We start from the raw sequence: 51134 nt of genomic DNA, 5'->3' as shown, positions 1-51134 counted from the left end.
CGCCCGGTCCCGTTCCGAACCCGGAAGCTAAGCCCCATCGCGCCGAGAGTACTGCGGGGCCAGCCCGTGGGAGGCCAGGGCGCCGCTGACCGGTGGACGGCACCGAGCCGTGCGCTTGGACTGGGAAGGGGGAGGCCTCGCGGCCTCCCCCTTTTTTGCGCTATATCTATATACAAGCTGTGCCTTGTGAGCGGACTCTTCCTTTGACTCTCTTACTGTTTGGCTGTTTTTTGAACCGTCGCTTTGTATTTGCGCGATAATTACTCGCATTGACGTTAGGGAGGGCTTGATGTTTACCGTTTTCGTTTTGGGCAATATTGCTTCGGGTAAATCGACTGCCTGCCGCTTTCTGGAATCTCGCGGAGCCCTGCTTATCGATTTAGATGTTCTTGCCAAATCGCTGTACGTACCGGGGTCGGATATCGTCAATGCTCTTGCTGAAGAGTTTGGCTGGGATATTTTGGACGAGGATGGCGGTGTTCGACGTAACGTTCTCGCTTCTCGAGCTTTTGTTTCTCCCGATACGGTTGCAAGGCTCAATAGTATTGTTCACCCCGCTCTCATTGAGCAGCTTTCGCTGAGGATTCTCGATCCTGCTTGCTGTACGGTTTCGTCCCCCCGCTATCCCTTTGCGGCGGTCGAAGTATCTGCTCCGACTGGCTTTGAGGATGCCTTTGGCCTTGCGGATGAAATTATGGTTGTTAGCGCTCCTTTAGCGGTCCGTCGCGAACGCGCTATTCACCGTGGTATGGACCCATCCGATTTTGATGCTCGCTGTGCTTGCCAACCCGATGAGTCTTCGCTTTGCAGTCTCGCCACGACCGTGATTGATAACGCAGCGGGCGACAGCTCGCTCTTTGAACAACTGGACGCGTGGCTTGCTCGCCATGGCCTTATGGATGCTATGGATAAGGAGACGACAGATGCCTAAGACGCGTTTCTTTACGTGGTATCGCCTTGTGCCGCTGGTTGTCGTTTTCGTCTTTGGCCTTATCTCGCTCGTTTACTCGTGTGCTCCCGCCGCTTTCTTTAAACCGTTCTATCCGATTGACTATGAAGCGTATGTAAAGCAGTCCAGTATTTCGCATAATCTCGATCCGTATCTGGTGTGTGCCGTCATCAAGTCGGAATCAAACTGGGATCCCGAGGCGGAATCAAATCAGGGCGCCCAAGGTCTCATGCAACTTATGCCCGAAACCGCTCAGGATATGATCGCTAAGGGCCTTGTCGACGGGGACGAGTATTCAGCCGATGATCTGAATGACCCCGCTTCGAATATCGAATTTGGGTGCGCGTACCTCTCATACCTGTTGACGTATTTCAATGGGTCGACGGATAGCGCTATTGCTGCTTACAATGCCGGAATGGGCAATGTCGATGGGTGGGCGCAGCAAAACACATCGCTCCATAACGCGATTGCCTTTCCCGAGACGCAAGCCTATTTGATTCGTGTCAATAATGCCTGGGTTCGCTATAAGACCCTCTATCCCGACCGGTTCGTATAGGACTATGCCTGCCGCCTGCGTATACTGCAGATGTATGAGTTAGGAGTATCCATGGCGGATTTTGAAGTTGAGCGTGTTGGCGGAGAGCTCAAACGTTTTGGCGTTGAGGGCTCCGAGGTACCGTTTGAGGTCGTGTCTCCCTATGAGCCTGCAGGTTCACAGCCTAAGGCCATTGAGTCGCTTGTGCAGGGTGTGAGGGACGGAGACCGGTATCAGGTTTTGCTTGGCGTGACCGGCTCGGGCAAGACCTTTACCATGGCCAAGACCATCGAAGCTCTCGGTAAGCCAACGCTGGTCATGGCCCCCAACAAAACCCTCGCCGCCCAGCTTGCGAGCGAGCTCAAAGAATTCTTTCCCAACAACGCCGTGGTCTACTTCGTCTCGTACTACGACTACTATCAGCCCGAGGCATATGTGCCGCAAAGCGATACGTATATCGAGAAGGATGCTTCGATTAACGAAGAAGTCGAGATGCTTCGACATCAGGCGACCGCCTCGTTGCTTTCTCGACGCGATGTGATCGTCGTTGCTTCGGTGTCCTGCATCTATGGCATCGGCTCTCCTGAGGACTATGCGGGGCTGGCGCCGAATGTCGACAAGAAAGTACCGCTCGAGCGCGATGACTTTATCCATGCGCTCATCGACATTCAGTACGACCGGAACGACTATGACTTGGCGCGTGGCACCTTCCGCGTGCGCGGTGATGTTGTCGATGTGTATCCGCCCTATGCCGAGCATCCGTTGCGATTTGAGTTCTTTGGCGATGAGGTCGAGCTTATCGCCGAAATCGATGAGGTTACCGGTGAGATGCTTCGTGAGTATGAGGCTATTCCCGTGTGGCCGGCATCGCACTATGTGACCGAGAAGCCCAAGGTCAAGGCGGCCTTGAAGTCAATCAGTGAAGAATGCGAAAAACGCGTCGCGGAGCTCAAGGCGACCGACAAGTTGCTCGAGGCGCAACGTCTACAGCAACGGACCGATTATGACCTCGAGATGCTCGAGACGATGGGCTTTTGCAACGGCATCGAGAACTACTCGCGTCATCTGGACGGGCGTAAGCCGGGTGAGCCGCCGTTTACCTTGATTGACTACTTCCCCAAGGACATGCTCTGCATCATAGACGAGAGCCACGTGACGGTGCCACAGATTCGCGGCATGCACGAAGGCGACCGATCGCGCAAAGTTACGCTTGTTGAGCATGGTTTTCGCCTGCCCTCGGCGCTCGACAATCGCCCGCTTCGTTTCGATGAGTTTGAGGCGAGAATCCCCCAGTTCATCTATGTTTCGGCAACGCCGGGCGACTACGAGCTGCGGGTGAGCCAAAACGACGTGGAGCAGATTATTCGTCCGACCGGCCTGCTCGATCCCAAGATCGACGTGCGTCCCGTTCGCGGTCAGATTGACGATCTTGAGGATGAGATTCGCGAGCGTGTTGCCCGCAAGGAGCGCGTGCTGGTGACCACGTTGACCAAGCGCATGGCCGAGGACCTGACCGACCATCTACTTGATGCGGGCATTAAGGTCAATTACATGCACTCTGATACGGCGACAATGGACCGTGTCGAGATCCTGCGAACGCTGCGCGAGGGCAAGATCGATGTTCTCGTTGGCATCAACCTGCTTCGCGAGGGCTTGGATCTTCCCGAGGTCTCACTGGTGGCAATTCTCGATGCCGATAAGGAAGGCTTCTTGCGCAACCGTCGTTCGCTGATTCAGACGATTGGCCGTGCGGCCCGTAACGCCGATGGCGAAGTCATCATGTATGCAGACGTTGTGACCGATTCGATGAAAGCGGCCATCGAGGAGACGCAGCGCCGTCGCGAGACTCAGATGGCATATAACGAAGAACATGGCATTGTGCCCAAGACAGTGCGCAAGGCCATCAACGACATCTCAAGTTTTATTGCCGAGGCCGAAAAAACTGTGGGCTCCAAGGGACGCTCGAAGGGCGACTCTCTTGGCCATGGTGCATTCTATACGCCCGATGAGTCGGGCGAGGGCGGTGTGCCGGAAACGGTGGCGCCCGAGCAGACACTTGCGGAGCAGTTGGAAGAACTACCGCATGACGAGCTTGTGCGGATCGTCGAAACCATGGAAGAGGATATGCGTAACGCTTCTGCCGTCATGGACTTTGAGGAGGCGGCGCGCCTGCGTGATGCTGTCGTTCAGATTCGGGCGATGCTCGAGGGTGCGTCTGAGGACGAGACGATCGAGCGCTTGCGTTCGCAGGCCCGCAAGGGTTCCACGTTCGCATCGGGTAGAAAACGCCAGGGTGCACGGTTTAAGAAATAGCGAACAGGCCCCGAGTTACCTGTGGAGCTCGGGGCCTGTGTCTTTTGCACGCTGGAATTCGTTCGCTAGAGGTCTGCGATCAGGGCTTCGGCACAACGGATACCGTCGGTGGCTGCGCTCATGATGCCTCCGGCATATCCAGCTCCCTCACCACAAGGGTAGAGGCCCGGGGTCGACACGGCATGGCACGTTCGGTCTCGGGTGACAGTGACCGGTGAGCTCGAACGAGTCTCCACGCCGGTAAGAACGGCATCGGGGCGGTCGTAGCCCCGTAGCTTTTTTCCGAGTAGGGGAAGTCCCAGGCGGAGCGACTCGACGATATGCTGCGGCAGGGCTTCGTCAATTGCCGTCCAGGTCACACCGAGCGGATAGGTGGGCTTTACCTTTCCGGGCGCCTTGCTGGCGCGTCCTGCGAGGAAATCTCCGACGAGTTGTGCCGGTGCGTTCCAGTTGGAACCGCCCAGGCGATAGGCGGCCGCCTCGCAGGCGCGCTGGAGCTCGATGCCGGCGAGCGGGTCATCGTCGGGAAGGTCCTCGGGCGTGACGTTAACGAGCAGGGCGGCATTTGCGTTACGGCCGTCGCGGGCATTGAGGCTGGCGCCGTTGACGCACAGGTGGCCCTGCTCGGAAGAGGCGGCGACAACCTGCCCGCCGGGGCACATGCAAAACGAGAACACGCTGCGGCCGTTGGGAAGATGGGCGACGAGTTTGTAGGGGGCTGCTCCGAGGGCAGGATGTCCCGCCGAGGCTCCATATTGGGCTCGGTCGATGTCGCGCTGCGGATGCTCGATGCGAACGCCCATGGCAAAGGTCTTTTGTGCGAGGGCCACGTCGTGGTCCTTAAGGAGTTCAAAAATATCGCGAGCAGAATGCCCGCAGGCGAGGATGAGGTGCTTTGTCTCAATTGACTCGTAAGCGGCGTCTTGGGATGATTGGACATCAATACCGGTGATGGCGCCAGATGCGTCGATGCGAATGTCGACGAGTTTTGTTCGATAACGGACGACACCTCCGAGCTGCTCGATGCGCTGGGATATAGCGGTAACAACCGTGGGAAGGATGTCGGAGCCAATGTGCGGCTTGGCATCCCACAGAATATCGCGGGGCGCACCTGCCTCGACGAAGGTTTCGAGGATGAGGCGATGGGCGGGATTTTTTGTTCCCGTATTGAGCTTGCCGTCCGAGAAGGTCCCCGCGCCGCCCAGACCAAACTGGATATTGCTCTCGGGGTCGAGGATACGCTCCTTTAGAAAGAGGTCGATCGCCTGTGAGCGGCGAAATGCCGGGTCGCCGCGCTCGATGAGCAAGGGCTTAAGACCTGCTTCGGCAAGGGTGAGTGCGGCGAAAAGGCCGGCGCATCCGGCACCGACGACGACGGGGCGCTCTTTGGGTGCGCCGGAAACGGGGGAGGGGAATGAAGGCTCATCGTCTTCTATCGCGCGTACGCGCGAGCGGTCACGCTCGGCAACGCTGTCGACCGCTTCTCGCTCGAGGTGGGGACTAGTCAGCTCAACACGAAAGCTCAGGATAAAATGGACGTCTCGTTTTTTGCGAGCGTCGATTGACTTGCGGTGGAGCTCGATGGACTTGATCTCGGAGTCCTTGCAACGTAGGACGCGCTTGGCGACTCGCTTGCCAACAATGAGGCAGGCATTTTCATCGCCGGCTTCATCGAGTGACGCGTTGACTTGGGTGATTTCGATCATCGAGGTCTCCTTAGAGGCAAGAAAGAGGCCGTCCGGTATCCCAGACGGCCCGAATGCGTTTTTGATTATAGACTGTGCGGCTACAGGCTGCTTGCAGCGCGAATGCCCGAGAGCCAGGCCCACGCAAGGTTAAAGCCTCCGCAATCGGCGTCGATGTCGAGCGCTTCGCCGCAGACGTAAAGCGGGGCGTCGACAACGCTGCACGCGCGTAGACTGGGTGTTGAGATGCTCTCGACAGATACGCCACCACGCGTGACCTGCGCCGAGCGCTCCTCGGCTGTTCCCTCGACGAGCAACTTAAAGTGCTTGAGGATCGAGACCAGGTGGACGACATCGTTGGAGCCTGGATGGCACCGCTCGAACGCTGTGCAGACGACGCGGGAGAGTTGCGGGGCGAGCATGCCGTCGAGCCAACGGGGATCGCGGGGCGAAAAGCCGCCGAGCAGCTTAAGGCGCCTGTTAAGCATATCGAGCAACTCGTCTTTAGAGAGGTCGGGGAAAACGTCGAGCAGGATCGTATCGCCGCGCTGGATACGACGGGAGAGGTTGAAGACAGCGACGCCCGAGATGCCGAAGGTTCGAAACAGCACTTCACCGTCTTCGTGCCAGAGCTCCCTATGGTTTCGGGTGAGCGTCAAGCGGGCGCGGACGCGCAGACCATCCAACGTCTTGAGTGCCGCCCGATCGCCGACGACCGTTGCCGATACGGGGCAGAGGATGGGGCGCAGCGAAGTGAGGGGGAGGCTAAACGTATCGGCGATACCGGCGGGGTTGCCGCCCGTGGCGATAATTACGGCGCGCGCCTCCAGGGCCTCGTTCTTGCGAGGGACATCGGCGAGCGCTTTCCGAAGCGAGCGGAGCTCCGATTTTCGGTCGTCGTGCTTTTTTGCCTTGAGTGCCCGCGCTGGACGGTTTATTTGGAGTGCCCAGCCTTCGGAAGCTTTGTGCGCCGAGGCAACATTGGCTCCGCAGATTAAGGTGATACCCAGGCGGTCGCAAACGTTGAGAAGCGCGTCGCGTACCGATTCGGCGCGAAGCGAGCGCGGGTACAGCCGGCCTTCCTCGGAGGTTGTCATGATGCCCAGCGAGGAGAAGAAACCCATAAGCTCTTGTTCGGGCTGGGGGCCCATGACGGATTCGACGAATGCGGGGTGGTTATACCGCTGTGGATCAATCGATTCGTTGGAGAGGTTGCAGCGACCGTTGCCGGTCGCAAGGAGCTTAAGGCCGCAGGCGACATCGCGCTCAACGATGCAGACGCTTTTGCCAGCGCGTGCGGCCGTAATGGCGGCGGCGAGGCCTGAAGCCCCGCCGCCGATTACCAGGACGTCATAGAAGGCGCTCGTGTTCACTTAGGCCTCGTCGGTCTCGTGCGGGGCAATGGCCTCGACGGCAGAGACTGCCTGGGGCAACATGCCGTCGGGCAGTGCGGTCTCGACCTCGCCCTTATCGCAGGCCTCGGCGAGTGCCGGATTAATGGGAATCGTGCCCAAGATGTCGAGGTTATAGCGCTCTGCGACCTCGGGGAGCTTGCTCTTGCCAAAGACCTCGATCTTCTTGCCGCAGTCGGGGCACTCAATATAGCTCATGTTCTCGACAATGCCCAGAATGGGGACGTTCATCTTCTCGGCCATGTTGACCGCCTTGGCGACGATCATCGAGACCAGATCCTGCGGGCTCGTGACGATGACGATGCCGTCGACGGGCAGCGACTGGAAGACGGTGAGCGCGACGTCGCCTGTTCCCGGAGGCATGTCGACCAGCAGGTAGTCGATGGGGCCCCACGAGGTCTCGCTCCAGAACTGCCTAATGGCGCCTGCGATGACCGGACCGCGCCAAAGGACGGGGTCGGTCTCGTTTTGGAGCAGCAGGTTGGAGCTCATGACCTTGACGCCGTGCTCGGAGATTTCGGGCAGCATAAGGTTGCCAAGGGCATGGACGTGGCGTCCGCTCATACCGAACATCTTGGGGATAGAGGGACCGGTGATGTCGGCATCGAGGACGCCGACCTTGTGGCCGTGACGGGCAAGCTCGGTGGCGATGGCGCCGGTGACAAACGACTTGCCGACACCGCCCTTGCCGGAAAGCACGGCGATGACGCGTTTGACCTCGGACAGCGTGTTCTCCTCAAATTGCGACGGCGATGTTTGTCCGCCGGCGGCCTGTGCGTGCTCGCAACCCATGTATGACTCCTTTGTATATGTTGGGGCCGGGGCCCCGTGATGTGACACGAGCGTCATTGTACCCTCGTTTGCGAGCGGGAGTCATTTGTGATGCATTTGGGCCGAGCGTGCTTGCAATACGATGGGCCCAAGCGAATGAGCGGGCTTACTGAACTTTGCTGGCGAACTCGAGGTATTGCATGCGCTGCAGCTTGTCGATCGTCGAGGCGTATGGGCTGTCTTCAGATTCCAAGTCGTAGCGCAGCCCGTCGGCACCAAGATAGCCGGCGACATTGATGGTGGGCACATCTGACCTTGTTGCAAGCAGAGCCTTTTGATAGTCGGTGAGCGGGGCGCCGATCTTATTAAGGGTAATGGCTGCAATCTCGTTTGCCCCGACGGTGTCGTAGACGTTGAGCTCGGTATTGCCGGCGATTTCATAGTTAGCCCAGACGAAATAGGTCGACTGATAGATACGGAAAGCGTGGCTTGCCGTATCTTCCTGAGGGTACAGCTCGTCGTTGAGAGTCGTTGCGGCGCTCGGCTGATGGTCGCCAAAAAAGACAAGAACAACCGGTCTGCCGATATTGCGGAGCTCGTTGATAAAGTACTCGAGGTCCCGGTCGGATGCGTTGATGCAGGTAAGATAGGTGTTGAGCGCGCTATTGGCGCCCTCGCTGGCTCCCTCGACCCAATAGTTTGTCAGCTCCTCGGCGGGAACGGTGCCATAGTCGTAGCCGCCGTGATTTTGCATCGTGACGTCAAAGATGAACTGCGGGGCTTCGTCGGTTCTAAGCAGGTCGAGTATCTTGTCGTAGGTGGCGTAGTCGCATACGCCGGCATGGTAGCAGGGCGCACCTTCGAAATCGCCGATTGAAAGAAAGTCTCCAAAGCCCAGCTGCTGATAGATTTTATCTCGATGGTAGTTGACGGGGTTTTGCGGGTGCATAGCGGTAGCGGTATACCCAAGCTCTTTAAGGTTCTTTGCCAGGCTGTTGACGCCATTCATCTGATACAGCTGATAGGGGATTTTGCCTAATCCGACAAAGGCCGTTGTCGCTCCGGTCAAAAATTCGAATTCGGAGTTCGCCGTTCCGCCACCGGCGACCGAAGCGAGCATGGTGCCGCGAACAAGTGTGTCGGGAAGCGAGTTGTAGAATGCGGGGCCGGTGTACCCGGCCGCCTGGAGCTGCTCAAAGCACGAAAGGTCGCTAAAACTCTCGTTCATGACGGCAACAATCGTCGGCTTGATTTCATTGAACTGGGCAACGGCCGCCGCGCGCTGCTCGCTCGAGCCATACGTGCTGTCGTAGGTGGCGGCGAGCTCCTGCTCGATGCTCTGCGCCTCATCGGGCGTATAGTCTTCGGGCTTCTCAATGGGCAACTCGTTGACCATTTCGGTGAACGAAGTGATAAAACCCTGAGACGCATACGTGGTGATGGGCTGCCAACGGTCAAATCCAAAATTCAGCGCCTGCTCCAAGTCGATGCTGGAAAAGCCCGAGAGCCCCACAACGGTCACTAGCAGAAAAGCGCAGAGGTTAGCGGCGATTGCGGGGAAGACATGGGTGGGCGTACGGAGCTTTCTCGGTCGGATAAGCGAAAGAAGCCCCAGGGAAATCTCTAGCAGGGCTAGAGAGGTTACGATTCCGGCGGTAAAGGTAAACTCGTATCCCTCGCTCACTTCCATTGCGGTGCCAAGGGCCAAGATATCGCTTGGCAGGATGGCCTCGCCTTTAAACGTTATGACGAAGTGCTCGGCAATGCCAAGGATGCAACAGACGACGGGCACGAGGACCATGACGCCTCCATGACGCTGTCCCAGCAAATAAAGGGAGAGCAGAACCGTCGCGAGCAGCCCGACGGAAAATCCGAATGAGTTGGCGGGAATGCGATAGAACGTTTCGTTGCAGGAAATTTCGAGTGAAACGAACGAGAGCGCTGAAACAGCGGCGATGACAAGGATGTCACGGCAAATACAGGCAACCGTTCCCGTCGCAAGATCGGTTTGGTCGATAAGTCCCGAAACCAAGGGCTCGACAAGAAGTATGACGGCGGCAGCACCGAGCGCCGAATAAGAAAGGACCCATAGGGAACTGTCCTCATTTACGAGCAATTGATTCGTAATCCATGCAGCTACCATGCCGAGCGGGATGAGGAGCGTCGCGCACCAAAAGACGCGGGCAATGGGCGGCTTTTCATTGTGTTTGATTGAAAAATACACGCGCACGACGACGGTGGCCACGATAAGGACGGCGATGAATATGGGCAGATTGGCCATGTCGCTCGAAGTGATTTCAAGGGGGATATCTTCGGTCATGGACGTTCCTCTGTTACAGCAAATTAAGTTCAGTATTTGATTACTGTAACCTTTCCACGGCATTTCGAGAAACAAAGCGCCCGATACGCAAAGCTAAAGGTCTGCGAATCTTGTATTACGAACATCTGTGCGCGTCGAGTGCGCTAAACTCATCGGCAGTATGATTCGATGCAATAGGAGGCAAGGAGCTTCCATGTCTGATTCTTCTATCGTTATTCGCGGCGCTCGTGAGCACAACCTCCGTGATATCGATGTTTCCATTCCGCGTGACCAACTCGTGGTCATTACCGGTCTTTCTGGCTCGGGCAAGAGCTCGCTGGCATTTGACACTATCTATGCCGAGGGCCAGCGTCGATACGTCGAGAGCCTTTCGAGCTATGCGCGCCAGTTCTTGGGCCAGATGGACAAACCCGACTTGGATTCAATCGACGGCCTTTCGCCGGCGGTGTCGATCGACCAAAAGACGACGTCTAAAAACCCTCGCTCGACGGTTGGCACCGTAACCGAGATTTATGACTATCTGCGCCTGCTGTTCGCCCGTGTGGGCACCCCGCACTGTCCCGAATGCGGCCGCGTCATTGAGCGCCAGACGACCGACCAGGTTGCCGACAAGGTCTTGGCGGCGGGGGAGGGTCGCCGCGCGTTTGTGCTGGCACCGGTGGTGCGCGGGCGAAAAGGCGAGTACACCAAACTGTTTGAGGACCTTCGCGCCGAGGGCTTTAGCCGCGTGCGTGTCGACGGTGAAGTGCGCTCGCTCGACGATCCAATCGATCTGGACAAGAAGTTCAAGCACGATATCGAGGTCGTGGTCGATCGCATCGTGATCCGTGAGAACTCTCTGGGCCGTATTGCCGAGTCCGTTGAGCAGGCGACCGCGCTGGCTCACGGCAATGTAAATGTGTACATGCTGCCCGATCGTGATGCTCCCGAGGGGACCGAGGGCGAGCTGCTGGAGTATTCGTTGGCCTTGGCGTGCCCGGAGCATGGACACTCCATCGACGATCTTCAGCCGCGTGATTTTTCGTTTAACGCTCCCTATGGCGCATGTCCTGAGTGCGACGGCCTGGGCTTTAAGAAAACCGTTGATGCCGAGGCGCTGATCGAGGACCCCTCGAAGTCCATTGCCGACGGAGTCTTTGGTAGCCTGTTTGGCAATTCGAACTACTACCCGCAGATTTTTGCTGCGGTCTGTAAACACTTTAAGGTAAGCGCCGATACGCCGTGGGAGGACTTGCCCCCTCGCGTGCGTCGTGCATTCTTGGATGGCCTGGGCGATACGAAGATCTCGGTTGACTACCAAAAGCTCGACGGACGTCGTAGCCAGTGGGATACCAAGTTTTCGGGCGTTCGCAACATCCTGTACGAACGCTATACCGAGACGACGAACGAGAACACCAAGGCGCGCTTGGAGAAGTACATTCGCGAGGAACCGTGCTCGAGCTGCCACGGCGCTCGTTTGCGCCCTGAGATGCTCGCCGTCACCGTGGGCGGCAAGTCCATTTACGAGGTTTGTTGCCTGTCGTGCCGTGAGTCGCTCGAGTTTTTTGAGGGCCTGGAGCTCACCGAGCGCCAACAGTTTATCGGCGGGCGCATCGTCAAGGAAATCCTGGAGCGCTTGCGTTTTCTGGTCGATGTTGGACTCGACTATCTGACGCTCGATCGTGCCTCGGCGACGCTTTCTGGTGGCGAGGCGCAGCGTATTCGCCTGGCAACGCAGATCGGCGCCGGCCTCATGGGTGTCCTGTACATTTTGGACGAGCCATCGATCGGCCTTCATCAGCGTGACAACGAGCGCCTGATCAAGACCCTTGAGCGCCTGCGCGATATCGGCAATACCGTCATCGTCGTCGAACACGACGAGGACACGATCCGTGCCGCCGACTACGTGATCGACATGGGGCCCGGCGCCGGCGTCAACGGCGGACACGTAGTCGCGGCGGGAACGCCTGCCGATATCATGGCGTGTCCTGAGTCGATGACGGGCGCTTATCTGACCGGCAAACGAATGATCCGGGTGCCTGATGAACGGCGCAAGCCCGGTCGCGGCTGCCTTAAAATTACGGGCGCTCGAGCTAACAACCTCAAAAACGTTACTGCCAAGATCGAGTTTGGTACGCTTACGGTTGTTACCGGCGTGTCGGGATCGGGCAAGAGCTCCCTGGTTACCGACACCATTGCGCCTGCCCTTACGAATGCTATTCACCGTTCGACGCGCCCTGTGGGTCCGTATAAGAAAATCGAGGGCATCGAGTGTATCGATAAGGTTATCGATATCGACCAGTCGCCGATTGGCCGCACACCGCGTTCCAACCCTGCTACCTATATTGGCCTGTGGGATGATCTTCGCGCGCTGTTTGCGAGTACGCCGGAGTCGAAGGCGCGCGGCTACTCGCCGGGTCGTTTTTCCTTTAATGTGAGTGGCGGGCGCTGTGAGGCGTGCAAGGGCGACGGACAGATCAAGATCGAGATGCACTTTCTTCCCGATATCTACGTTCCCTGCGAAGTTTGCGGCGGTAAACGCTACAACCGCGAGACACTCGAGGTCACCTACCGTGGCAAGACCATCTCGGACGTGCTTGACATGAGCGTCACCGAGGCGCTGGCGTTCTTTGGGAATATCCCGCAGATTAAGCGCAAGCTTCAGACTTTGTATGACGTTGGCTTGGGCTATGTGAGTTTGGGGCAGCCTGCCACGACGCTTTCGGGCGGCGAGGCGCAGCGTGTGAAACTCGCCAAGGAGCTTCATCGACGCCAGACGGGCAAGACGTTCTATATTTTGGACGAGCCGACGACCGGCCTTCATTTTGAGGACGTCCGCCAGCTGCTCGATGTGCTGCAGCGCTTGGTCGATGCGGGCAACACGGTGCTGGTGATTGAACACAACCTTGATGTCATCAAGGTTGCCGACCGCCTGATCGATATGGGTCCCGAGGGCGGCAATGGCGGCGGAACCGTCGTGGTCTCGGGTACGCCGGAGCAGGTCGCGGCATGTTCGCAGAGTTACACGGGCAAGTTCTTGGCACCGCTGCTCAAGCGCGACCGCGAGCGTCAGGCACAACTCGACGCCCAGTAAAGAGACGCCGTCGTACGAGAAGCGCCACCGATTCCTTTCGATTCGGTGGCGCTTCTGTGTGTCGAGATGACGTATGCGGCTAAATTGGACATATACTTAGGCGTTACGTTCGAATGCGAGGGAAGGGACATGCCATGGCAAAGGCTGCAAAGACGCCGAAAACCAATGCGATGCGCGAGCTGGAAAACGCCGGCATCTCCTATATTCTCCATACGTATGAAGACGATGGCGATGAGTCGGTGGGTTTAGGCGTCGCAATTTTGGAACAACTTGGCGAGGAGCCTGGCCAGGGGTTTAAGACCTTGGTTTGCGTGACGCCGTCCAACGAACACGTTGTGTGCTGTATTCCCGTTGCCGACGAGCTTGACCTAAAGGCCGCCGCGCGCGCCGCTGGTGAAAAGTCGCTGACCATGATGCATGTCAAGGACTTGCTTGCCGCGACGGGGTATGTCCGGGGCGGCTGCAGTCCAGTCGGCATGAAAAAACGCTTTCGGACGCTGATCGATGAGACATGCGTCCTTTGGGATACCATTTTTATCTCAGGCGGTAAGCGTGGCTATCAACTTGAGCTTGCCCCCGACGACTTAGTTGCATTTTGCGGGGCGACGGTTGCCCCGATCACGAGAGAGGACTGAGCGATGCCGCAGGAAGAATCGAAGCGCGGAGCTCACTTTGCAAAGGGTTCGGCTTCTCAGACGCCCGCGCCTGAGGCTTCTTCGGTCGATGACCAGATTCGAAACGCTTGGTCCGTTGCTGCAGATCCAGGGGAGACGGCTGTGTATTTGCGTGCCGCCGGTGCCGGTACGGTGCCTCCCCGTACGATTCTCTCTTCGGCTCGTCCCGATGAGACGGCGGTGTTTTTGGCCGCGGCTCAATCCCGTGCCGGACGGATGCCTGACGCCGGGGCGTCTCGTGCGCCGCGTCCCGATGAGACGGCGGTGTTTTTGATGGCGGCTCAGGGAAAGGGCGCACTGCAGGGTGTCCCAGCCAATCGTCCCGCGAGGCCTGCAACCGACGGTGATGGCGAGCAGTTGCTTTTGGATGACGAGTGGTCACCGCTCGGCTCGACCGATCCGGTCGAGGGCGTTGCTGTTGAGGACGATGATTGGGATCTATTGTCGTTTTCTGGTCGAACCGCTGCCGCCAGGGAAGTTGACACGGTGTTTGGTAATAATGCCGTAGCTAACGATGACGATTCGTTTGACAACGATGTCACGCCTGTTGACGGAGCTTTTTCTGCCGATGATGCCGTTTTGGTCGACGACCCCTTCGCGATAATCGATGAGCCTGATATCGAGGTTGATTCTCGACAACACACTGAAGTCAGCCCCCAATCACAGGACGACGTAGATGATATGGGCTCGTCGGACTACTCTACGGTTGGCCGTTCTGCCGGCCTCATGACTGCACTGACCATTGTGTCGCGCGTCACCGGGTTTATCCGTACTTGGGCTATGGCTGCCGCCATCGGCATGTCGCTGCTCTCGTCTTCCTATCAGGTCGCCAACAACCTGCCCAATATGCTCTATGAGCTCGTGATGGGCGGTATGTTGGTTACCGCCTTTTTGCCGGTGTACATGGGCGTGCGTCGTGAGCAGGGTCGCGACGCCTCAAACGAATACGTAGGTAATCTGCTCGGCATCCTGCTTTTGCTGCTGGGCGGCATTTCGGTGTTGGGCACCGTGTTTGCTCCGGGCTTTATCTGGACGCAGTCGTTCCTTTCGGGCGATGGCGGAAGCATGGATACCGCTGCATTCATGTTCCGTTTCTTTGCCATTCAGATTTTGTTCTACGGCTTGGGCTCGGTGTTCTCGGGCGTTCTTAACGCGCATCGTGACTACTTTTGGTCGACGTTCGCCCCGGTACTCAACAATGTGATTGTCATTGCGAGTTTTATGGGCTTCGCTCCCGTATCTGCCTGCTTTGGTGAGCAGGCGGGCGTCGTTTTGATTTCGCTCGGCACGACGCTTGGCGTTTTTGTCCAGATGGCGTGCCAGATTCCCGCACTCGGTAAGCATGGTGTCCGGCCTCATATTCATATCGACTTTAAGGATCCTGCACTGCGACAGACGCTCGCGCTCGGCGTCCCGACGTTGCTCGCTACGGTATGCATGTTCGTGTCGACTTCCATTACCAACGCAGCCGCGCTGGTGGTGCAGCCCGAGACCGGTCCTTCTGTAATTGCCTATGCGCGCCTTTGGTACACACTGCCTTATGCCTTGATAGCCGCCTCGCTCTCGACGGCGCTTTATACCGAGCTTTCGCACGATGCCCAGGAAAAGGATTATGACAGCGTGCGCGTTGGTATCTCGCGCGGCGTGGCCCAGATGCTCTTCTTCCTGATTCCTTTCGCGCTATATCTCATTGTGTTTGCCCGTCCGCTCAACATGATTTATTGCGCCGGCAAGTTCGACGAGTCGGGTGTGGCGCTTGTGTCCGAGTTTCTGGTTTATCTGGCGCTCTCCCTGCCGCTCTACGGCGTGGTCGTGTTGATGCAGAAGAGCTTCTCGGCGCTGCTCGACATGAAGCCCTATAGCCGCTATTGCCTATACTCTGCCATCGGCCAGGCTGGTTCGGTTCTGCTGTTTGGTGTGGTGCTGGGCTATGGCATGCCTGCGATTGCGATTTCGTATGTTGTCGACTATGTGATTCTGGTCGGCTGTTCGCTGTGGTGGCTGCGTCGTCGTCTGCAGGGTCTTCAGGTTAAATCTATTCTGCACGGCTGCTTCTATGGCCTTTTGCTCGGCGGCCTGGGTGCCTCAGCGGGTGCCTGCGTTTTGTGGGCGCTCGAGAGTTTTGTCGGAGCGCTTGGCGGATCGATTCTTATTACCTTGGGCTATGTTTGCATCGCGGGCATGGTTTCACTTGCCGTGACTTTTGGCCTTGCCGTCCTTCTAAAGATACCTGAGGTCTCCGCGCTTCTTCGCCGCAGGTAGGCAGTCGTGGCAGGTCATGACAACATTCCAACGCTTGCCGAACAGGTTTCGCGTGTGCCCATGCAGCCTGGCTGCTACCTTTGGAAAGATGCCAAGGGCGATGTCATTTACGTTGGCAAGGCTAAAAATCTGCGCTCGCGCATGCGTCAATATGTGACGCTGCAGGACGAGCGCCAAAAGATTCCACTGATGATGCAGCTGGTTGCGAGCTTTGACTATATCGTTGTCGAGAACGAGCACGAGGCGCTGGTGCTCGAGCGCAACCTGATCGGTCAATACCATCCGTACTTTAATGTCGACCTTAAGGACGATAAGAGCTATCCCTTTATCGCTATCACCAAGAGCGATCTGTTCCCAGCTATTAAATATACTCGTGAGCGTCATAAGCCGGGAACGCGTTATTTTGGTCCCTACACCGACAGCCGCGCGGCGCGCGAGACCATTGATACGCTGCGCAAGGTAATCCCGATCTGCTCGGCTTCTTGTGCGGAATGGCGTCGATGCCGCCGTATCGTCGAGTCCCACAAGGGCGAAGAAGATATCGTCAATATGATTTGCGCTCAAAACGGGCGTCCCTGCTTTGACTTCCATGTTGGCCGCGGCCCGGGGGCATGCGTCGGTGCGATCTCTCCAGCCGACTATGCTAAAAACGTTAAACGCGTCGAGCGATTTTTGTCGGGCCATCGTAAAGATGTCGTTGATGAGCTTACATCCGAGATGACGGACGCCGCCGAAGCGCTCGATTTTGAGCGGGCGGCGCGCGTCAAGCGCCGCTTGGAAGTTATTAGGGGCCTGGACGACCGACAGCAGGTCGTTTTTCCGTCGAGTGTCGATCTCGATGTGATTGGTTTCTATCGAGAAGAGACCATTTCGGCCGCCTGCGTGTTTGTTGTGCGCGAGGGGCGAACGGTTCGAACCTGTGAGTTCATTCTCGATAAGGGCCTGGATGTCGATGAAGAGGAGCTTCAGTCGGGCTTTCTCAAGCGCTATTACGACGAGACGGCTGATATTCCAGCCGAGGTGAACCTTTCCGTCGAGCTTGAGGATGCGGAGGCGCTAGGGGAGTGGCTTTCGGACAAGCGCGAGCGTTCCTGTCATTTCCATAGGCCTCAGCGCGGCGAAAAACACCGGTTGCTCGATATGGCATCTAAAAATGCGCGTCATGCCCTCATGCGTTATATGATGCGCACGGGATACGCCGACGATCGCACCAATCGAGCGCTCCTGGAGCTTGAGAGCGCCTTGGCGCTGCCTGCGCCGCCAATGCGAATCGAGTGCTTCGATATCTCTACGCTTCATGGCACCTTTACGGTCGCCTCGATGGTGGTGTTTACCAACGGCCACGCCGACAAGAGCCAGTACCGCCGCTTTAAAATCCAGGCCGAATTGGACGAGGCGAACGACTTCGTTTCGATGTCCGAGGTTTTGGGGCGTCGCTATGCTCCCGAGCGGATGACCGACGAACGTTTTGGCTCGCGCCCCGATTTGCTCGTTGTCGACGGCGGCAAGCCGCAATTGACGGCTGCAATTAAGCAACTTGAGGCCCTTGGGCTCGATATACCAGTTTGTGGTTTGGCAAAGGCCGATGAGGAGGTTTTCGTGCCTTGGGACGAGACTCCTGTCGTACTTCCGACCGGGTCTGCGTCGCTCTATCTCATCAAGCAGGTGCGCGACGAATCGCACCGTTTTGCCATCACGTTCCATCGCGAATTGCGCGATAAAGCCATGACGGTTTCGGTACTCGATGACGTTCCAGGCGTGGGACCCACTAGAAAACGTGCAATTATGCGCCATTTTGGCTCGATGAAGCGGTTGCGCGCGGCGAGTGAGCAAGAGATCGCGGAAGTTCGCGGCATACCTGCCGATGTTGCCAAGGCGGTCCACGAGGCGCTCGTTGCATGGAATGCCGAGCGCGCCGAGGCCGCGGCTGGCCATTCCGATAGCTAAACACGAGCATAAACAACTGATATACATGATTGCGCGATTTTCAACCATTTATTTCGCCATGATTGCCTGCTGGTTTCGGGTTTTATTAACGCTAAAACGTTTGACTAACCCAAGCGAAAACCCTGCTATCCTGCGGGTTGACGAAGACTGATATCTCACCTCGCCGATACATACTGTCTGCTGTATCGTTTGTCAACGAATTCGGTGAACGGTAGTAAATACCGTTCAAGCGTATGTATGTATCGGTCGCCGAGCGCGGCACCTCAGTTGGGTTTGTCGGTAGGTAAGGTATATATCGTCCGCAAGTTGCGCGGGGGCAAGTTTAGGTGCTCCCGGGTAAGATTCTCTATTGATAGGAGAAGACATGGCCATCATCAATAAGGGTATGTCCAGGCGTTCGTTCCTCGGCCTCACCGGCAGCGTCGCTGCTGTCGCCGGCTTTGGTCTCACTGGCTGCGGTGGCAGCTCTAGCGACGAGGGTTCCGCTCCCGCTTCCGCCGATTCCGCCAACCGTGGCGGCGGCGTGATCACCGCCGGTTCCGCTTACGCTCCGTCCAGCTTCGACCCCGCCAGCACCGGCTCCGCCGTGGGCCTGGGCGCTAACTGGCACGTCGTCGAGGGCCTCTACGGCATCGATTACCACGACTACAGCACTTTCAACGAGCTCGCCACCGATGATCCCAAGTCCGTGGACGACACCACCTTCGAGGTCACCATCCGCAAGGGCGCCAAATTCTCCGATGGCACCGAGGTTACCGCTGACGACGTCGTCGCCTCCTACACCGCTTGCGCCGCTTCTGCCACCTACGCTCCGTTCTTCCAGCCTTTCGAGTCCATCGAGGCCAAGGATGCCAGCACCGTGACGGTCAAGACCAAGGTCCCCAACTTCTCCCTGCTCAAGGATCGTCTGGCCATCATTCGCGTTACTCCTGCCGCCCAGAGCGAGGAGGATCGCGCCAAGCAGCCGATCGGCTCCGGCCCCTGGATGTACGATTCTATCTCCGATACCGAGATCACCCTGGTTCCCAACCCCGAGTACAACGGTGAGTATGCTGCCGAGGATAAGAAGATCCAGTACAGCATCCTGACCGACCCCACCGCTCGCGTCACCGCTCAGCAGGAAGGCTCCACGCTCGTCATGGAGCTCGTTACCGCTGACGCCGTCGACCAGCTCGAGGGCGCCGGCTGCAAGATCGACAACGTCCAGGGCTTCGGCACCCGCTTCATCATGTTCAACGTCGCCAAGGAGCCTTGGAACGACGTCAAGGTCCGTCAGGCTGTCATGTATGCGCTCGACACCGAGAAGATGATCAGCAACACCTTCGCCGGCCTTGCTACCGCTGCCAGCTGCTACCTGCCCAAGAGCTTCACCAACTATCATGAGGCCTCCACGGTGTACAAGACCGACGCCAAGAAGGCCAAGAAGCTTATCGAGGAGTCCGGTATCACCCCGGGCGCCATTACCCTGCGCACCACCGATAACGAGCAGATCAAGGGTATGGCTGCCCAGGTCAAGAACGACCTCGACGCTCTCGGCTTCGATGTGACCATCCAGACCGATACTTCGCCGGCCACCTATGCTGCCATCGACGGCGGCGAGGCCTACGATATCCTCCTTGCCCCTGGCGATCCTTCCTGCTTCGGCGCAGACCCCGACCTGCTGCTCAACTGGTGGTACGGCGACAACGTCTGGATGCAGACCCGTTGCCCGTGGAAGGAGTCCGCTGAGTGGCAGAAGCTCCACGGCCTTATGGACGAGGCTCTTGCCGCCGAGGGCGACGAGCAGCAGAAGAAGTGGAACGAGTGCTTCGACATCATCGCCGACAACGCCGTTCTGTACCCCGTTGTCCACGTTAAGACCGTCTCCGCTTCCTGGAACGACCCGTCCACTGCGCCCAACGGCGAGGCCCTCGATGGCTTCAAGGGCATCGGCACGACGAGCATGTCCTTTAAGGGTGTCGCGACCGTCAAGGCGTAAGACTCGCTTGAGTCTATATGCAGGATGTCGGCCGTTGGGACCGTATCCTCATAGTTGAAACAAAGACCCGGGCGGCAACGATGTCGTTCGGGTCTTGTAATGAGTGTCCGTACTCATATACCAGTTGGTCCTACCGACAAAAGAAAGGGGAGAGAACGTGAACAACTTTCTACGTTTGATTGGAAGGCGTCTCGTGGCGCTGCCGATCATGGCATTGGGCGTCACCGTCCTGGTGTTTTTCCTTATGTCGTTCTCCAAGACCGACCCCGCCTACACGGCGTTGGGTGACGGTGCCTCGCCCGAGGCGGTTGCCGAGTACCATGAGAAGTATGGTCTGGACGACCCCTGGCCCGTGCGCTACGTGCGCTATATGGGCAATTTGATCCATGGCGACATGGGCACCTATGGTGCTGCTCGCAACTCCGTTGCCAAGCGCATCTCCACGGCCCTACCCGTCACGATGCAGCTGACCTTCATCGGTCTTGCCATCGGTGCGGTCGTATCGTTTTTGCTCGGCGTCATCGCGGCACTGTATCGCGATAAATGGCCGGACCAAGTGATCCGCGTCTTTTCCATCGCCGGCTTGGCAACCCCGTCGTTCTGGCTTGCCGTTCTGTTGATCCTGCTGTTCTCTTCCTACCTTAAGGTACTCCCGGCATCGGGTGCCCTGCCGCACTTCACCACGAATCCGGCTGGCTATCTGGGACGCATGATCATGCCCGCCATCGCCTTGGCATTTCCGCTGACGGGTCAGATGACTCGTATCGTGCGTACCGCCATGGTCGAGGAGCTCGACAAGGACTATGTCCGTATGGCTCGCGGCGCCGGCGTTCCCGAGAAGGTCGTCGTCGGCATCAACGTTCTTCGCAACGCGCTGATCACCCCGGTCACCACCCTCGGTCTTAAGATTGGCTATCTCATGGGCGGCGCCGTCGTCATCGAGGTCATCTTCAACCTCCCCGGCATGGGTACTGCGATCCTGCAGGGCGTTCAGGGCAACGAGGCGAACCTGGTTCAGGGCGTCGTCATCGTCGTTGCTCTTGCCTTCATCATCATCAACATCGTGGTTGACATGCTCTACCTGCTCATCAACCCGCGCATCAGGACGGTGTAGATTATGGTAAAGATTCGAGAGAAGCAAACCGAGCAGCTCGAGAAGGCTGCCTCCAAGGGGCTCAAGCTCGGTGGCTGGAAGAAGATGACGCTGTCTTCTAAGATTGCCGCCATCGTGCTGGTGCTGGTCGCCCTGACTGCGATTCTTGCCCCCCTGCTTGCCCCCTATAGCCCGGTCGAGATCTTTACGGCTCGCCAGGCTCCCGGCAACGGGTTTATCTTCGGAACCGACGACAAGGGCCGTGACATCCTTTCGCGTATGCTCTACGGTGGCCGTTACTCGCTGATCATCGGCTTTGGTGCTACCGCTATGGCTCTGGTCTGTGGCTCCGTTGTCGGTGCTCTTGCTGCGGTTTCGCGCAAGGCCGTCTCCGAGACGATTATGCGCATCCTGGACATCATCATGTCTGTCCCGGGTATCGCCCTCGCAGCCGTCTTCGTTTCCATCCTGGGCAACTCCGTGCCGTCGATTATCTTTGCGATCGGCTTTATGTACACCCCGCAGATCGCCCGTATCGTGCGTGCCAACATCGTATCCGAGTACGGTGAGGACTATGTCCGCGCGGTTATCGTCTCCGGCGCCAAGGCTCCGTGGATTCTGATCAAGCACGTTCTTCGTAACTGCATTGCCCCGATCATGGTCTTCACCGTCACCCTGGTCGCCGACGCTATCATCTTCGAGGCTTCGCTGACCTTTATCGGCGCTGGCATCCAGGAGCCCACTGCTACGTGGGGCAACATCCTCGCCGACGCCCGCGGTGGCGTGCTCGCCGGTCGTTGGTGGCAGGCGCTGTTCCCGGGTCTGGCCATCATGATCACCTGCCTGGCGCTCAACATCCTCTCCGAGGGCATTACCGACGCTATGGCCGCTGCTCCTTCCGCCGCCCTGGATCCGACCGATTCCTCCAAGCGCCGCGAGGCCGACCTGCTGGTCTCCGACCCCGTTCGCGCCTACAAGGAGCAGGCCCAGTCCCTGTCCGCCCGTCTTGGCGCCCTGCGCGATGTCGAGCTCAAGCGTAACGACCGCCATGTGCCCGATGAGTCCGTTGAGCCGATTCTTTCGGTCCGCGATTTCTGCATCCAGTTTGAGCACCACGGTGATATCAACGTCGTCGACCATGTCAACTTTGACGTCCGTCCCGGCCAGACCATGGGCCTGGTAGGCGAGTCCGGCTGCGGTAAGTCCATCACCACGCTGGCCATCATGGGCCTGACCGATGAGGACGAGCATCTTTCCGGCGAGGTCCTCTGGGAGGGTCGTGACCTGCTTAAGATGAGCAAGAAGGAGTGGTTCGGCCTGCGCGGTACCGATATCGCCATGGTCTATCAGGACGCTCTGTCCTCGCTCAACCCCTCTATGCTCATCTCCGCCCAGATGAAGCAGCTCACCAAGCGCGGCGGCACCCGCAGCGCCGAGGAGCTCCTGGAGCTCGTCGGCCTCGATCCCAAGCGCACGCTCGAGAGCTATCCGCACGAGCTTTCCGGTGGACAGCGTCAGCGCGTTCTGATCGCTATGGCCCTTACCCGCGACCCCAAGCTGGTCATCTGCGACGAGCCCACGACCGCTCTGGACGTTACCGTCCAAAAGCAGGTCATTAAGCTGCTCAACGATCTTCAGGCCAAGCTCGGCTTTGCCATGATCTTCGTTTCGCATGACCTGGCGTTGGTCGCCGAGGTCGCCCATAACATCACGGTTATGTACGCCGGTCAGGTTATCGAGCAGGCGCCCACCAAGGAGCTGCTCACCAACCCGATTCACGAGTACACCCGCGGTCTTCTGGGTTCCGTTCTGTCCATCGAGAGCGGTTCGGGCCGCCTGCACCAGGTGCCCGGCGCCGTCCCCAGCCCGCGCGATTTCCCCAAGGGCGATCGCTTCGCGCCCCGCTCAAGCCATCCGCACATCGGCCTGGACACCCGTCCGGTCTTCAAGCGCGTGCCCGGCACCGAGCACTTCTATTCCGAGCTCCCCGATGAGGTGCTCAAGGCAAATGGTTTGACCCCTCATGCGGAGGTGATGTAGATGAGCGAGACTGCGGTCAACGGCGTCGAGCCGATTATCTTCCTTGACGATGTCCACGTCACCTTTAGGACCCGTACCGGTTCGATCCTGCACCCCAATCTGGTTCATGCCGTCCAAGGCGTGACCATTAAGCTCATGCCCGGTCAGACGATCGGCATCGTCGGCGAGTCCGGTTGCGGCAAGTCCACCACTGCTAATGTCATGTGCGGCCTGCAGGCCCCCACGAGTGGCAAGGTCTACTTTAAGGGCAAGGACGTCACCAAGCGTACTGCCGAGGATCGTCGTCACATGGGCCGCGTCATCTCGGTCGTGTTCCAGAACCCCGCGACGGCACTCAACCCTCGCATGGTCGTTCGTGAGCAGCTGCTCGATCCCATGCGCGTCCACAACCTGGGTACCGAGGCCGAGCAGGAGAAGCGCGTTAAGGAACTCCTGGAACTTACCGGTCTGCCCAGCTCTGCCGCCGAGGTTCTTCCCGGCCAGCTTTCGGGCGGTCAGCGCCAGCGCGTGGCAATTGCCCGTGCCCTGTCGTTGAACCCTGACGCCATCATCGCCGACGAGCCCACCTCGGCTCTGGACGTTTCGGTCCGCGCGCAGATCCTCAACCTGTTGACCGATCTTAAGAAGGAGCTCGGCCTGGCCATGGTGTTCATTAGCCATGACATCCAGACGGTCCGCTACATCTCTGACGACATCATCGTCATGAACGGCGGCAAGATCGTCGAGCAGGGCGAGGCCAAGCAGGTCTTCCAGAACCCGCAGGACCCCTACACCAAGATGCTGCTCGGTGCTGCGCCGTCGCTGCTGCACCCCAAGCTTGGCGAGTAGGTTCGCTTTCCCTCCTGTGCGCCCGGCTCCCTTGCCGGGCGCACCCTCGTTGCGATTTCGAAAGGTTGGGTTCACGAGCCATGCCAAGCGCTCAGGAGCTACAACAGCAATTTGGTGGTTATCGGGGCGCCATGCCTCGTCCATCAGATTTCGATCTCTTTTGGAACGACCGCATGGCCGAGGCTGACGCCGTCGAGATCGACTATTCGGTCGAGGCGGCATCGATTGCCGATGCTGCGACCTGCCAGTTTTTTGACCTCTGGTATACCGGCATGTGCGGCGCCCGCCTGCATGCCAAGTATCTCAAGCCGGTTTCGGACGAGTCCGTGCCGCTGGTGCTACAGTTCCACGGCTATCCGGGCGCAAGCCGCAGCTGGTTCGAGCAGGCATCGTTTGCGGGTATGGGCATGGCACTTGTCGCCCTCGACTGCCCCGGTCAGGGTGGCCCCTCCGAGGATATTGGTGGATTTGAAGGCACAACGGTTGCCGGGCATATCGTTGCCGGTATCGACGGCGACCCGGCCAATCTCTACTACGTACGCTTGCATCAGGATATCCGCATTCTGTGCCGCATTGTTCGCGAGCTCGAGGGCATCGATCTTGCCCGTGTTTTTGTGAACGGTGCGTCGCAGGGCGGTGGCTTGGGCATTGCGACCTGCGCGCTTAACAGCGAGCTTATCAATCGTGCCGCCATCCTCTATCCTTTCCTGTCGGATTTCCGCCTGGTCTGGGATTTGGATGCCGACGACATTGCCTACGAGGGCCTGCGCTATTGGTCTCGCTGGTTTGACGAGGACTCGACTCGTATTGACGAGGCCTATGCCAAGCTGGCGTATTTCGATTCCAAGAACTTTGCCCCCATGGTCAAATGCCCCGTGCTGTTTGGCACGGGAACGGCTGATATCGTCTGTCCACCGGCGACGCAGTTTGCGGTCTACAATAACCTGACCTGTGAGAAGCGCCATGAGTTCTTTGAGGGCTTTGGCCACGAGGAGATTCAGGATTTTGACGATCTGATCATTCCGTTTTTCTGCAAGGAAGGGGATGCTCATGTCTAAGTGCGAGAGCAATGTCAATGAGCTGATTGACCCCGAGCTTGCGGGGATCTCTGGGACGGTTTCGTCAAGGCTCTCCGATTTCCGTGATTGGCGCGGCGATGCCTTGGCGGATGTTTCCGAGTTGGAGGCAGCCGCTTCGGATCTTGAGGTTTGCGGACTGACTGTCACGGCGATTGATTTCGCCAATCCGTGCGCGCGCTACTCCGAGGTTTCCTTTGAACTTGCCGGGGAAGTCGTACACGGCCGTTTGATTGAGCCCTCAGGTTGTGCCCGGGCATCCGAGCTTGTGCCGCTATGCCTGATGTTTCACGACATCGACCGACCCGTACGTGGATGGCATCACATGACGAGGTTTGCCGCCATGGGATATGCCGTGCTTGCGCTGGACGACGATGTGATTGGGCTCAGCGAGCTGAAGCAGGGGGTTACCTCGCCCGTTTTTATTGAACGCGTCCGCTGGGGCTGTGCAATGGCAAAGGTCGCGCGCAATCTTGACGGCATGGACCCCGACCGCATCTTTGCATGGGGCGAGGGCCTTGGCGGTGGAGTCGCGCTGGCGGTTTCTGCTCTGGACGAGCGGGGCCTTGCCTGCACGGCGGTTGCCAATCCGCTTCCCGGCGGCCTCGAAGCGCTGTCGTCTCGGGTGCGCGGATTGGTACTCATGGGTACATCGCTCATGGATGCCGTGAGCGATCCCAAGAGCCAGTTTGCCGTATTCAACGGTCTTGAGTGTGACCGGAGGCATATTATCTATGCCAAATATGCTCACGAACGCATCAATGCGTTCGAAAACGAAGTCGTCGACTTCTTTAACCAAGCGTTCTACCTGTGTTCTTTGGCCTAGACGGCCTGGACACTGCCAACAAGAGTGGGCGGCATAGGGCCACCCGCCAGACAACTAAGGAGATTCTTGTGGCAACTCAGAAATTCACCGGTGTTATTCCTCCCGTCGTTGTTCCCGATACCGAAGATCACCAGCTCGACGTTGCCTCCTTTGAGCGCAGCATCAACCGCATGATCGACGCCGGCGTCGATGGCCTGTTCTTCCTGGGCTCTTCGGGTGAGGTCGTTTTCTCCACCGACGAGCGTCGTCGACAGATCATCGCCGAGGCCGTTCGAATCGTCGACCACCGCGTTCCTGTTCTGGTCGGCATCATCGATACCGAGACCGAGCGCATGATTGAGCACGGTAAGGTTGCTCAGGAGCTGGGCGCCGATGCACTCGTTGCCACCTGCCCGTTCTATGCCCTGCAGGGCATGACCGAGGTCGAGGAGCATTTCCGCATCCTGCACGAGGAGCTCGACCTGCCCATCTTTGCCTATGACATTCCCGTGTGCGTTCACACCAAGCTCCCCTGGAAGCTCCTTGCAAAGCTCGGCGCCGAGGGCGTCCTTGCTGGCGTCAAGGATTCCTCGGGTGACGACGTCTCGTTCCGCTACCTCGTTCAGGAGAACGAGAAGAACGGCCATCCGATGAGCATCCTCACCGGCCATGAGGTCGTCGTCGACGGTGCCTACCTTGGTGGCGCCGACGGCTCTGTCCCGGGTCTCGCCAACGTTGAGCCCGAGGGCTACGTGCGTCAGTGGAAGGCCGCCCAGGCTGGTGACTGGGCTACCGTCAAAGCCGAGCAGGATCGCCTCAATGAGATTTCGCACATCTGGGACGTCACCTCGGGCGTCCAGGGCTATGCCGGTGGCGTTGGCGCCTTCAAGACCGCTATGAACCTCATGGGCATTTTCGACAGCCCGACCATGCCGCGCCCGGTGAAGGCCATGACCGGCGAGAACGTCGAGGCGATTAGGAAGGTCCTGCAGGACAACGGTCTCCTGTAAAGCTTTCCCGGGCACCCGATCTTGGGGCTCAAGCGATCGAGCGTGACCCATTAGGTCAATGCCCGACCGCTTTCACCCCAACCCCGGGCACTCGGGAAGCCTTTAGCAAGCTGCGGCGATAACACCGCCTTTATTTCCTGTAGTTGTTTTTATCTCCTAGGGAGAGCGACATGGAGAACAAGTACATCTGCTCCGTTGATATCGGTGGCACCAAGATTGCGACCGCCATTATGGAATATCCGGCTGATGGCGGCGTGCCCCATCCCGTATTTGAGGCTGAGGTTCCCACCGAGGCCCAAGAGGGCGGTGAGGCCGTCTTCCAGCGTATCGAGGCGTCCATCAAGGCCGCTCTCGAGGCGAATCCCGATGTCGAGGTCCTTGGCGTCGGTATCGGTGCCGCTGGCGTCGTCGATCCCAAGACGGGCGCCATCGCGTATGCCAACGAGATCATGCCCGGCTGGTCCGGCGTTCAGTTGGGGCCGCGTCTGCGCGAGGACCTCGGTCTTCCCGTTGCCGTTGTAGGCGACGTGCAGGCTCATGCTCTGGGTGAGGCCCATTGGGGCGTCGGCAAGGGCAAGTTCTCCGTCTTGTGTCTGGGCATCGGTACGGGTATCGGAGGCGCATATGTCGAGAACGGCCGCGTGATGCAGGGCTTCCATGGTGCTGCCGGCCATATGGGCCACATCGAGTGCTCGGCTGCCGCCGGCATTCCCTGCGCCTGCGGGCGTTCCGGCCATCTGGAGTCGGTGGCTTCGGGTACGTCGATTGGGCGCATGTACGACGAGCGCTTCGGTCGCGTTGACCCCAGCCGTCCCTCGGTTGGCCGCGACGTGAACGACCTGTGCCGCGCGGGTGACGCAAAGGCGACCGAGGTCATCCACGATGCCGGCTTTGCATTGGGCGCTAGCTTGGGCTCGCTCGCCAACATTCTGGATCCAGAGGTCATCGTGCTTTCGGGTGGCGTAATTCACCAGGGACCCGATTGGCGTTCGCAGACGTGGAAGGATTCGGTACACGAGGGCTATGCCAGCCAAGCGCTCGATCCGCTTCAGGACACGCCGATCCTCATCGGTTCTCTGGAGGGCGACGCACCGCTTATCGGTGCCGCCGAGCATCTTCTTGCCTCGTTAAAGTAAACGTATCTGCTGTAGGAGCCTCCCGAGACGACACGCCTCGGGAGGCTGTTCTGAGAAAGGTTATAGCCTTATGACCGTCGATCCTTTAATTCAATCCCTGAAGGGTAAGCTCATCGTGAGCGTTCAGGCGTATATGGGCGAGCCGCTTCGTACGCCCGAGACCATGGCTCAAATGTCTCGCGCTTGCGAACTCGGTGGCGCCGCCGCCATTCGTTGCCAGGGCCTTGCCGACATTGCTGCCATTAAGGGTCGTTGTGAGGTTCCTGTTATCGGCCTGTGGAAGGATGGACACGAGGGCGTTTACATCACGCCGACGCTGCGTCACGCCCGCGCCTGCGTTGCTGCCGGTGCTGACATCGTGGCGATTGACGCCACCGATCGTCCGCGCCCCGATGGCAAGTCGCTCGAGGACACTTTTCGTCCGCTGCACGAGGAGGGCGTGCTTCTGATGGCGGACTGCGCCACGATCGAGGATATCCGCCGCGCGGTCGACATGGGCTTCGATTTGGTTTCCACTACGCTTTCGCATGGCGTCGCCGCCATCGATTGCACCATGGCAGACGGCCCCGACCTGCCGCTTTTGCGCCAGGCAACCGGGGAGTTCCCCGGTCTTCCCATTATTTGCGAGGGTCGTGTGCATACGCCCGAGGAGGCTCGCGCCGCGATTGACGCCGGCGCCTGGGCCGTTGTCGTTGGCACTGCCATTACGCACCCCACAAGTATTACGAGTTGGTTCAAGGCTGCGCTTGAGGCGTAAGACGGGCCTCGTATCCGCTTGGGGCGGTATACTCAACTAAGGCAATTGATCGCGCGGGATCCGCTGGCCGGGTCCTGCGCTTATTTTAGGAGGCAGCACATGCAAAAGGGAGATGCCATGGATGCGGCGGAGCGCACGGAGCGCATTCCCGATATCGTCATCATCACCGGAATGTCCGGATCGGGCCGAACGCAAGCCATGCATGTGTTTGAGGACATGGGCTATTTTTGTATCGACAACCTGCCTCCGCGCCTGATTGCGCAGCTCGCAGAGCTTGTTGGCATCAATACGGGTGTGGGTAGACATCTTGCTGTTACCTGTGACCTTCGCAGCCAAGGCCTGTTTGATGAGCTGCTTGACGCCGTTGCCGCCTTGGAAGAGCGCGAGATGAGCTGTGACATTGTGTTTCTCGATGCATCTGATGAGGTGCTGATTCGCCGCTACAGCGAAAACCGCCGCCGCCATCCCATTGCGAAGCCGGGGGAGACCACGGCCGACGCCATCCAGCGCGAGCGTTTACAACTCCAGGGCGTGCGCGACCGAGCCGATATGATCATCGATACGAGCCGCCTTCGTACCTCTGCTTTACGCAATAAGCTGCGTGCGGCTTTTTCAGAGCTGTCCGACCAGCAGCTCATGGACGTCCACGTCTTCTCATTTGGCTTTAAGCATGGTATGCCCGTCGAGGCAGACATCATGATCGATGTTCGCTTCCTGCCTAATCCATTCTACGACCCCGAGATGCGCACGTTGACCGGCCTCGATAAGAAGGTCTCCGACTTTGTCCTGGACCATCCCAAGACGCAGGAGTTCTGGAAGGTTTGGACGCAGTTGCTCGATACGGTCATGCCGGGTTATATCGCGGAGGGCAAGCCGCAGCTTTCCATTGCCATCGGCTGTACGGGCGGCCAGCACCGCAGCGTTGCCATTGCAGAGGCTACGGCCCGATACCTGGAAGGTGCTCAGTATCACGTGAGCATTTCTCACCGCGACTTGTCGCGTGCCAATACGAAAGCATAGGTTTGAATGTCGTTTACCGCCGAGGTGCGTGACGAGCTCGCGCGCTGCGAACCCGAATGTGAATATTGCGATCTGTCGACACTTGCCGCTCTTACACGTGTGAGTGGCACGCTTTCGCTGGCGGGCTCTGGTCGGTACCGTTTGACGGTTGCGACCGAGACGGGTGCCGTTGCACGCACGATGATTACGCTGACGCACCGCATCCTCAAGCTCAAAACGGAGTTTACCGTTCGCAAGTCGGTCTTGCATAAGGTGCGAAACTATCTCATCACCTTGCCCGACCAGCCCGACCTCGATAAGGCTTTGGTTCTGCTGGGCATTCTCGACCGCAGGGGAGGGCTCGTCGCCGGTGTGCCGCGCCATATCGTCGCCCGGCCCTGCTGCAGGCTCGCCTACATTCGCGGCGCTTTGATTGCCGGCGGCTTTGTGGCAGACCCGCGTGGCGATTTTCACCTGGAGATTGCGGTGCAGGGCGAACAATACGCCAAGGGGCTTTGCGACCTGTTGGAGCAGGTCGGGGTTCATGCGCGTGTCAACGCCCGGCGAGGATCATATGCCGTGTACATCAAGAGCGCCGAGGAGATCGAGCATTTGCTCAAATTGATTGGTGCCAAGCGCAGCGTTGCCGAAATCGAGGAAGCCCGTGCGGTCAAGTTGGTGAAAAACGACGTAAATCGTCGCGTGAATGCTGAGCTGGCCAACCAGACGAGAAGCGCCGGCGCTGCCCAACATCAGCTCGCGCTTATCGAGGAGCTTGAGCGACGCGGCATGCGCGATGTGCTCCCGGATGCCTTGGCGGCCTTTTGTGACTTACGTGAGCGCTACCCCGATCTCTCACTGCGAGATTTGGGGGAGATGGCCGACCCTCCTTTGTCAAAGTCGGCCCTATATCACCGTGTTTTGCGTCTTGAAAAGCTCATTGAAGCGAACAGGTAGTTTAAAGCAGCAGTTTATATAGTACTTGAACTGCTGTTTTATGCTTTAAAACGTTTTAAAGCAAATTTGATTTTCAATTTCGAGCATTCTCGTGAAATTCAAGTCAAAAAAAAGGTATATTAGGCGAGTGGTTAGTTTGTGGGCCTCAACGGCGGGCGCTGTAGCTTGCGGGGGCCTTACGAAAGGAGACACAATGGCAGTAAAGGTTGCTATTAACGGCTTCGGTCGCATCGGTCGTCTGGCCTTCCGTCAGATGTTCGGTCATGAGGGCTCCGAGATCGTCGCTATCAACGACCTCACCTCTCCCGATATGCTCGCTTACCTGCTGAAGTACGACTCCACGCAGGGCAACTATGCTCGCGATCACGAGGTCGTCGCTGGCGAGGATTCCATCACCGTTGACGGCAAGGAGATCAAGATCTACAAGGAGGCCGACGCCAACAACCTGCCTTGGGGCGACCTCGACGTCGACGTCGTTCTCGAGTGCACTGGCTTCTACACCAGCAAGGCTAAGGCTCAGGCCCACATCAACGCTGGTGCCAAGAAGGTCGTCATCTCCGCTCCGGCCGGCAGCGATCTGCCCACCATCGTGTACAACGTCAACCATGAGACGCTGACCGCTGAGGACAACATCATCTCCGCTGCTTCCTGCACCACCAACTGCCTCGCCCCGATGGCCAAGGGTCTGAACGACTTCGCTCCCATCGTGTCCGGCATCATGACCACCATTCACGCCTGGACTGGCGACCAGATGCCGCTCGACGGCCCGCAGCGCAAGGGCAACAAGCGTCGTAGCCGCGCCTGCGCCGTCAACATCGTCCCCAACACCACCGGTGCTGCCAAGGCTATCGGCCTGGTTCTCCCCGAGCTCAACGGTAAGCTCATCGGTGCCGCCCAGCGCGTCCCGACGCCGACCGGCTCCCTCACCAACCTCTACGCTGTCGTTGACAAGAAGGTTACCGCCGACGAGGTCAACGCCGCTATGAAGGCCTACGCTGCCACCATCTCCGAGACCTTCGCTTACAACGAGGACGACATCGTCTCCACCGATATCATCGGCGAGACCCATGGCTCCATCTTCGACGCCACTCAGACCATGTGCTCTGACCTCGGCAACGGCCAGACCCTCGTTCAGGTTACCTCTTGGTACGACAACGAGAACTCCTACACCTCTCAGATGGTCCGCACCATCAAGTACTTCGAGAAGTTCGTTGCTTAATTTGGCTTTTAGCGAATAGCTCGTTGAGCGTCTAAAAAAGGGCGCGGCCTTATAGGGCTTACACCCTAAGGTCGCGCCCTTTTTATAAGAAATCGTCTGCCGTAATGGGAGGCAGACACGTACGAAAGGTAGAAGCAAACATGGCCTTTACCAAGAAGACCGTCCGCGACATCGATGTCGACGGCAAGCGCGTTCTCGTCCGCGTTGACTTCAACGTGCCTATCAAGGATGGCGTCGTTGGCGACACCACCCGTATCAAGGCTGCCCTGCCCACCATCAACTATCTCGTTGAGCACAATGCTCGCGTTATCCTCATGAGCCACCTTGGCCGTCCCGAGGGCACCGGCTTCCAGCCCGAGCTTTCCCTCGAGCCCGTCGCCAAGAAGCTCGCCGAGCTCTCTGGTCTCGATGTTGCTTTTGTCGCCGACACTTATGGCGAGAAGGCCGCCGAGGCCGTCGCCGCCGTCGAGCCGGGCAAGGTCCTCGTTCTCGAGAACGTCCGTTTTGACAAGCGTGAGAAGAAGAACGATCCCGAGATCGCCAAGACCCTCGCTTCCTATGGCGACGTCTTCGTCCTCGACGCCTTCGGTACCGCTCACCGCGCCCAGGGTTCCGTCGTGGGTCCCGCCGCTTACCTGCCCGCAGTCGCTGGCTTCCTTCTGGAGAAGGAGGTCGACACGCTGACCGGTATCTTCGCCGAACCCGAGCGTCCCTTCGTCGCCATCGTCGGCGGTTCCAAGGTTTCCTCCAAGATCGGCGTTCTCGATCACCTTATCGACTCCGCCGACACCCTGATTATCGGTGGCGGCATGGCCTATACCTTCTTCCTGGCTCAGGGCATGACCGTCGGTCAGTCCCTCAAGGAAGAGGACTGGGTCGAGCGCGCTGGCGAGATGCTCAAGAAGGCCGAGGAGAAGGGCGTCAAGATCCTGCTCCCCATCGACAACCGTGTTGCCGACCACTTTGGCGAGGACGCTGTCCCCGAGGTTGTCGCTTCCGACGCTATCCCCGACGACCGTGAGGGCATGGACATCGGCCCCAAGACCGAGGAGCTCTACGCCGAGGCCGTCAAGGGCGCCAAGACCGTATTCTGGAATGGCCCCATGGGCGTCTTTGAGTTCGACAACTTCGCTCACGGCACCCAGGCTATCGCCGAGGCTGTCGCCGAGGCTGATTGCACCTCGATCATCGGTGGTGGCGATTCCGTCGCAGCCGTCAACAAGTTTAACCTGGCCGACAAGATGAGCTGGATCTCCACCGGCGGTGGCGCTTCCATGGAGCTCGTCGAGGGTAAGGCCCTGCCCGGAGTGGAGGCGCTTCTCGATGCCTAATCGCACCCTTCTTATCGCTGGTAACTGGAAGATGAACAACGACGTCGCCGAGGCTGCCAAGCTCGCCGACGAGCTGGCCCAGGCTCTGCCCGAGGTTCCGGCTGGCGTCGAGGTGCTCGTCTGCCCTCCGACCATCGACATTACTACGGTTCATGACCGCATTCAGGCTGCCCCCATCGCCCTCGGTGCACAGAACGTGTACTGGGAGGCCAAGGGTGCCTACACCGGTGAGTCCTCTTGCGACATGCTCAAGTCCGCTGGCTGCACCTACTGCATCATCGGCCACTCCGAGCGTCGTGACTACTTCCACGAGACCGATGAGGACCAGAACAAGAAGGCTAAGGCTCTCGTTGCCGCCGGTCTTGTTCCCGTCTTCTGCTGCGGTGAGTCACTTGAGGTTCGCGAGGCCGGCACCTATGTCGAGCATGTCGTGAACCAGGTCAAGGCTGGTCTCGAGGGTCTTGAGATCACCTGCCCCAAGCAGGTCGTCGTCGCCTACGAGCCCATCTGGGCCATCGGCACCGGCAAGACCGCTACCGCCGAGGACGCTCAGGAGGTCTGCGGCGCTATCCGTGAGACCCTCAAGGAGATGTTCGGCGAGGAGCTCGCCAACGGCATCCGCGTTCTTTATGGTGGCTCCGCCAAGCCCGCCAACATCGCTGAGCTTGTTGCCAAGCCCGACGTTGACGGCGCCCTCGTGGGCGGCGCTTCGCTCAAGGCTGCCGACTTCGCCTCTATGGTCGTCAAGGCAGGCGAGTAGGGCATATGGCACAGCGTCATCTTCCTGCACTCCTAATCATCATGGATGGCTGCGGCTTGGCTCCGGCCGACGGCGAGAACGCCGTCGCTGCCGCCAAGACGCCCTTCCTCGATAGCCTGTATGAGAAGTATCCTCACACCACGCTCGGTGCTTCGGGCGAGGACGTGGGCCTTCCCGACGGCCAGATGGGCAACTCCGAGGTGGGTCACCTCAACATCGGTGCCGGCCGCATCGTGTTTCAGGAGCTTTCGCGCATCAACAACGCCATCAAGGACGGCTCCATCGCCAAGAACGAGGTTTTCGTCAAGGCTATGGATGACGTCAAGGCCGAGGGCAAGACCCTGCACCTCATGGGCCTTATGAGCCCCGGCGGTGTTCATTCTCACATGAACCATGTCGAGGCCCTGGTCAAGATGGCTGCCCAGTATGGCATTAAGACCGTTCGCGTTCACGCCTTTATGGATGGCCGCGACGTCGATCCGCAGTCCGGTGCCGGCTACATGAGCGAGTTCTGCGCCTTCCTGGCCAAGATCTCCGAGGAGACTGGTTGCGACGCTCGCGTTGCTACCGTCTCGGGCCGTTATTGGGCCATGGACCGCGACAACCGTTGGGAGCGCATCGAGCGCGCCTACGACGTCATGGTCAATGCGTCCGATGCCGATACCGACCCCGTTGCCGGTATCAAGGCCTACTACGAGAAGGATCCGCGCGGCGATGAGTTCGTTGAGCCGTTCGCTGCCCACAACGAGGGCATCCACGAGGGCGACGCGGCCATCTTCTTCAACTTCCGTCCCGACCGCGCTCGTCAGATGACCCGCGTGTTCACGGACAAGGAGTTCGACGGCTTTGAGCGCGAGCAGATCAAGCTCTCGCACTTTGTGACGATGACCGAATACGATCCGACGTTTGACGTCGAGGTCGCCTTCCCCAAGACGTTCCCCGAGAACGTTCTGGCCGACGTAATCGCAGCCAATGGCCTGAAGCAGCTGCACACCGCCGAGACCGAGAAGTACGCCCACGTGACGTTCTTCCTTAACGGCGGCATCGAGGAGCCCAAGGAGGGCGAGGAGCGCGTGCTCGTCGCTTCCCCCAAGGTTGCTACCTACGATTTGCAGCCCGAGATGAGCGCTCCCGAGGTTACCGAGAAGCTCGTCGCTGCCATCAACGAGGACCGCGCTGATTTCTACATCGTGAACTTCGCGAACTGCGACATGGTTGGTCACACCGGTGTCTTCGACGCGGCCGTTAAGGCCGTCGAGGCTGTTGACGATGCCCTGTCCAAGGTTGTCCCGGCGATTCTCGCTAAGGGCGGCTTTGCGCTGATTACCGCCGACCACGGCAACGCCGATCACATGTTTGACGTTGCTTCCGACGGTTCCAAGCATCCGTTTACGGCTCACACCACCAACCGCGTGCCGTTCATCATCGTTGATGAGAAGGCACAGCTCACCGGTATCGAGGACGGTCGACTTTCCGATATCGCCCCGACTATGCTCACCATGGCTGGTCTGGAGCCTTCCGCCGAGATGACGGGCCGCGTGCTCGCGACCGAGGCCTAAGAGAAAACGCCAAGCGTTTCTTTGCAAGGGGGTTGACCATATTCGGGCAACCCCCCTTTTTTTGGTATTTTTGCCATTTCTACCTCGTCCCCAAATGGCAGGTGGGGAGTGTCGGGGGTTGTGGTACAGTACTGGAGTTTGAATTGTTCTATTAAGGAGCTTCTCTATGGGTCCGTTTCAGATTCTGCTGTTTGTAGTTTGGGCTGTCTCTGCCGTGGCGCTGACGATTCTCGTCCTGATGCATTCCGGTAAGGGCACCGGCGTTTCGGATATGATCGCCAGCTCGCTGTATAACTCCAGCTCTGCCACGGGCGTTATGGAGCAGAACCTTGACCGCCTGACCGTCATCATGGCTGTCGTGTTTGCCGTGTGCGTCGTGCTGTGCATGTTCTTCTTCCCGCAGGGCATCGTGGGCTACTAAGCACGAGCCGCATAAAATAATTGAAAAGGGTTCCGCAAGTGCGGGACCCTTTTTGTTTACATATTTGTAACAGAGTCAGAATATCACCACATACTGCGCCCAACTAAAGAAATTCTCGACCGTTAACCGGAATTAGCCCCAAACCGTGCATAAAATGCGCTACTGTATTGAAAACGTTGGCCTGTTGTGCATAACCAGCCATAGCAACGGGCGGCGTTTCGATAGTTCGGATCGGATTGTCTCGACATATGTCCGACTGAACATTTCTTTGTCCTATCTCATAAGGAGGATGGCATGGCTGATTCTATGTTCCACCAGCCCGTTATGGGTCGTCGCGCCTTTGTCGGCGGTACCCTTGCTGCGAGCTCCATGGCTTTTCTTGCCGCATGCGGCAAGAAGGGCGGCGACGCTTCCGGTTCTGAGTCCGGTTCGACGCTGAACTTCTACATCAATAACCCGGTCTGCATCGACCCCTACAATGTCCAGGAGGACCAGGGCACTCAGGTCGAGTACCAGCTCTTTGACGCTCTGACCTCTTATGACGCCGAGAAGGGCGAGATCGTTCCGCTGGCTTGCGAGTCCTTCGAGGCCAACGACGACGCCACCGAGTTTACCTTCAAGATCAAGAAGGCCAAGTTCCACAACGGTGATGACGTTACCTCCAAGTCCTTCAAGCTCGGTTGGGAGCGTCTGGTCAGCACCAAGTCCGCTGTCGCTCAAGAGTATGGTCCTTCCGAGGTCTCCTATCACCTTTCCATGGTCGAGGGCTATGACGATCTGCTTGCCGGTAACACTACTGAGCTCAGCGGTGTTACCTGCCCTGACGATGAGACCCTCGTCGTCAAGCTGACTTCCGCTTACGCCGACTTCCCCTTCGTCGCCTCTCATCCGGCTCTGTCCCCGGTTCCCGAGTGCGCCGAGTCCGATGTCAAGAGCTTCTACCTTGCCCCGATCGGTAACGGCCCGTTCATGATGGACGGCAAGTGGGAGGATGGTCAGGAGATCAACCTCAAGAAGTTCGACGATTACTATGGCGACAAGGCCAAGATCGATGGCATCCACTTCCAGGTCATCAAGGACGTGGAGACCGCTTACAAGGAGTTCCAGGCCGGTAACCTTGACATCTGCGACGTTCCCGTTGCCCAGATCGACGCCGCCAAGAAGGATCGCGGCGAGTCCAAGGACGGCTACACCATGGGCGACGGCGAGCGCATGCTGCTCGGTGCCGAGCCTTCCACCTACTACCTGACCTGCAACACCACGGCCGAGCCGTTCAACAACGCCGATCTGCGCAGGGGTATCTCCCTGGCCATCAACCGTGAGGCCATCTGCAAGACCATCTTCAAGGGTACCCGCACCCCCGCTGACGGCATTGTTCCTCCGGGCATCGATGGCTACAAGGAGGGCGCATGGGAGTTCTGCGCCTACGACGTCGACAAGGCTAACGAGTACCTCGACAAGGTTGCTCCCGCTGACGCCAACGGCGATCGTGGCATTAACGTGACTCTGTCCTACAACCAGGACGGTGGCCACAAGGAGATCATGGAGTCCATCATCGGTGACCTTGCCAAGGTTGGCGTTACCGCCGTCTCCGATACCCCCGAGTGGTCTGCCCTGCTCGAGCAGTACCAGAACCTCAACTATCAGTTCGGTCGTCTGGGCTGGATTGCCGACTACCCGATCATGGACAACTTCCTGTATCCGCTGTTCCACTCCGACTCCCTCGGTGGCGACAACCGTTCTGGTTACAACAACCCCGAGTTCGACGCCAAGGTCGACGAGGCCCGTACCACGATTGACGACGAAGAGCGCGTCGCTAAGATGCAGGAGGCCGACGCAATGGTCGCTGCTGACTGCCCGGTCATCCCGCTGATGTTCTACACGCACACCATCGCCGGCTCCGATCGCATCAAGTACCTCTATGTCGATCCGCAGAAGCACGCCGATCTGGGTACCGCTGAGCTCGCCTAAGAGTTTTGCAGCTTCCGTGAGGGTCAAGTATTTACGTAGACCTCATGGGAAACATACAGTTCTCCCTAACCTGGGGTAAACTGGCTGATGGTAATTTTGGGATGCCGGTCTGGCGATCGGCATCCCATTTAAGTTAATCCCTAGATAGGGGAGTGGTATGGGTAAGTACATCGTTAAACGTGTGCTTCAGTTCATCCCGGTATTTTTGGGCGTTACGCTGATTCTGTTCGCCCTCCAGAATATCGTGCCGGGAGATCCGATCAAGCTGATCGGTGGAGACAAGGCTCTGTCCCCCGAGGTGGAGCTTCAGCTTCGCGTCCGCTATCACCTGGTCCAATCGGACGAGGACGGCAACGCGATCCTTGACGAGAACGGCGACCCCGTTCAAACGTCGCTCGTGGACCGTTACTTGTATTACATGAACGGCCTGCTTCATGGCGATCTGGGTAATTCCTATCAGCGCAAGCTGCCGGTTACGGAAATCTTTGCCCAGAAGTATCCGTATACGGTCAAACTTGCCGCGTGCGCCATCGTACTCGAGGCAATCATGGGTATCGGTGCGGGTATCATTTCGGCGGTAAAGCGTTATTCCTTCTGGGATATTTTGGTAACGCTCACCACGTCGATCCTCGTTGCCGTCCCGGCCTTCTGGCTCGGTATGTTGCTGCAGCTGTTCTTTGGCGTCATTCTTAAGGACGCCACGGGCGGTGCATTCTCCATGCCGATCTCGGGTGCCGGTGGTTCCAGTTCTCAGTATCAGGATTGGATGCACTATGTGCTTCCGACCATTACGCTGGCTTCGGTTTCGACCGCTTATGCCGCCCGCATTATGCGCTCGCAGCTGCTTGACGTCATGAGCCAGGATTACATCCGTACGGCAAAGGCCAAGGGTCTCTCCAATCGCGCGATCATCATCAAGCATGCGCTTAAGAATGCACTCATCCCCGTCGTTACCTATATTGGTGTCGACTTTGGTGCCATGCTTTCGGGCGCCATCCTGACCGAGACGGTTTTTAACTGGCCCGGTATCGGCTATGAGGTCTATCGCGCCATTAGCATGCGTGACTGGCCCATCGTTATGGGCGGCGTTACGCTCATCGTCGTCGTCGTCATGGTGATCAACCTGCTCGTCGACATTAGCTATGCATTCCTCGACCCGCGCATCCGCCTTGGCGGTCCGTCGGATAAGGCCTAAGGGAGGTACGTCTCATGCAGGAAACTGATTCTCAGTCTCAGGAGCAGGCTACCGCCACCATGGCCGCATCTGCTCCCGCCAAGTCTCGCACGCTGTGGGGCGACGCTTTTAAGCGTCTTCGTAAGAACAAGCTCGCCGTTATCGGTGTCTGCTGGATCATTATCGTCGTTGTGGTTGCCTTGACCGCAGATCTGTGGGCTAAGCCCTGGCTCGGTTCGCCGACGGCTTCCGATTCGACCACCATGGCCGAGACGTCGCTGCTGGCTCCGTGTGCAGAGCACCCGTTTGGCACCGACTCCCTTGGCCGTGACATTCTCGTCCGCGTTATCTACGGTGCACGCGTTTCGCTGTCCGTCGGCATTATGGCCACTGCGATCTCCACGGTGATTGGTCTGGTTATGGGCGCTCTGGCCGGTTTCTACGGCGGCATCTGGGATACGATCATCATGCGCTGTGCGGACATCTTCCTTGCGTTCCCGTACGTGCTGTTCGTTGTCGCCATGATCGCCGTTATCGGCCGTGGTCTTCAGAACGTCTTTATCGCCATCGGTATTCTTGGCTGGCCTTCGATTGCGCGCGTCTTCCGATCCGCGATCTTGACGGTCAAGGAAAACGACTATGTTGACGCTGCGCGCGCGATGGGTGCATCTGATGTTCGTATCATCGTGCGTCACATCTTCCCGAACTCCGTTGCCTCCATCGTGGTCTACGCGACTATGAACATTGGTGGCGCCATTCTGACCGAGTCCGCTCTGTCCTTCCTCGGCATGGGCGTTATTCCGCCTACGCCTTCGTGGGGCTCCATGATTCAGGACGGTCAGCAGTATCTTCTGACTGCTCCCTGGATGATGATCATGCCCGGTCTGGCAATTCTCTCGACGGTGCTCGCCTTCACCCTGCTGGGTGACGGTCTGCGCGACGCCCTCGACGTCAAGATGAAGGACGCATAAGGATGAAGAAGAACAAGAACTATGTGGACCTGAAGGACCAGCCGGTTCCCGAGGGCCAGCATCTGCTCGAGGTTGATGACCTTAAGATGTATTTCCACACCGAGGATGGCGTCGTTCGCGCTGTCGATGGTGTGTCCTACACGCTCGATCGTGGCGAGACCCTGGGTGTCGTCGGTGAGTCCGGCTCCGGTAAGTCCGTGACCGCCATGACCATCATGGGTCTTATCTCGATGCCTCCGGGAAAGATTGAGGGCGGTGACGTTCGCTATCGCGGTCGTTCTATCCTCGAGATGACCGAGGAAGAGATGCAGCACATTCGTGGCAACGATATCGCGATGATCTTCCAGGACCCTATGACCTCCTTGAACCCGGTCTATAAGATTGGCAAGCAGGTGGGTGAGGGCCTTCGTCTGCACCGTGGCTACTCCAAGCAGGAGGCGCTCAAGCGCGCCACCGAGCTTTTGGACCTCGTTGGCATTCCCGAGCCCGAGAAACGCGTCAATGAGTATCCGCACCAGTTTTCTGGTGGTATGCGCCAGCGCGTCATGATTGCCATGGCCCTTGCCTGCGATCCCGATATTCTGATTGCCGACGAGCCCACGACTGCCCTGGACGTTACCATTCAGGCTCAGATTATTGAGCTTATGCAGGAAATGCAGGAGAAGAACGGCAACGCCATCATCATGATTACCCATGACCTGGGTGTTGTCGCCGATATGGCCGACAAGATCATGGTTATGTACGCCGGCCGTCCCGTCGAGTTCGGTACTGCTGAGGAAATCTTCTACGAGAGCCGTCACCCCTATACCTGGGGCCTGATTCGCTCCATCCCGGAGCAGGCCATCGATGAGAAGAAGCCGCTTACGCCGATTCACGGCAACCCGCCTTCGCTCATGAACCTGCCCGAGGGTTGCGTGTTCTCGCCTCGTTGCCCCTTTGCGACCGATAAGTGCCGCAAGCAGCGCCCCGAGCGTTTTGTCACCGAGTCCGGCCACTATTCTGCGTGTCATTATTCCGGTGACCCCGAGTTCCTCAAGAACGCCCCTGAGACGTCCCGCACGCGTAAGGATTCCAAGAAGGGAGGCGAGGCGTAAATGGCAGACAATAACGAGCGCACTCCGCTACTGAAGGTCGAGCACCTCTCTAAGGAGTTCCCCGCAGAGTCCGGCATGTTCGCCAAGCGTTTTTCCAAGCGCGTCGTCTCTGCTGTAAACGACATCTCTTTTGAGATTTATCCTGGTGAGACCTTTGGTCTGGTTGGTGAGTCTGGTTGCGGTAAGTCCACTACGGGTCGCACCATCATGCGCCTGACCAAGCCGACCGCCGGTAAGGTGTTCTTCCAGGGTAAAGATGTTGCCGAAATGAGCAAGCATGAGATCAAGGATATGCGTCGCGAGATGCAGTTTATCTTCCAGGATCCTTATGCCTCGCTGAATCCTCGCATGACCATCGGCGAGATCGTCTCCGAACCCATGACCATTCACGGCGTGGGAACCAAGGAGGAGCGCATTGAGCGCGTCCGCGAGCTTCTCGACGTTGTCGGACTGAACCCCGAGCACATCAACCGCTATCCTCATGAGTTCTCGGGTGGCCAGCGTCAGCGTGTCGGCATTGCCCGCGCCTTTGCGCTGAAGCCCAAGCTGATTATCTGTGACGAACCGGTATCCGCTCTGGATGTGTCCATTCAGGCCCAGGTTCTGAACCTGCTTAAGGAACTGCAGGACAAGTTTGGTACGGCGTATCTGTTTATCGCCCACGACCTGTCCGTCGTTCAGCACATCTCCGATCGCGTTGCCGTTATGTATCTGGGTAAGGTGGTGGAGGTTTCTGACTGGAAGACGCTCTATAGCGAGCCTCACCACCCGTATACGCAGTCGCTGCTGTCTGCCGTGCCGGTTCCCGATCCGGATATCCAAAAGTCCCGTAAGCGCATCATCCTTGCCGGCGATCCGCCGTCACCGCTGGATCCGCCGACTGGCTGCCGTTTCCACACGCGCTGCCCGATCGCGCAGGGCATCTGCTCCGAGAAGCTTCCCGAGTTTAGGGAAGTTGCTCCGGGCCACTGCTGCGCCTGCCACTTCGCCGAGCCGTTCCCGATCAAGGAATCGCACATCGACCTGTAGTCGGTTGTTATCGTTCGGGCCCGTGCTGGACTTAGTTTTCAGAACGTCCTCGACCATGGAAACCCCCTTATCCTGCTCCTTCGGAGCTGCGGATAAGGGGGTTTCCTGGTCTGCGGAATGTTCTGAAAACTAAGTCCAACACGGGCCCTGTGTTACCACTGCAGGGGGGGGGCGATTCCTTGATCGCTCACTTAATCTAATAAAAAATTGAGCGAGGCCGGAGCTTTAGCTCCGGCCTCCCCATAAAAGGGCTCGGCAAAGCCGAGCCACTAAATTAATATCAGCCCCCAGAACATGTTTGAGAACTGTGCATGAAGCATGTGCCCCTAGGGCAGGAATGAGGTTGCCTTCCAACGCATTCCGCAGGGGGCGGCATTATTTTGTAGCGCGAAGCGCAGATCAAAATAATGCCGCATGCCCGAGGACGCGTTGGAAGGCAACCTCATTCCTGCCCGAACAGGTCAGTCTACCTGCGCATTTTCAAATTCGTAAACTTTTTTGAAAAAAGTGCTTGCACAGTTCTCGAATCATAGGTTATTATCTTCCTCGTTGAAAGCGCGGGTCCAACAAAACGAACTGCGAATCAACAATATAGCATGTCGGAGTGGCGGAATTGGCAGACGCGCTAGCTTGAGGTGCTAGTGACCGCTTTTTGGTCATGCGGGTTCAAGTCCCGCCTCCGACACCATCGCATTTGAGAAGCCTCTTCGGAGGCTTTTTTGTTACCGATAGACGGTGAGGTTCACGATGGAAACGCTTGAGCGCAATGAGTGGGTTGACGTTGCCCAATTGGTCGATATTACGAGCGATGCTGTCATTATCTGCGAGCTCGACGGAACCATTTTGCATGTAAACAATCGCTTGCTCGACTTGATCTGCGAGGAACGTTCCGATGTGATCAACGGGGACGTTAAAGATCTCTTGTACTCGTCAGCATTTGAACGCGCGACAGAACATCGTCTTCCTTTTGAGACCAATGGTACCGAGAGCGAGCTGATGCTTAAGCTAAGTGACGGCTCCTTTATTCCCGTCCTAGTTTGTGCCGGCTCGGTTACGCCGCCTCGTATCTTTGGCCGCCGTGCGCCGCGTGTTCTCGTGGCGCTCCATAGTATCGAAGAGCAGTATTCGCATGACCGTCAGCTCAAGCGTGCGCTTTCGGAGCTCAGAGTGGCGAATAAGCGCCTCTCGGGCACGTTGTCGGTCATTATGAGCACGGTGGGCTCCGATGAGCTGCCTAGTTTGTTGGATACCGTTTTGAACCAGCTTGTAGGAACCCTCGATGCCTCGGGTGCTGCCATCTATTTTTCTGAGAGCGGCGGTTTTAAGCTTCGCGGTGTTTCCAAGGAGCTGTATGACAGCTACCTGCCCGAGTTTATGCCGTATGGTGCGGGTATCCCGACGTATGTGCTCCGTGAGTCTCGTGCCTGCCGCCTGTCGATTCAGCAGGACCTTGAGGGCGATAGGATTGCCTCGGGTATGTTCATGGACCTGGACAATCGTTCTAAGCACCTGCTACGCGTGCAAGATATGCCTCCATACCGCAGCGAGATATGTCTTCCCGTGTTTTATGGCACTCAGGTGCTCGGTGTGTTGGAGGTCGGTTGGAAACGTCCGCAGGCGCCGCTTGCCTATGATGTCAACGTGCTCGAGGTCATTTGCGATTATCTCTCCATCCAACTAGTCGGCATGGCATCGAGTCTGCGTTCACGTCGCACGGCAGAGCTTGGCCGTTCTCTCAACGTGCTGCGCGATGAGTTGTTTGCCTATCTCGATGATCCTATTGCCGCCTCGCGTGCGGTGTCGACCGAAATCTGCGCTGTGCTCAGTTGCCATTTCTGCCCCGTGGAGTATGATGCGGGCCTCGGAACCTATGTCATCGATTTTGAAGGCGGCAGTCGTGTGGCATTGCCGGGCGATCCGGAGTCACTCTTCTTTTCTGTCACGACGCCGGCGGCGCGCCTGGGGGCAATTTCCGATGGATTTGAGACATCGGTGCTGGGCGGGACGAGCGCCGACGACCTCAAGCACGTGCGCCTTACGCGCGTGGACGAATCCACGACTATGGGCGCATGGTTGAGAGCCCACGGCCTGCCGTGTCAGGGACTTTATGTCGATTCCGGTATCGAGGCGGGGCGCTGCCGCTCGGAGGCGGATGGTACGCGAAGCAACGATGCAATCGTGCCCGCTGATATCGCCAAGGGACCGACGAGGCGCGTTTTGCTGCTCCGTGATGGCAGCCAGGAGCCAATCGACGACCTTGAATACGACTACATGGTGCATTTGGCACACGACTTTGAGCTGATCTATGAGGGCGAGTCTCAAAAGCGTGAAGAGCGTCATATCGCTCAGACGCTTCAGATTGGCATGAGAAATTCGCTAGGCGACGTTCCGGGCATCGCAACCGATTCGGTATACCTGTCGGCAACGAATTCGGCGTTGGTTGGTGGTGACTTCTATACGCTTGTCCGTCTTCCCGACGATTGCGCCGTTATGATATTGGGCGATGTCTCCGGCAAAGGAATTGAGGCGGCGTCGATGTCGGCGCTCGTCAAGACGGCGTTGACGGCTTATGCCTGGGAGGGTGCGGGACCCGCTCGCATGGCCCGCTCGCTCAATAGCATGCTCATGGGCTTTTCGAGGGTCGAGACGTTTGTGACGGCGTTTATCGCCAAGATTGATCTTAAAGCGGGCCGCGCTACCTATTGCTCTGCGGGACATCCTCCCACTATGGTCATTAGGCCGTCGTCGACGCCGCATGGCGGAGGAGAGACCTGCGGGGGAGAAGTGGAGCTCCTTGGGTGCCAATCGGGCGTGATCGGTGCCTTTGAGAGCATGGTGTACGAGACGGGCGTGTTTACGTTCGATCCTGGTGACATGCTGTTTATGTATACCGACGGAACGATCGAAGCGCGCGACCGCTCGGGTGCTTTCTTTGGCGAGCAACGCCTGCGCGACCTTCTACTCTCTGTTTCGGGTGAGGGCGTATCGGGCATCTGCGGTAAGGTCTTGGGCGAGCTTGACCGCTTTACCGACTCGGCGCTGGACGATGACATTGCATTGGTGTCCCTTGAGTTTTTACGGGGTCGATCGTAGGTCGCGACGTTGGGCATACAGAATCCTAACGGTTGCAGAAAAGTTTGCATCGAGCGAGCTCTTTTGGGGAACCATGGTCGCATGAATGAGTGGAATGACATAGCGGTTTTGGCGCCACCGGGCGATATCGATATCGCCTCGGTGCCCGAGCTGCGCCGAAGGTTGGATAATTTAATCGACCGGGGCGTGCGCCGTGTTGTCATCAATTGCCAGACCGTGGGTTTTATCGACTCGACGGGTTTGGCGTTTTTGCTTACGCGTGCCAGAGAGCTTATGAGACGAGAAGGGCTGCTTTCGCTTGTTAACGCCTCCGATGAGGTCGTTCGCTTTTTGGAGATTGCCCGACTTGTCGACATCCTTCATGTTGCGGGTCCGGTGCGGGAGTCGATTCCCGCCATTCCGGTGGGGGAGTTGCCGCGATGGAGCAAGAGCGTCAAGGTGCAGCGAGGCATCGAGAATCTCCCGTATTATCGGCACCGTGTGGCCGAGATTCTCGAATCGCTTCCCCTGAGGCGTGATGAGCGCTATGACGTCGCATTAGCGTTGGGGGAGGCATTGGGTAACGCATATGACCATGCGGGCGGTGTTGGCTGCATCCTGACGATTCAGGCCTATGGGGACCGTGTTGTGCTTGAGGTGCTTGATCGAGGTTCTGGCTATTCTATCGATGGGGCGAGCGAACCTATGGCATCCGAGGAACGCGGACGCGGTATCAAGCTTATGCGCATGCTCGTCGATAATGTGGAGGTTGCCCGTCGCACGGATGGTGCCGGCACACGCGTTCGGATGGTGAAGCTGTTTGGCTCGGCATTGGAATCGTGCGCTTAGCGCCTTGGATCGACATGATTTCCCTGCGTAAACTTGCTTTGGGCAACTTTTTTGAAAAAAGTACTTGCGTCTTTTGGATAACTCGCGTAAATTAATAACCCGCAAGCGGACATGGCTCAGTTGGTAGAGCACAACCTTGCCAAGGTTGGGGTCGCGGGTTCGAGCCCCGTTGTCCGCTCCATTGCATTTCCGGACCGTTCTTAACGGTCCTTTTTCGGCGAAGTGGCCAAGTGGTAAGGCAGAGGCCTGCAAAGCCTTTACCCCCGGTTCGAATCCGGGCTTCGCCTCCAGGCAACATCCGGGCGCTCCGGCGCCCGTTTTGTTTTACATATGCGGACATGGCTCAGTTGGTAGAGCACAACCTTGCCAAGGTTGGGGTCGCGGGTTCGAGCCCCGTTGTCCGCTCCAAGCACAACAGCCCGACTACCACGGTAGCCGGGCTTTTTCGTACCCATTGCAGAGGCTCGAACCCGAGAGGGAGCGAGCGTCTTGGGGCGTGGCTGTGGCGTTGTTTGCCGCGAATAACAGCTTTGGGCGATATCGCGGGCATTACCCAGCAGATGGACTATCTTGAGCGGCTGGGCATCGAGGCCATCTGGCTGAGCCCGTTTTACCCATCGCCTCTTGTCGATGGTGGCTATGATGTGGCGGACTACTGCGATGTCGACCCACGTCTCGGCTCGCTTGACGACTTCGATGACATGGTCGCTGCGGCTCACGCACGCGGCATCAAGGTCATCGTCGACATCGTGCCCAATCATTCATCCAACCAGCACCCCTGGTTCAAAGCCGCTCTTGCCGCCGGCCCTGGATCGCCCGAGCGCGCCCGTTATATATTCCGCGATGGTCGCGGCGAACATGGCGAGCTGCCTCCCACCAATTGGAATGCCAACTTTGGCGGCCCCGCCTGGACGCGTGTTGCGGACGGTCAGTGGTAGCTGCATATGTTTACGCCCGAGCGGCCGGACTTTGTCTGGTCATGCCCCGAGGTTCATGCGTTCTTTTGCGACGTCCTGACGTTTTGGAGCGATCGAGGCGTTGATGGCTTTCGCATTGATGTGGCGCACGGTCTCGCCAAGGACCTCGACCGCGATGACCTCGACCGGTGGCATCTCGCCGAGGGCGATGACATGGTTGACGACGGCACCCATCCGCTGTGGGACCGCAACGAGGTCCACGAGATCTATCGCGCGTGGCGACGCGCTATGCCCTGCCGCAAATCAAGGCGACGCGCTACCACCAGATTGCGCCCGACTGGCTCTTACGCGACGGGTCGTCTTATGACGAGGACCGTGAACTCGGCGAGCGCCGCGCGCGGGCGGCCCTTTTGCTTGAGCTGGCGCTTCCGGGTTCGGCATACGTGTATCATGGTGAGGAGCTCGGCCTTTTTGAGGTGGCTGATGTCTTCGTGAGGTTCGCGAGGGCGTCGTAAAACTTTTCAAAAAAGTTCTTGCATAGGATGCGGGTATCACGTAAGATTAATCCCCGTAAGCGGACATGGCTCAGTTGGTAGAGCACAACCTTGCCAAGGTTGGGGTCGCGGGTTCGAGCCCCGTTGTCCGCTCCATTTGGGCGTTTAGCTCAGGGGGAGAGCGCTTCCCTGACACGGAAGAGGTCACAAGTTCAAATCTTGTAACGCCCACCAAATGTTCGCAGTCCAGAGGCTTTGCTTCTGGACTGTTTTGTTATAAACACACATAATATGCCGTCAAATTATCGACCTCGGTCGCTTTTTCACGTTGCATTTGCTGCCCAGCATAATTTGTCGTTATTGGCCTCTTGGTCTCGTGGGAGATGATTATTTTGATCATAACCGTGCACGTCGCCCGCGTTTCCATGGTTGACCCCCATGCAATCTTTTATGGTGATCGGTTTTGGCGAGATTGCCTTCCAGGGAGGATTCGGAACGATTGAAGGCCGTACGTTCTTCGCGCGCTGGGCGGGCCTTGTCACAAAGGGGTGGGCCTTTGTGGTTATCGCCGGCGTGCTGCTCGATCCCTTTACAGCGGCTCTCGGCCGCATGATAGCTCGCGAAGAGAACTAATAGCTCCTCGCCTATCGAATGCCGGCGGACGGAGTGCCGGGGCTGTAGTTTTCCGAGCGTTTGCAGCCCCGTCGCTCCGTCCGCCGGCATTCGACCGCAACATGTTGGTCAAGCATAATCTTTTGGATTCTTTTCGCGTGAGCGGCTTGGTTTTGGTAGGATTTGTCGGCGGCTTGACTAGGGGGTTTTATAACTGCCTTGCAGGTAGCCGCGTTGGTAACGTTTTACCGACTTGCCGAGAAACCCTCATAATTAATGTGTCTGTAAAATGACCAATTGCTTTGACCTGCTGAAACACTATATGTTGTGTTTGACCTAAAAAAAGAATACAGGATATAGAGGCGTCTTTGTCGTATGATAGATGGCGGACAGAGAACGAAGACCTTGTTCGTCCCATTTGGACACGCCTTTGAGCCGCTTGATCGGCCGCGAGGATTGTCCGCATGAGGACCTATGGTTTATCGAGAACACAGATTGCGCGACGGCGCCGCAAGACAGGGACAAGCCCTGCCAGGCATCGTTTGGCTCTGAAGCGCAATGGGATTACGACGCGAAAGAGGCAAGAGGATGAAGATCATCAAGCGCAGCGGCACCGAGGTTGCCTTTGACATCGATAAGATCGTCAATGCGATTCGCGCCGCCAACTTGGAGGTCGAGGAGGGCTCTCGTCTTACCGACCGCCAGGTGATCTACGCGGCGCAAAACGTCGCCGAGGCATGTGAGAAGGCCGGCCATACCGTATCGGTCGAGGAGATCCAGGATCTGGTCGAGGACGAGATCATGCGTCTCGACTGCTACGAGGTCGCTCGCCGCTACATCATCTATCGTTATGTTCAGAGCCTGAAGCGCCAAAAGAACACGACCGACGACAAGATCCTGTCGCTGATCGAGTGCAATAACGAAGAGGTTAAGCAGGAGAACTCCAATAAGAATCCGACCGTCAATTCCGTTCAGCGCGACTATATGGCCGGCGAGATTTCCAAGGACCTGACCCAACGCGTGCTGCTGCCCCAGGAGATCGTGGATGCCCATAATGAGGGCCTGATCCATTTCCACGATTCGGATTACTTTGCCCAGCACATGCACAACTGCGATCTGGTGAACCTGGAGGACATGCTCCAGAACGGCACCGTTATCTCGGGCACGCTGATCGAGAAGCCGCACAGCTTCTCGACCGCCTGCAACATCGCGACGCAGATTATCGCCCAGGTTGCTTCCTCCCAGTACGGCGGTCAGTCTATTTCGCTGACCCATCTCGCCCCGTTCGTTGAGGTGAGCCGTCAAAAGATTCGCGGCGAGGTTGCTCGCGAGCTTGAGGAGCTCGGTGTTTCGGCATCTGCCGAGAAGGTTCGCGAGGTCGTTGAGGAACGCCTGCGCGATGAGATTCGTCGCGGCGTCCAGACGATTCAGTATCAGGTCGTGACCCTTATGACCACGAATGGCCAGGCGCCGTTCGTGACGGTCTTTATGTATCTCAATGAGGCCCGTACGCCCCAGGAGAAGCACGACCTTGCCATGATTGTGGAGGAGACGCTTCGTCAACGCTATGAGGGCGTTAAGAACGAAGCCGGCGTGTGGATCACCCCGGCGTTTCCCAAGCTCATCTACGTGCTCGAGGACGATAACATCCGCGAGGATTCGCCGTACTTCTATCTGACCAAGCTCGCCGCCAAGTGCACCGCCAAGCGCATGGTGCCCGACTACATCTCCGAGAAGAAGATGCGCGAGCTCAAGCTGTCTAAGGGCGAGACCGCCGGCAACGGCGATTGCTATACCTGCATGGGTTGCCGCAGTTTCCTGACGCCCGACCGTTCGGGCAACGGCTTTAACAATGTCGCCAACGCTCTGAACTATGACCCGACCAAGCCTAAGTACTATGGTCGCTTTAACCAGGGTGTTGTGACCATCAACCTGCCCGATGTCGCGCTGAGCTCGCATCAGGACATGGACAAGTTCTGGAAGATCTTCGATGAGCGCCTTGAGCTGTGCCACCGTGCCCTGCTGTGCCGTCATGAGCGCCTGATGGGCACGCTTTCGGATGCTGCGCCGATTCTTTGGCAGTACGGTGCCTTGGCGCGCCTTAAGAAGGGCGAGACGATCGACAAGCTGCTCGTGGGCGGCTATTCCACCATTAGCCTGGGTTACGCCGGTCTGTATGAGTGCGTCAAGTACATGACGGGCCACAGCCACACCGAGAAGGAGGGCACGCCGTTTGCCATGGCCGTCATGCAGCACATGAACGACAAGTGCGCCGAGTGGAAGGCCGAAAGCGATATCGACTTCTCGCTGTACGGCACCCCGCTTGAGTCGACGACCTACAAGTTCGCCAAGTGCCTGCAGCGCCGTTTCGGCATTATCCCGGGCGTGACGGACAAGGGCTACATTACTAACAGCTATCACGTCCACGTGTCCGAGGAGATCGATGCCTTCGACAAGCTTAAGTTTGAGGGCATGTTCCAGCAGCTTTCGCCGGGCGGTGCTATCTCCTACGTTGAGGTTCCCAACATGCAGGACAACCTCAAGGCGGTCATTCGCGTAATGCAGTACATCTACGACAACATCATGTACGCCGAGCTCAACACCAAGAGCGATTACTGCCAGGTGTGCGGCTATGACGGCGAGATTCGCATTGTCGAGGACGATGGCAAACTGGTGTGGGAGTGCCCCAATTGCGGCAATCGTGACCAGGAGAAGATGAATGTCGCCCGTCGCACGTGCGGCTACATCGGTACCCAGTTCTGGAACCAGGGTCGAACCGAGGAGATCCGCGACCGCGTGCTGCATCTCTAATAACCACCCCAGGCTGCCCCGTAGCGAGGCCCCGGACCTTTAATCGCTATTTCGGACAGTCCTGGCTCACGACGGAGGCGCCACTGGCGCCTCCTGTTCGTGCGGAGCTCATATCGAGCAAAGGTCCGGGGCCTCGCTACGGGGCAGCCAAGTTGATGTAGCTGAGATGCAGCATGCGGTCTGCCCACTCCTCGAAGTTCTTGGCGGAAATAATTCGAGCTGCAGCTGCG

General features: G+C 58.1%; 37 protein-coding genes, 6 tRNA genes, 1 rRNA gene and 1 pseudogene. 41 read left to right on the top strand and 4 right to left on the bottom strand.

Annotation, left to right across the window (positions count from 1 at the left end; genetic code table 11):
* The 4 genes from rrf to uvrB form a co-directional block, all read left to right on the top strand.
* Nucleotides 1-91 (top strand): 5S ribosomal RNA (gene rrf / locus ACTNB2_RS07825); the annotation flags it as partial.
* Nucleotides 92-289: 198 nt separating this feature from the next.
* Nucleotides 290-931, top strand: coding sequence for a dephospho-CoA kinase (gene coaE / locus ACTNB2_RS07820; RefSeq protein WP_441041051.1), 642 nt, complete (start codon nt 290-292; stop codon nt 929-931).
* Nucleotides 924-1505 carry a lytic transglycosylase domain-containing protein gene (locus ACTNB2_RS07815; protein WP_154517536.1) on the top strand — a complete coding sequence of 194 codons (582 nt, stop codon included), beginning with the start codon at nt 924-926 and terminating at the stop codon, nt 1503-1505. Before coaE ends, ACTNB2_RS07815 begins: the two co-directional genes overlap by 8 nt.
* Nucleotides 1506-1556: 51 nt before the next feature.
* Complete coding sequence (gene uvrB, locus ACTNB2_RS07810; protein WP_441041049.1) at nt 1557-3797, top strand: excinuclease ABC subunit UvrB; 2241 nt, start codon at nt 1557-1559, stop codon at nt 3795-3797.
* Nucleotides 3798-3862: 65 nt separating this feature from the next.
* On the opposite strand, the gene ACTNB2_RS07805 is transcribed toward uvrB, so the two are convergent.
* From ACTNB2_RS07805 to ACTNB2_RS07790, 4 genes are all read right to left on the bottom strand, one after another.
* Nucleotides 3863-5503 (bottom strand): NAD(P)/FAD-dependent oxidoreductase, encoded by a 1641-nt coding sequence (locus ACTNB2_RS07805; protein WP_441041047.1) that lies wholly within the window; start codon nt 5501-5503, stop codon nt 3863-3865.
* Nucleotides 5504-5583: 80 nt separating this feature from the next.
* Nucleotides 5584-6855, bottom strand: coding sequence for an NAD(P)/FAD-dependent oxidoreductase (locus ACTNB2_RS07800; RefSeq protein WP_441041045.1), 1272 nt, complete (start codon nt 6853-6855; stop codon nt 5584-5586).
* Nucleotides 6856-7686, bottom strand: a complete 831-nt coding sequence (locus tag ACTNB2_RS07795; RefSeq protein ID WP_427794829.1) for an Mrp/NBP35 family ATP-binding protein — start codon at nt 7684-7686, stop codon at nt 6856-6858. It lies immediately after the preceding gene.
* Nucleotides 7687-7831: 145 nt separating this feature from the next.
* Complete coding sequence (locus tag ACTNB2_RS07790; RefSeq protein WP_441041043.1) at nt 7832-9985, bottom strand: LTA synthase family protein; 2154 nt, start codon at nt 9983-9985, stop codon at nt 7832-7834.
* A 193-nt stretch (nt 9986-10178) separates the two neighbouring features.
* On the opposite strand from ACTNB2_RS07790, the gene uvrA reads away from it, so the two are divergent.
* The 37 genes and pseudogenes from uvrA (at nt 10179) to nrdD (ending at nt 50904) form a co-directional block, all read left to right on the top strand.
* Complete coding sequence (gene uvrA, locus ACTNB2_RS07785; RefSeq protein ID WP_427728763.1) at nt 10179-13058, top strand: excinuclease ABC subunit UvrA; 2880 nt, start codon at nt 10179-10181, stop codon at nt 13056-13058.
* Between the two features lie 134 nt (nt 13059-13192).
* Nucleotides 13193-13693 carry a Cys-tRNA(Pro) deacylase gene (gene ybaK / locus ACTNB2_RS07780; RefSeq protein WP_427718664.1) on the top strand — a complete coding sequence of 167 codons (501 nt, stop codon included), beginning with the start codon at nt 13193-13195 and terminating at the stop codon, nt 13691-13693.
* Between the two features lie 3 nt (nt 13694-13696).
* Entirely contained in the window at nt 13697-15994 is a 2298-nt protein-coding gene (murJ, locus tag ACTNB2_RS07775) for a murein biosynthesis integral membrane protein MurJ (protein WP_441041041.1), read from the top strand.
* A gap of 60 nt (nt 15995-16054) precedes the next feature.
* Complete coding sequence (gene uvrC / locus ACTNB2_RS07770) at nt 16055-17941, top strand: excinuclease ABC subunit UvrC (RefSeq protein WP_441041055.1); 1887 nt, start codon at nt 16055-16057, stop codon at nt 17939-17941.
* 364 nt (nt 17942-18305) lie between these two features.
* A complete protein-coding gene (locus ACTNB2_RS07765) occupies nt 18306-19919 on the top strand; it encodes an ABC transporter substrate-binding protein (RefSeq protein WP_441041040.1) in 1614 nt (537 codons plus the stop codon).
* 157 nt (nt 19920-20076) lie between these two features.
* Nucleotides 20077-21033 (top strand): ABC transporter permease, encoded by a 957-nt coding sequence (locus tag ACTNB2_RS07760; protein WP_370450641.1) that lies wholly within the window; start codon nt 20077-20079, stop codon nt 21031-21033.
* A 3-nt stretch (nt 21034-21036) separates the two neighbouring features.
* A complete protein-coding gene (locus tag ACTNB2_RS07755; protein WP_154517511.1) occupies nt 21037-23052 on the top strand; it encodes a dipeptide/oligopeptide/nickel ABC transporter permease/ATP-binding protein in 2016 nt (671 codons plus the stop codon).
* Nucleotides 23053-23880 carry an ABC transporter ATP-binding protein gene (locus tag ACTNB2_RS07750; protein ID WP_154517508.1) on the top strand — a complete coding sequence of 276 codons (828 nt, stop codon included), beginning with the start codon at nt 23053-23055 and terminating at the stop codon, nt 23878-23880.
* Nucleotides 23881-23960: 80 nt separating this feature from the next.
* Nucleotides 23961-24938 carry an acetylxylan esterase gene (locus ACTNB2_RS07745; protein ID WP_441041038.1) on the top strand — a complete coding sequence of 326 codons (978 nt, stop codon included), beginning with the start codon at nt 23961-23963 and terminating at the stop codon, nt 24936-24938.
* The gene (locus ACTNB2_RS07740) at nt 24931-25782 is read left to right on the top strand and encodes an acetylxylan esterase (protein ID WP_441041036.1); all 852 of its coding nucleotides are present in this window, start codon (nt 24931-24933) and stop codon (nt 25780-25782) included. The genes ACTNB2_RS07745 and ACTNB2_RS07740 overlap by 8 nt, the downstream gene beginning before the upstream one ends.
* Before the next feature lie 68 nt (nt 25783-25850).
* Nucleotides 25851-26771: a dihydrodipicolinate synthase family protein gene (locus tag ACTNB2_RS07735; RefSeq protein ID WP_427718650.1), complete on the top strand. Its 921-nt coding sequence runs from the start codon at nt 25851-25853 to the stop codon at nt 26769-26771.
* Between the two features lie 170 nt (nt 26772-26941).
* The gene (locus ACTNB2_RS07730; RefSeq protein WP_427728775.1) at nt 26942-27907 is read left to right on the top strand and encodes an ROK family protein; all 966 of its coding nucleotides are present in this window, start codon (nt 26942-26944) and stop codon (nt 27905-27907) included.
* A gap of 70 nt (nt 27908-27977) precedes the next feature.
* Nucleotides 27978-28664, top strand: coding sequence for an N-acetylmannosamine-6-phosphate 2-epimerase (locus ACTNB2_RS07725; protein ID WP_441038757.1), 687 nt, complete (start codon nt 27978-27980; stop codon nt 28662-28664).
* A 99-nt stretch (nt 28665-28763) separates the two neighbouring features.
* Entirely contained in the window at nt 28764-29684 is a 921-nt protein-coding gene (rapZ, locus tag ACTNB2_RS07720; RefSeq protein WP_427718645.1) for an RNase adapter RapZ, read from the top strand.
* 6 nt (nt 29685-29690) lie between these two features.
* Complete coding sequence (gene whiA, locus ACTNB2_RS07715; RefSeq protein WP_154517461.1) at nt 29691-30620, top strand: DNA-binding protein WhiA; 930 nt, start codon at nt 29691-29693, stop codon at nt 30618-30620.
* A 193-nt stretch (nt 30621-30813) separates the two neighbouring features.
* Nucleotides 30814-31839, top strand: a complete 1026-nt coding sequence (gene gap, locus ACTNB2_RS07710; RefSeq protein ID WP_154517458.1) for a type I glyceraldehyde-3-phosphate dehydrogenase — start codon at nt 30814-30816, stop codon at nt 31837-31839.
* A 140-nt stretch (nt 31840-31979) separates the two neighbouring features.
* Nucleotides 31980-33170, top strand: coding sequence for a phosphoglycerate kinase (locus ACTNB2_RS07705; protein WP_304212190.1), 1191 nt, complete (start codon nt 31980-31982; stop codon nt 33168-33170).
* Entirely contained in the window at nt 33163-33930 is a 768-nt protein-coding gene (gene tpiA, locus ACTNB2_RS07700) for a triose-phosphate isomerase (protein WP_441041033.1), read from the top strand. Before ACTNB2_RS07705 ends, tpiA begins: the two co-directional genes overlap by 8 nt.
* A gap of 5 nt (nt 33931-33935) precedes the next feature.
* Nucleotides 33936-35489: a 2,3-bisphosphoglycerate-independent phosphoglycerate mutase gene (gene gpmI, locus ACTNB2_RS07695; RefSeq protein ID WP_304212185.1), complete on the top strand. Its 1554-nt coding sequence runs from the start codon at nt 33936-33938 to the stop codon at nt 35487-35489.
* Nucleotides 35490-35655: 166 nt separating this feature from the next.
* Nucleotides 35656-35910: a preprotein translocase subunit SecG gene (secG, locus tag ACTNB2_RS07690; RefSeq protein WP_006236144.1), complete on the top strand. Its 255-nt coding sequence runs from the start codon at nt 35656-35658 to the stop codon at nt 35908-35910.
* A gap of 294 nt (nt 35911-36204) precedes the next feature.
* The gene (locus tag ACTNB2_RS07685) at nt 36205-37881 is read left to right on the top strand and encodes a peptide ABC transporter substrate-binding protein (protein WP_441044908.1); all 1677 of its coding nucleotides are present in this window, start codon (nt 36205-36207) and stop codon (nt 37879-37881) included.
* 157 nt (nt 37882-38038) lie between these two features.
* Nucleotides 38039-39076: an ABC transporter permease gene (locus ACTNB2_RS07680; protein WP_304212150.1), complete on the top strand. Its 1038-nt coding sequence runs from the start codon at nt 38039-38041 to the stop codon at nt 39074-39076.
* Between the two features lie 59 nt (nt 39077-39135).
* Nucleotides 39136-40026, top strand: coding sequence for an ABC transporter permease (locus ACTNB2_RS07675; protein WP_441038768.1), 891 nt, complete (start codon nt 39136-39138; stop codon nt 40024-40026).
* A 2-nt stretch (nt 40027-40028) separates the two neighbouring features.
* Nucleotides 40029-41120, top strand: a complete 1092-nt coding sequence (locus ACTNB2_RS07670) for an ABC transporter ATP-binding protein (RefSeq protein ID WP_441044907.1) — start codon at nt 40029-40031, stop codon at nt 41118-41120.
* Nucleotides 41121-42149 (top strand): ABC transporter ATP-binding protein, encoded by a 1029-nt coding sequence (locus ACTNB2_RS07665; protein ID WP_154517434.1) that lies wholly within the window; start codon nt 41121-41123, stop codon nt 42147-42149. It begins immediately after the preceding gene.
* A 598-nt stretch (nt 42150-42747) separates the two neighbouring features.
* A tRNA-Leu gene (locus ACTNB2_RS07660) sits at nt 42748-42837 on the top strand.
* Nucleotides 42838-42896: 59 nt separating this feature from the next.
* Nucleotides 42897-45242, top strand: coding sequence for a GAF domain-containing SpoIIE family protein phosphatase (locus ACTNB2_RS07655; protein ID WP_441038751.1), 2346 nt, complete (start codon nt 42897-42899; stop codon nt 45240-45242).
* Between the two features lie 81 nt (nt 45243-45323).
* Nucleotides 45324-46070, top strand: a complete 747-nt coding sequence (locus ACTNB2_RS07650) for an anti-sigma factor antagonist (RefSeq protein WP_441044906.1) — start codon at nt 45324-45326, stop codon at nt 46068-46070.
* A 105-nt stretch (nt 46071-46175) separates the two neighbouring features.
* Nucleotides 46176-46251, top strand: a tRNA-Gly gene (locus tag ACTNB2_RS07645).
* Nucleotides 46252-46286: 35 nt separating this feature from the next.
* Nucleotides 46287-46360, top strand: a tRNA-Cys gene (locus tag ACTNB2_RS07640).
* Between the two features lie 42 nt (nt 46361-46402).
* Nucleotides 46403-46478: transfer RNA gene (locus tag ACTNB2_RS07635), tRNA-Gly, on the top strand.
* A 152-nt stretch (nt 46479-46630) separates the two neighbouring features.
* Nucleotides 46631-47230: pseudogene (locus ACTNB2_RS07630) on the top strand (alpha-amylase family glycosyl hydrolase); the annotation flags it as partial.
* Between the two features lie 32 nt (nt 47231-47262).
* The gene (locus tag ACTNB2_RS07625; RefSeq protein WP_441041057.1) at nt 47263-47502 is read left to right on the top strand and encodes a hypothetical protein; all 240 of its coding nucleotides are present in this window, start codon (nt 47263-47265) and stop codon (nt 47500-47502) included.
* Nucleotides 47503-47561: 59 nt separating this feature from the next.
* Nucleotides 47562-47637: transfer RNA gene (locus ACTNB2_RS07620), tRNA-Gly, on the top strand.
* Between the two features lie 3 nt (nt 47638-47640).
* Nucleotides 47641-47715: transfer RNA gene (locus ACTNB2_RS07615), tRNA-Val, on the top strand.
* Between the two features lie 204 nt (nt 47716-47919).
* Nucleotides 47920-48114 (top strand): hypothetical protein, encoded by a 195-nt coding sequence (locus tag ACTNB2_RS07610; protein WP_195838587.1) that lies wholly within the window; start codon nt 47920-47922, stop codon nt 48112-48114.
* A 567-nt stretch (nt 48115-48681) separates the two neighbouring features.
* Nucleotides 48682-50904, top strand: coding sequence for an anaerobic ribonucleoside-triphosphate reductase (nrdD, locus tag ACTNB2_RS07605; protein WP_427718616.1), 2223 nt, complete (start codon nt 48682-48684; stop codon nt 50902-50904).
* The last annotated feature ends 230 nt before the right edge of the window (nt 50905-51134 follow it).

The organism is Collinsella sp. HCP28S3_G2 (assembly GCF_052065125.1).
Taxonomy (GTDB): Bacteria; Actinomycetota; Coriobacteriia; order Coriobacteriales; family Coriobacteriaceae; genus Collinsella.
The sequence above is the reverse complement of the archived record's forward strand: the minus strand, read 5'-3'. Positions and strand labels throughout refer to the sequence as shown.

What these genes read in the sequence shown, in the direction of transcription:
- ACTNB2_RS07795 (WP_427794829.1), bottom strand. Translation starts at nt 7,686, where the DNA reads ATGGGTTGCGAGCACGCACAGGCCGCCGGCGGACAAACATCGCCGTCG.
- gpmI (WP_304212185.1), top strand. Translation starts at nt 33,936, where the DNA reads ATGGCACAGCGTCATCTTCCTGCACTCCTAATCATCATGGATGGCTGC.
- ACTNB2_RS07730 (WP_427728775.1), top strand. Translation starts at nt 26,942, where the DNA reads ATGGAGAACAAGTACATCTGCTCCGTTGATATCGGTGGCACCAAGATT.
- ACTNB2_RS07610 (WP_195838587.1), top strand. Translation starts at nt 47,920, where the DNA reads ATGCAATCTTTTATGGTGATCGGTTTTGGCGAGATTGCCTTCCAGGGA.
- murJ (WP_441041041.1), top strand. Translation starts at nt 13,697, where the DNA reads ATGCCGCAGGAAGAATCGAAGCGCGGAGCTCACTTTGCAAAGGGTTCG.
- ACTNB2_RS07670 (WP_441044907.1), top strand. Translation starts at nt 40,029, where the DNA reads ATGAAGAAGAACAAGAACTATGTGGACCTGAAGGACCAGCCGGTTCCC.
- ACTNB2_RS07705 (WP_304212190.1), top strand. Translation starts at nt 31,980, where the DNA reads ATGGCCTTTACCAAGAAGACCGTCCGCGACATCGATGTCGACGGCAAG.
- ACTNB2_RS07665 (WP_154517434.1), top strand. Translation starts at nt 41,121, where the DNA reads ATGGCAGACAATAACGAGCGCACTCCGCTACTGAAGGTCGAGCACCTC.
- uvrC (WP_441041055.1), top strand. Translation starts at nt 16,055, where the DNA reads ATGCAGCCTGGCTGCTACCTTTGGAAAGATGCCAAGGGCGATGTCATT.
- ACTNB2_RS07765 (WP_441041040.1), top strand. Translation starts at nt 18,306, where the DNA reads ATGGCCATCATCAATAAGGGTATGTCCAGGCGTTCGTTCCTCGGCCTC.
- ACTNB2_RS07755 (WP_154517511.1), top strand. Translation starts at nt 21,037, where the DNA reads ATGGTAAAGATTCGAGAGAAGCAAACCGAGCAGCTCGAGAAGGCTGCC.
- ACTNB2_RS07740 (WP_441041036.1), top strand. Translation starts at nt 24,931, where the DNA reads ATGTCTAAGTGCGAGAGCAATGTCAATGAGCTGATTGACCCCGAGCTT.
- tpiA (WP_441041033.1), top strand. Translation starts at nt 33,163, where the DNA reads ATGCCTAATCGCACCCTTCTTATCGCTGGTAACTGGAAGATGAACAAC.
- uvrB (WP_441041049.1), top strand. Translation starts at nt 1,557, where the DNA reads ATGGCGGATTTTGAAGTTGAGCGTGTTGGCGGAGAGCTCAAACGTTTT.
- ACTNB2_RS07745 (WP_441041038.1), top strand. Translation starts at nt 23,961, where the DNA reads ATGCCAAGCGCTCAGGAGCTACAACAGCAATTTGGTGGTTATCGGGGC.
- coaE (WP_441041051.1), top strand. Translation starts at nt 290, where the DNA reads ATGTTTACCGTTTTCGTTTTGGGCAATATTGCTTCGGGTAAATCGACT.
- ACTNB2_RS07805 (WP_441041047.1), bottom strand. Translation starts at nt 5,503, where the DNA reads ATGATCGAAATCACCCAAGTCAACGCGTCACTCGATGAAGCCGGCGAT.
- ACTNB2_RS07685 (WP_441044908.1), top strand. Translation starts at nt 36,205, where the DNA reads ATGGCTGATTCTATGTTCCACCAGCCCGTTATGGGTCGTCGCGCCTTT.
- ACTNB2_RS07650 (WP_441044906.1), top strand. Translation starts at nt 45,324, where the DNA reads ATGAATGAGTGGAATGACATAGCGGTTTTGGCGCCACCGGGCGATATC.
- ACTNB2_RS07725 (WP_441038757.1), top strand. Translation starts at nt 27,978, where the DNA reads ATGACCGTCGATCCTTTAATTCAATCCCTGAAGGGTAAGCTCATCGTG.
- rapZ (WP_427718645.1), top strand. Translation starts at nt 28,764, where the DNA reads ATGCAAAAGGGAGATGCCATGGATGCGGCGGAGCGCACGGAGCGCATT.
- ACTNB2_RS07790 (WP_441041043.1), bottom strand. Translation starts at nt 9,985, where the DNA reads ATGACCGAAGATATCCCCCTTGAAATCACTTCGAGCGACATGGCCAAT.
- gap (WP_154517458.1), top strand. Translation starts at nt 30,814, where the DNA reads ATGGCAGTAAAGGTTGCTATTAACGGCTTCGGTCGCATCGGTCGTCTG.
- ACTNB2_RS07680 (WP_304212150.1), top strand. Translation starts at nt 38,039, where the DNA reads ATGGGTAAGTACATCGTTAAACGTGTGCTTCAGTTCATCCCGGTATTT.
- ACTNB2_RS07655 (WP_441038751.1), top strand. Translation starts at nt 42,897, where the DNA reads ATGGAAACGCTTGAGCGCAATGAGTGGGTTGACGTTGCCCAATTGGTC.
- ybaK (WP_427718664.1), top strand. Translation starts at nt 13,193, where the DNA reads ATGGCAAAGGCTGCAAAGACGCCGAAAACCAATGCGATGCGCGAGCTG.
- ACTNB2_RS07815 (WP_154517536.1), top strand. Translation starts at nt 924, where the DNA reads ATGCCTAAGACGCGTTTCTTTACGTGGTATCGCCTTGTGCCGCTGGTT.
- whiA (WP_154517461.1), top strand. Translation starts at nt 29,691, where the DNA reads ATGTCGTTTACCGCCGAGGTGCGTGACGAGCTCGCGCGCTGCGAACCC.
- uvrA (WP_427728763.1), top strand. Translation starts at nt 10,179, where the DNA reads ATGTCTGATTCTTCTATCGTTATTCGCGGCGCTCGTGAGCACAACCTC.
- ACTNB2_RS07750 (WP_154517508.1), top strand. Translation starts at nt 23,053, where the DNA reads ATGAGCGAGACTGCGGTCAACGGCGTCGAGCCGATTATCTTCCTTGAC.
- secG (WP_006236144.1), top strand. Translation starts at nt 35,656, where the DNA reads ATGGGTCCGTTTCAGATTCTGCTGTTTGTAGTTTGGGCTGTCTCTGCC.
- nrdD (WP_427718616.1), top strand. Translation starts at nt 48,682, where the DNA reads ATGAAGATCATCAAGCGCAGCGGCACCGAGGTTGCCTTTGACATCGAT.
- ACTNB2_RS07675 (WP_441038768.1), top strand. Translation starts at nt 39,136, where the DNA reads ATGGCCGCATCTGCTCCCGCCAAGTCTCGCACGCTGTGGGGCGACGCT.